The organism is Streptomyces sp. NPDC004134 (assembly GCF_042874195.1).
Lineage (GTDB): Bacteria > Actinomycetota > Actinomycetes > Streptomycetales > Streptomycetaceae > Streptomyces.
The window spans coordinates 340153-397625 of the sequence record NZ_JBIAMS010000002.1; the positions used below are offsets into that span (position 1 = coordinate 340153).

44 protein-coding genes and 1 pseudogene (2 of these 45 only partly in view) are annotated in these 57473 nt (G+C 73.3%); 24 read left to right on the forward strand and 21 right to left on the reverse strand.

Annotated features, from left to right (window positions below):
* A protein-coding gene (locus ACFYVJ_RS04715) for an ATP-binding cassette domain-containing protein (RefSeq protein WP_388886602.1) crosses the window boundary here: on the reverse strand, positions 1-707 show its 5' portion. 142 nt of this gene lie to the left of the window's left edge; 707 of the gene's 849 nt are visible here — the first part of the coding sequence; it begins with the start codon at positions 705-707; its stop codon lies beyond the left edge, outside the window.
* A gap of 137 nt (positions 708-844) precedes the next feature.
* On the opposite strand from ACFYVJ_RS04715, the gene ACFYVJ_RS04720 reads away from it, so the two are divergent.
* Positions 845-1657, forward strand: coding sequence for an SAM-dependent methyltransferase (locus ACFYVJ_RS04720; RefSeq protein ID WP_388886604.1), 813 nt, complete (start codon positions 845-847; stop codon positions 1655-1657).
* Positions 1654-2382 carry a haloacid dehalogenase type II gene (locus ACFYVJ_RS04725; protein ID WP_388886606.1) on the forward strand — a complete coding sequence of 243 codons (729 nt, stop codon included), beginning with the start codon at positions 1654-1656 and terminating at the stop codon, positions 2380-2382. The genes ACFYVJ_RS04720 and ACFYVJ_RS04725 overlap by 4 nt, the downstream gene beginning before the upstream one ends.
* Positions 2383-2419: 37 nt before the next feature.
* Here ACFYVJ_RS04725 and ACFYVJ_RS04730 read toward each other — a convergent pair whose 3' ends face one another.
* The 5 genes from ACFYVJ_RS04730 to ACFYVJ_RS04750 form a co-directional block, all read right to left on the reverse strand.
* Positions 2420-3121 carry an ABC transporter ATP-binding protein gene (locus ACFYVJ_RS04730; RefSeq protein WP_388886608.1) on the reverse strand — a complete coding sequence of 234 codons (702 nt, stop codon included), beginning with the start codon at positions 3119-3121 and terminating at the stop codon, positions 2420-2422.
* Positions 3111-4187, reverse strand: coding sequence for an ABC transporter ATP-binding protein (locus ACFYVJ_RS04735; RefSeq protein WP_388886811.1), 1077 nt, complete (start codon positions 4185-4187; stop codon positions 3111-3113). The genes ACFYVJ_RS04730 and ACFYVJ_RS04735 overlap by 11 nt, the downstream gene beginning before the upstream one ends.
* Before the next feature lie 65 nt (positions 4188-4252).
* Positions 4253-5161, reverse strand: coding sequence for an ABC transporter permease (locus ACFYVJ_RS04740; RefSeq protein WP_388886610.1), 909 nt, complete (start codon positions 5159-5161; stop codon positions 4253-4255).
* On the reverse strand, positions 5154-6119 hold the full coding sequence (locus tag ACFYVJ_RS04745) for an ABC transporter permease (protein ID WP_388886813.1): 966 nt from the start codon (positions 6117-6119) through the stop codon (positions 5154-5156). Before ACFYVJ_RS04745 ends, ACFYVJ_RS04740 begins: the two co-directional genes overlap by 8 nt.
* A gap of 20 nt (positions 6120-6139) precedes the next feature.
* Entirely contained in the window at positions 6140-7744 is a 1605-nt protein-coding gene (locus tag ACFYVJ_RS04750; protein ID WP_388886612.1) for an ABC transporter substrate-binding protein, read from the reverse strand.
* A 269-nt stretch (positions 7745-8013) separates the two neighbouring features.
* Here ACFYVJ_RS04750 and ACFYVJ_RS04755 point away from each other — a divergent pair, with 269 nt between their 5' ends.
* A complete protein-coding gene (locus tag ACFYVJ_RS04755) occupies positions 8014-9024 on the forward strand; it encodes an LCP family protein (protein WP_388886614.1) in 1011 nt (336 codons plus the stop codon).
* Between the two features lie 107 nt (positions 9025-9131).
* Here the strand turns inward: ACFYVJ_RS04755 and ACFYVJ_RS04760 are convergent, their stop codons facing one another.
* The 6 genes from ACFYVJ_RS04760 to ACFYVJ_RS04785 all read right to left on the reverse strand — a co-directional run bounded on the left by ACFYVJ_RS04760 (position 9132) and on the right by ACFYVJ_RS04785 (position 17755).
* Entirely contained in the window at positions 9132-11120 is a 1989-nt protein-coding gene (locus ACFYVJ_RS04760; RefSeq protein WP_388886615.1) for an N-acetylmuramoyl-L-alanine amidase, read from the reverse strand.
* Between the two features lie 438 nt (positions 11121-11558).
* Positions 11559-12578 carry an ABC transporter permease gene (locus ACFYVJ_RS04765; RefSeq protein WP_388886617.1) on the reverse strand — a complete coding sequence of 340 codons (1020 nt, stop codon included), beginning with the start codon at positions 12576-12578 and terminating at the stop codon, positions 11559-11561.
* 118 nt (positions 12579-12696) lie between these two features.
* The gene (locus tag ACFYVJ_RS04770) at positions 12697-13662 is read right to left on the reverse strand and encodes an ABC transporter permease (RefSeq protein WP_388886618.1); all 966 of its coding nucleotides are present in this window, start codon (positions 13660-13662) and stop codon (positions 12697-12699) included.
* The gene (locus ACFYVJ_RS04775; protein WP_388886620.1) at positions 13655-15385 is read right to left on the reverse strand and encodes a sugar ABC transporter ATP-binding protein; all 1731 of its coding nucleotides are present in this window, start codon (positions 15383-15385) and stop codon (positions 13655-13657) included. Before ACFYVJ_RS04775 ends, ACFYVJ_RS04770 begins: the two co-directional genes overlap by 8 nt.
* Before the next feature lie 5 nt (positions 15386-15390).
* Positions 15391-16482 carry an ABC transporter substrate-binding protein gene (locus tag ACFYVJ_RS04780; RefSeq protein ID WP_388886622.1) on the reverse strand — a complete coding sequence of 364 codons (1092 nt, stop codon included), beginning with the start codon at positions 16480-16482 and terminating at the stop codon, positions 15391-15393.
* A gap of 241 nt (positions 16483-16723) precedes the next feature.
* On the reverse strand, positions 16724-17755 hold the full coding sequence (locus tag ACFYVJ_RS04785; protein WP_388886624.1) for a LacI family DNA-binding transcriptional regulator: 1032 nt from the start codon (positions 17753-17755) through the stop codon (positions 16724-16726).
* 222 nt (positions 17756-17977) lie between these two features.
* On the opposite strand from ACFYVJ_RS04785, the gene ACFYVJ_RS04790 reads away from it, so the two are divergent.
* The 3 genes from ACFYVJ_RS04790 (at position 17978) to ACFYVJ_RS04800 (ending at position 24169) form a co-directional block, all read left to right on the forward strand.
* Positions 17978-20569, forward strand: a complete 2592-nt coding sequence (locus ACFYVJ_RS04790; protein WP_388886815.1) for a PA14 domain-containing protein — start codon at positions 17978-17980, stop codon at positions 20567-20569.
* A gap of 144 nt (positions 20570-20713) precedes the next feature.
* Positions 20714-23143 (forward strand): RICIN domain-containing protein, encoded by a 2430-nt coding sequence (locus ACFYVJ_RS04795; RefSeq protein ID WP_388886626.1) that lies wholly within the window; start codon positions 20714-20716, stop codon positions 23141-23143.
* Between the two features lie 72 nt (positions 23144-23215).
* Positions 23216-24169, forward strand: coding sequence for a pirin family protein (locus ACFYVJ_RS04800; RefSeq protein WP_388886628.1), 954 nt, complete (start codon positions 23216-23218; stop codon positions 24167-24169).
* A gap of 454 nt (positions 24170-24623) precedes the next feature.
* On the opposite strand, the gene ACFYVJ_RS04805 is transcribed toward ACFYVJ_RS04800, so the two are convergent.
* A complete protein-coding gene (locus ACFYVJ_RS04805) occupies positions 24624-28697 on the reverse strand; it encodes a discoidin domain-containing protein (protein WP_388886630.1) in 4074 nt (1357 codons plus the stop codon).
* A 392-nt stretch (positions 28698-29089) separates the two neighbouring features.
* The gene (locus tag ACFYVJ_RS04810; protein ID WP_388886632.1) at positions 29090-29860 is read right to left on the reverse strand and encodes a hypothetical protein; all 771 of its coding nucleotides are present in this window, start codon (positions 29858-29860) and stop codon (positions 29090-29092) included.
* 272 nt (positions 29861-30132) lie between these two features.
* Between ACFYVJ_RS04810 and ACFYVJ_RS04815 the strand changes: the two genes are divergently transcribed.
* A complete protein-coding gene (locus tag ACFYVJ_RS04815) occupies positions 30133-30837 on the forward strand; it encodes a helix-turn-helix domain-containing protein (RefSeq protein WP_388886634.1) in 705 nt (234 codons plus the stop codon).
* A 67-nt stretch (positions 30838-30904) separates the two neighbouring features.
* A complete protein-coding gene (locus ACFYVJ_RS04820; protein WP_388886636.1) occupies positions 30905-31468 on the forward strand; it encodes a dihydrofolate reductase family protein in 564 nt (187 codons plus the stop codon).
* 12 nt (positions 31469-31480) lie between these two features.
* Here the strand turns inward: ACFYVJ_RS04820 and ACFYVJ_RS04825 are convergent, their stop codons facing one another.
* On the reverse strand, positions 31481-33025 hold the full coding sequence (locus ACFYVJ_RS04825; RefSeq protein ID WP_388886638.1) for an MFS transporter: 1545 nt from the start codon (positions 33023-33025) through the stop codon (positions 31481-31483).
* A 215-nt stretch (positions 33026-33240) separates the two neighbouring features.
* On the opposite strand from ACFYVJ_RS04825, the gene ACFYVJ_RS04830 reads away from it, so the two are divergent.
* Both ACFYVJ_RS04830 and ACFYVJ_RS04835 read left to right on the forward strand, forming a co-directional pair.
* Positions 33241-33651 carry a universal stress protein gene (locus tag ACFYVJ_RS04830; RefSeq protein ID WP_388886817.1) on the forward strand — a complete coding sequence of 137 codons (411 nt, stop codon included), beginning with the start codon at positions 33241-33243 and terminating at the stop codon, positions 33649-33651.
* Between the two features lie 64 nt (positions 33652-33715).
* Positions 33716-33937 carry a dodecin gene (locus ACFYVJ_RS04835; protein WP_388886640.1) on the forward strand — a complete coding sequence of 74 codons (222 nt, stop codon included), beginning with the start codon at positions 33716-33718 and terminating at the stop codon, positions 33935-33937.
* An 11-nt stretch (positions 33938-33948) separates the two neighbouring features.
* On the opposite strand, the gene ACFYVJ_RS04840 is transcribed toward ACFYVJ_RS04835, so the two are convergent.
* Complete coding sequence (locus ACFYVJ_RS04840) at positions 33949-34818, reverse strand: Fpg/Nei family DNA glycosylase (RefSeq protein WP_388886641.1); 870 nt, start codon at positions 34816-34818, stop codon at positions 33949-33951.
* A gap of 28 nt (positions 34819-34846) precedes the next feature.
* Between ACFYVJ_RS04840 and ACFYVJ_RS04845 the strand changes: the two genes are divergently transcribed.
* Positions 34847-35527 (forward strand): helix-turn-helix domain-containing protein, encoded by a 681-nt coding sequence (locus tag ACFYVJ_RS04845; RefSeq protein ID WP_388886643.1) that lies wholly within the window; start codon positions 34847-34849, stop codon positions 35525-35527.
* Positions 35528-35563: 36 nt separating this feature from the next.
* Here ACFYVJ_RS04845 and ACFYVJ_RS04850 read toward each other — a convergent pair whose 3' ends face one another.
* A complete protein-coding gene (locus ACFYVJ_RS04850; protein WP_388886645.1) occupies positions 35564-35956 on the reverse strand; it encodes a VOC family protein in 393 nt (130 codons plus the stop codon).
* Between the two features lie 35 nt (positions 35957-35991).
* On the opposite strand from ACFYVJ_RS04850, the gene ACFYVJ_RS04855 reads away from it, so the two are divergent.
* The 4 genes from ACFYVJ_RS04855 (at position 35992) to ACFYVJ_RS04870 (ending at position 39642) form a co-directional block, all read left to right on the forward strand.
* Positions 35992-36612, forward strand: coding sequence for a MerR family transcriptional regulator (locus ACFYVJ_RS04855; protein ID WP_388886647.1), 621 nt, complete (start codon positions 35992-35994; stop codon positions 36610-36612).
* A 149-nt stretch (positions 36613-36761) separates the two neighbouring features.
* Complete coding sequence (locus tag ACFYVJ_RS04860; RefSeq protein WP_388886648.1) at positions 36762-37919, forward strand: NAD(P) transhydrogenase subunit alpha; 1158 nt, start codon at positions 36762-36764, stop codon at positions 37917-37919.
* The gene (locus tag ACFYVJ_RS04865; protein ID WP_388886650.1) at positions 37916-38233 is read left to right on the forward strand and encodes an NAD(P) transhydrogenase subunit alpha; all 318 of its coding nucleotides are present in this window, start codon (positions 37916-37918) and stop codon (positions 38231-38233) included. Before ACFYVJ_RS04860 ends, ACFYVJ_RS04865 begins: the two co-directional genes overlap by 4 nt.
* Positions 38230-39642 (forward strand): NAD(P)(+) transhydrogenase (Re/Si-specific) subunit beta, encoded by a 1413-nt coding sequence (locus ACFYVJ_RS04870; RefSeq protein WP_388886652.1) that lies wholly within the window; start codon positions 38230-38232, stop codon positions 39640-39642. The genes ACFYVJ_RS04865 and ACFYVJ_RS04870 overlap by 4 nt, the downstream gene beginning before the upstream one ends.
* A gap of 37 nt (positions 39643-39679) precedes the next feature.
* Here ACFYVJ_RS04870 and ACFYVJ_RS04875 read toward each other — a convergent pair whose 3' ends face one another.
* Positions 39680-39868: a hypothetical protein gene (locus ACFYVJ_RS04875; RefSeq protein ID WP_388886654.1), complete on the reverse strand. Its 189-nt coding sequence runs from the start codon at positions 39866-39868 to the stop codon at positions 39680-39682.
* Between the two features lie 288 nt (positions 39869-40156).
* Between ACFYVJ_RS04875 and ACFYVJ_RS04880 the strand changes: the two genes are divergently transcribed.
* From ACFYVJ_RS04880 to ACFYVJ_RS04905, 6 genes are all read left to right on the forward strand, one after another.
* A complete protein-coding gene (locus tag ACFYVJ_RS04880; protein WP_388886655.1) occupies positions 40157-41143 on the forward strand; it encodes a DUF3048 domain-containing protein in 987 nt (328 codons plus the stop codon).
* A gap of 98 nt (positions 41144-41241) precedes the next feature.
* A complete protein-coding gene (locus tag ACFYVJ_RS04885) occupies positions 41242-41841 on the forward strand; it encodes a TetR/AcrR family transcriptional regulator C-terminal ligand-binding domain-containing protein (RefSeq protein WP_388886656.1) in 600 nt (199 codons plus the stop codon).
* A gap of 108 nt (positions 41842-41949) precedes the next feature.
* The gene (locus ACFYVJ_RS04890; RefSeq protein ID WP_388886657.1) at positions 41950-44193 is read left to right on the forward strand and encodes an MMPL family transporter; all 2244 of its coding nucleotides are present in this window, start codon (positions 41950-41952) and stop codon (positions 44191-44193) included.
* 249 nt (positions 44194-44442) lie between these two features.
* On the forward strand, positions 44443-46815 hold the full coding sequence (locus ACFYVJ_RS04895; RefSeq protein ID WP_388886658.1) for an alpha-L-fucosidase: 2373 nt from the start codon (positions 44443-44445) through the stop codon (positions 46813-46815).
* A 63-nt stretch (positions 46816-46878) separates the two neighbouring features.
* Positions 46879-48342, forward strand: a complete 1464-nt coding sequence (locus tag ACFYVJ_RS04900) for an amino acid permease (RefSeq protein WP_388886660.1) — start codon at positions 46879-46881, stop codon at positions 48340-48342.
* A gap of 246 nt (positions 48343-48588) precedes the next feature.
* Positions 48589-48795 (forward strand): DUF5999 family protein, encoded by a 207-nt coding sequence (locus tag ACFYVJ_RS04905; protein ID WP_388886662.1) that lies wholly within the window; start codon positions 48589-48591, stop codon positions 48793-48795.
* Between the two features lie 48 nt (positions 48796-48843).
* Here the strand turns inward: ACFYVJ_RS04905 and ACFYVJ_RS04910 are convergent.
* Positions 48844-49478, reverse strand: a pseudogene (locus ACFYVJ_RS04910) (TetR/AcrR family transcriptional regulator).
* 132 nt (positions 49479-49610) lie between these two features.
* Here ACFYVJ_RS04910 and ACFYVJ_RS04915 point away from each other — a divergent pair.
* On the forward strand, positions 49611-50588 hold the full coding sequence (locus tag ACFYVJ_RS04915; RefSeq protein WP_388886664.1) for an NAD(P)-dependent alcohol dehydrogenase: 978 nt from the start codon (positions 49611-49613) through the stop codon (positions 50586-50588).
* 38 nt (positions 50589-50626) lie between these two features.
* On the opposite strand, the gene ACFYVJ_RS04920 is transcribed toward ACFYVJ_RS04915, so the two are convergent.
* Positions 50627-51394 (reverse strand): class I SAM-dependent methyltransferase, encoded by a 768-nt coding sequence (locus ACFYVJ_RS04920; RefSeq protein WP_388886665.1) that lies wholly within the window; start codon positions 51392-51394, stop codon positions 50627-50629.
* Positions 51395-51674: 280 nt separating this feature from the next.
* Here ACFYVJ_RS04920 and ACFYVJ_RS04925 point away from each other — a divergent pair, with 280 nt between their 5' ends.
* The gene (locus tag ACFYVJ_RS04925) at positions 51675-55130 is read left to right on the forward strand and encodes a ThuA domain-containing protein (RefSeq protein WP_388886667.1); all 3456 of its coding nucleotides are present in this window, start codon (positions 51675-51677) and stop codon (positions 55128-55130) included.
* Positions 55131-55581: 451 nt separating this feature from the next.
* Here the strand turns inward: ACFYVJ_RS04925 and ACFYVJ_RS04930 are convergent, their stop codons facing one another.
* Positions 55582-56832: an ROK family protein gene (locus ACFYVJ_RS04930; RefSeq protein WP_388886669.1), complete on the reverse strand. Its 1251-nt coding sequence runs from the start codon at positions 56830-56832 to the stop codon at positions 55582-55584.
* Positions 56833-56981: 149 nt separating this feature from the next.
* On the opposite strand from ACFYVJ_RS04930, the gene ACFYVJ_RS04935 reads away from it, so the two are divergent.
* Positions 56982-57473, forward strand: the start of a protein-coding gene (locus ACFYVJ_RS04935) for an ABC transporter substrate-binding protein (protein WP_388886670.1). Its footprint extends 825 nt past the window's final position; only the first 492 of its 1317 coding nucleotides appear in the window; its start codon is at positions 56982-56984; its stop codon lies off the right edge, out of view.

The following is a 57473-nucleotide window of genomic DNA, read 5'->3' on the forward strand; positions in this document are numbered from 1 at the left end:
AGTTCCTCGCACAGCGGCGCCCCCGGCAGGCCGCCGGGTAGGCGCGCGCCCGGCGGCCCGACCGCCTCGACCACCACCGCGGGGCCGCCCCCCGCCTGCCGGGCGACGGCCCGTCCGCCGCCGGCGCGGTACGCGGCGTACGGCACGTCCGCCAGCCGCCGCGGGTCGTGGTCGACGAACACCACCGCCCCGCCCGCCGCCAGCCGTTCGGCGACCGCCGCGTCCAGCTCCGCCCGCGCACCCGCGTCCAGACCGGTCCACGCCTCGTCGAGTACCAGCAGCTCCGGCTCCGCGAGCAGCGCCTGCGCCACCGCGACCTTCTGGCTGCCGCCCTTGGACAGTTCGTCCAGCGGCGTACGCGCCGACTCCCCCGCCCCGAACCGCTCCAGCCACTCCCCCGCCCGCCGCCGCGCCTCGGCCCCGCGCAGCCCCTGCACCCGGCCCAGGTGCGTGAGGTAGCCGAGCGCCGTCAGCGGCAGGGCGGCGGGGAAGCGCTCCGGCACGTACGCCGTGCGCGCGGGGCGGTCGGCGACGCGCCCGGCGCTGGGCAGGTCGATGCCGGCCAGCAGCCGCAGCAGCGTCGACTTGCCGCCGCCGTTGGCGCCTTCGACGCGTACGAGCGCACCCGCCGGCACCCGCAGGTCGACCCCGCGCAGCACCCAGGGGCCGCGTCTGCCGTAGCGCCGCCCGACACCGTCCAGCCTCATGGACCCGGATGATCCCACGGTGGCCGCACCCGCGGCGACCGCACTGACGTGCGCCCGGGTGGCCGGATCGCTTACGGTGCACGTGCCGTTGGACTACTTTGTGTGGCTTCAGCGCGACTGGTGGTGGGAGAGATCTGATGGGGGACGCAGATGGCGGCGGAAGAGCGCCGGTGATAGACACCACCGTGCCGCAGTCGGCGCGTATCTGGAACTTCTGGCTCGGCGGCAGCGACAACTACCGCGTCGACCGGCTCGCGGGTGAGGCGTACGTGCGGGCCTCGCCCGCCATCGTCGACGTCGCCCGCGCCTCCCGGGCCTTCCTCGCCCGCACCCTGCGCCATCTGGCGGTCGAGGCCGGGACCCGCCAGTTCCTCGACATCGGCACCGGGCTGCCGACGGCCCAGAACACGCACGAGGTGGCGCAGGCGGTGCACCCGTCGGCGCGGGTCGTCTACGTCGACAACGACCCGATGGTCCTCGCGCACGCGCGCGCCCTGCTGGTCTCCCGGCCGACCGGCGTCTGCGACTACGTGAACGCCGACGTGCACGACCCGGACGCGGTGCTGGCGGGCGCGGGGAAGACGCTGGACTTCGACGAGCCGGTGGGGCTGATCCTCAGCGGGATCCTGGGGCACGTAGCGGACTACGACGAGGCGCGCGACATCGTGGCGCGGCTGGTCGGCGCGCTGCCCGACGGCAGCCATCTGGTGCTCAGCGACGGGACGGGCGTGGTGCACCGGGAGGCCAGGCGGGCGCAGGACGCGTACAACAGGAGTGGCGCGGTGCCGTACGTGCTGCGCACGCCGGAGGAGATAGAAGGTTTCTTCACCGGCCTGGAGCTGGTGCCGCCGGGTGTCGTGTCGTGCCCGCTGTGGCGGCCGGAGGGCGGCGGGGAACCGGAGCCGGTGGACCAGTTCGGCGGTGTCGGGCGGAAGGCGGGAAGCGCGTGACGGAAGCGGAGTTCGATCCGGGGGCGGTACGGGCGGTCGCGTTCGACATCTTCGGCACCACCGTCGACTGGCGCACGGGCGTCGCGGAGCAGGTGACGCACCTGGCGCGGCGGCGCGGCGTGGAGCTGGACGGCGCCGGCTTCGCCGACGAGTGGCGGGAGATGTACCTGCCGTCGATGGGCCGCGTGAACGGCGGCGAGCGGGCGTGGGCGTATCTCGACGTGCTGCACCGCGAGTCGCTGGAAGAGCTGCTCGAACGCCACGGCGTCGGCGCCGCCTTCGACGATGCCGACCGCGCCGGGCTGGTGCGCGCCTGGCACCGGCTGCCGGCGTGGGACGACGCGGCCGCGGGCCTTGCGCGGCTGCGCGGCCGGTACGCGGTGGCGGCGCTGTCCAACGGCGGCTTCGCGCTGCTGACCCACCTGGTGAAGGCGGCGGGGCTGCCGTTCGACTGCATCCTCTCCGCCGAGCTGACGCAGCGCTACAAGCCGGATCCGGCGCCGTATCTGACGGCCGCGCGGCTGCTGGACGTGGCGCCGGGCGAGTTGCTGATGGTGGCGTGCCACGGCTGGGACCTGGCGGGCGCGCGCGGCGCGGGGCTCAGGACGGCGTTCGTCTCCCGCCCGCTGGAGAAGGGCCCGGGGGGCGGGGCGGACGCGGACGTGCCGGCCGATGTCGCGGCGCGGGACTTCACCGGTCTGGCCGACCGGCTGGGCTGTCCGTGACGGTGCGTTCACGCACCGTCCGTCCGTACGAAAGCAATCAGCCACTCGGCGCGGGCTTCGCCGCCGGGGCCAGTTCCTCCCAGGCGACCGTGCGGTCGCACCAGCGCTCCAGCAGCGTCCGGTCGTGCCCCACGGCCAGCAGCGCGGCGCCGGAGGTGCGGCGGTAGTCCTCGACCGCCGCGACCAGCGCCGCGGTGGTGGAGGCGTCGAGCATCGCCGTCATCTCGTCGCACACCAGGATCCGGGGGCCGAGCGCCAGCGCGCGGGCGAGGCAGGCGCGTTGGAGCTGGCCGTCGCTGACCTCGTGCGGCCGGCGGGCCAGCAGGTCGGGGGTGAGGCCGACGAGTGCGGCCAGTTCCTCCGTACGGGACGGGGCCTCCGCGCGGCGGCCGGTGGCGCGCAGCGGCTCGCCGATCAGGGCGGCCAGCGTCAGCCGCGGGTCGGCGGCCAGGCGGGGCTGCTGGAAGACGACACCGAAGGCGGTGCGCTGTGCGCGGGGCGCGCGATGGCGCCAGCCGCGTACGGGCACGCCGTCGAGCAGCACCTCGCCGGCGTCCGGGCGGTGCAGCAGCGCGGCCACGCGGGCGAGGGTCGACTTGCCGCAGCCGCTCGGGCCGAGGAGACCGGCGGCCTCGCCGGGGGCGAGGGTGAAGGAGACGTCGCGGACGACGGGGGCGCGGCGGTCGTATCCGGCGGTGACGGCGCGGAGTTGCAGCGGGGGCGGGGCTTCAGCGGGCATCGACGGCCTCCGGCTGCGGTGATCCCGGCTCGTCGGTCCGCGCCGCCGGCACCTGCTTCGCCCCGGCGCTCGCGGGCTTGCCCTGCTCCTCCGGCTTCTCCGGCTTCTCCGGCTTCTCCGGCTTCTCCGGCTTCTCCGGCTTCTCCGGCGGTACGGTCGCCGCGGGCAGCGGGTGGTGGCAGGCCACCCCCGCCGTCAGGGCCGGCACCGCCGCGCAGGCGGCCGTGGCGTACGCGCACCGCGGCGCGAACGCGCAGCCCGGCGGCAGCGCGCCCAGCTCCGGCGGCAGCCCGGGGATCGGTGTGAAGGCGCGCTCCGGGAGGGCGCCGAGGAGGCCGCGTGCGTACGGGTGCCGGGGCCCGGCGGTGCCGAAGAAGTCGGCGGCGCCGGCGAGTTCGACGATCCGGCCGGCGTACATCACCGCCACCCGGTCCGCGATCCGCTCCGCGGCGGCCAGGTCGTGGGTGATCATCAGCAGCCCGTGCCCGTCGTCGACCCGGCGGCGCAGCTCGTCGACGGTGCGCTCGACGAGATCGCGGTCGAGCCCGGTCGTCGGCTCGTCGGCGAGCAGCAGCGGCGGGCCGCCGACGAGGGCGAGGGCGGTGGCGGCGCGCTGGGCGAGGCCGCCGGACAGTTCGTGCGGGTAGCGGTCGAGGTGGTCGGCGGGGAACGCCGCGCGCTCCGCGGCCTCTTCCGCAGCCGCGCGCAGCCCCGCCTTGCGGGTGTCCGTCAGCTCCCGGACGACCTCCTGGAGCTGGGAGCGCACGGTCCTCACGGGCGTGAGGTGCGCGGCCGGGGACTGCGGGATCAGACCGACGCGGCGGCCCCGTACCCGGCGGGCCAGCTCCGCCTCCCCGGCGCCCAGCAGCTCCAGTTCGCCGAGGTGCGCGGTGCCCGCGGTCTCGGCGTTCTCGGGCAGCAGCCCGAGGAGTGCCGAGGCGAGCACGGACTTGCCGCAGCCGCTCTCGCCGACGAGCGCGACGCACTCGCCGGGGGCGAGGGCGAGGGAGACGTCGGTGACGGCCGCGACGTACCGGCCGCGGGGCATCCGGAAGCGGACCGACATCCGGTCGAGGGCCAGCAGCGGCGCGGCGGCGCGCTCCTTCTCGTCGTGCGGGTCCTTACGGTCCGTCACAGCGTCAGCTCCGATCGGCGGCGCGGGTTCAGCCGCTCCCGCCAGGCGCCGGCCAGGCCGGCGACGGCGAGGGTCGGGATGATGATGAACAGGCCGGGGAAGAGCGTGGGCCACCAGTCCCCCGCCAGCAGCGACCCGCGCGCGCCCTGGACCATCGCGCCCAGGCTCGCCTGGTGCGGCGGCAGCCCGAGGCCGAGGAACGACAGCGCCGACTCGTGCCAGATGGCGTGCGGCACCATCAGCACCGCCGCGAGCCCCGCCTGCGGCAGTACCCCGGGCACGAGGTGGCGGATCGCGACCCGGGTGCGCGACGCGCCGCCGGAGACGGCCGCGTCCACGAACGGCCGGCCGCGCAGCGACAGCACCTCGGCGCGCACGATGCGGCAGGTCGACACCCAGTGCGTCAGCCCCACGGAGGCGACGACCGGCCACACGCCGGGCTGGAAGAGGGCGACGATGAAGATGCCGAGCAGCAGGTGCGGTACGGAGGCGAAGACGTCCACGAGCCGCATCACGGCCCGGTCGACGTGCCCGCCGAGCGCGCCGGCCAGCGCCCCGACGGCGGTGCCGACGACGGTGGCGACGAGCGCGGCGACCACCCCGACGAGCAGCGAGACGCGCAGCCCGTAGACGCAGCGCAGCAGCACGTCGCGGCCGACGTCGTCGGTGCCGAAGAGGTGGGAGAGGGAGGGGGCGGCGAGCTTGTTGCCGATGTCGACGGCCTGCTGGTCGAGTTGGACCAGCGGCGGTACGGCGAGCACCGCGAGGACGGCGAGCGCGACGACCGCGGCGGAGGTCCGCACGCGCAGCGTGCGCACCGACCTGCGGCCGGTGCCGCGGGTGCGCCAGCGGGTCGCGTCCGGCGGCGCGGCAGGCGCGCCCGGCTTCCGCAGTGCCTCAGCCATCGAAGCCCACTCTCGGGTCGGCGAGCCCGTACAACAGGTCGGACAGCAGGTTGCCGAGGAGCACCGCCGCCGTCGCCAGCACGGTCAGCGCGGCGAGCAGCGGGAAGTCGACGGACGTGGCGGCCTCGACGGTGGCCGCGGCGATGCCGGGCCAACTGAAGACGGTCTCGATGAGCAGCGCGCCGGTGATCAGCTCCGGCACCCGGGTGCCGATCAGGGTGAGCACGGGCAGCAGCCCGGAGCGCAGCGCGTGCCCCAGCAGCACGGTGCGCTCGGCGAGGCCGCGGGAGCGGGCGCCGCGCACGGGGTCTTCGTCCAGGGCGTCGCCGACGCCCTGGCGGACGTAGAGCACGAACCACGGCATCTGCGAGACGGCGAGCACCGACGCGGGCAGCAGCACGTGCTCGGCGACCTGCCCGAAGGTGACGACGTCGGTGCCGGTGTCGGTGAGCCCGCCGGCCGGCAGCGCGTCGAGCTGGAGCGCGAAGAGCCAGACGGCGAGCAGCCCGAGCCAGAACGGCGGCGCCGCCTCCATGGCGTACGCGACGGAGGTGACGGCCCGGTCGAGCAGCCCGCCGCGGCGGCGCGCGGCGAGCACGCCGAGCAGCGTGCCGGCGACGATGGCGACGGCGAACGCGACCGCGCACAGCAGCACCGTCCAGCCGATGCGCTCGCCGATGACGTCGGCGACCGGCTGGCGCATGCTGGTCGACTGGCCGAGGTCGCCGGTGACGACGGCGCTCAGCCAGTCCCACCAGCGGGTGACGAACGGGTCGTCGGCGCCGAGGCTCTCACGGAGCTGGTCCAGCGCCTCCCCGGAGGCGCTGAACCCGGCCGTGCCCGCGTACGCCTTCACCGGGTCGAACGGCGAGGCGGCGGCGATGGCGAACACCCCGAAGGTGACGGCCAGCAGGACGGGGACGGCGTACAGCAGCCGCCGCCCGGCCATCCGCGCCATCGGGGCCAGCGGCAGCCCGGTCACGACGCGGGCTGCCAGCTCTCGACGTTCCACCAGGGACCGCTGCCGAAGCCGTGCTCGTGCGGCTCGACCTGGGTGGTCAGGCCGCGCCAGGTGTCGGCGATGACGTAGATGTGGTCGATGTGGGTGAGGAAGATGTAGCCCGGGTTCTCGGTGAGTTCCTGCTGCACCTTGTCGTACGCCCGCTTGCGCTCGGCCTTGTCGCCGCTCTCCCGGCCCTCGGCGAGGGCGGTGTCGACGTCCGGGTTCTCGTACGAGGCCATGTTGTTGAAGCCCTGGCCGGCCAGCTCGGAGTAGAGCATCGGGTAGAGGTCGAAGTCGGGGTCGGCGGGGCTGCCGCCGCCGGCGAGCACGGCGTCCTCGCCCATCCGCGGCTCGATGACCTCCCAGGTGCCGCTCTCCACCTTGGCCTCGATGCCGACCTTCTTGGCGTCGCCGGCGAAGGCGAGGGCGTGCTCCTGGCGGAGCTTGTCGCCGGAGGGGTAGTAGAGGGTGAACGAGGCGCGCTGCCCGTCCTTCTCGCGGATGCCGCCGTCCTCCGCGCGCCAGCCGGCGTCGTCGAGGAACTTCTCGGCCAGCCCGGTGTCGTACGGGCGCTCGGTGCCCTTGGCGAACCACTCGCTGTCGGTGGGCACCGGCCCGTACGCGGCCTTGCCCCGGCCCTCCAGCAGCTTGTCGACCATCGCGCCGCGGTCGACGGCCACGTCGAGCGCGCGGCGGATGGCGATGTCGCCGGTGACGGGGTTGTCCGTGGGCAGCGTGACGGCGCGGTGGTCGGCGGTGGTGGCGGCCACCGTCTGCTTGTCGTCGTCCCCGGCGAAGGTCTTGGCGAGGTTCGGCGGCAGGATGGCGCCGTCGAGGTCGCCGGAGCGCAGCCGGGTGGCGCGGATGTCGTCGTCGGCGATGATCGCCATGGTCAGCTTCTTCACCTTCGGCTTGCCGCCCCAGTAGCCGGGGTTGGCGGAGAAGGTGAGCTTCTCGCCCTTGCGCCAGTTGTCCAGCACGTACGGGCCGGTGCCGACGGGCTCGGTGTTGAACGCGCCGGTGTTGACGTCGCCCTTGCCGGCGACGTGCTCGGGCGCGATGGGCAGCACGGTGCGCTCGGCGAACGGGGCGTAGGGGTACTTCAGGGTGAAGACGACGGTGTCGTCCCCCTCGGCCTCGACGCTCTCGACGGCTTCCAGGTCGCCCTTGGAGGCGTTGTTGGTGCCGGGGTCGAGGATGGTCTCGTAGGTGAAGACGACGTCGTCGGCGGTGAAGGGCTCGCCGTCGCTGAACGTCACGTCGTCGCGCAGCTCGTACGTGTAGGTGGTGCCGCCGTCGGTGATCTCGGGCAGCGCGCGGGCGAGGGCGGGCTTCAGCTCCATGTCGCTGTCGCGGGCGAGGAGGCCGTCGAAGAGCTTGGAGTTGCCGTCCTTGCCGTAGCCGAGGAGCGGACTGAGGGTGTCGGGCTCGTTGGCGACGCCGATGACCGCGGTGGTGCCGTTCCCGCCGGAGCCGCCGGAGTCGTCGTCGGCGTCCGGGTTCGAGCAGGCGGCGGCTCCCGCGAGCACCGCCGCCACCGCCGTGACCGAGACCGCTGCGCGTATGCCGCGGACTGACATGCCCACTCCCCTGTTGAAGGCCGACTGTTATTGCGAACAGTTCGCAATTAGAACCCATGATCGGCGTACGGCGCAATGAGCAGTCCACTCCGCGGGCACCCGGCTTGCGCACGGTCCACCGAGGTCAGCGGCCGGGCGCCGGGCGGAGCGGCGCCCGCGCCTTGCGTCGACCGGGTGGCCCGGGGCGGGACACGACGGGTTTCACGGATATTGCGGGGCATTCCGCCCCGTAGCATCCGGTGTCCCGTATCCCACCGGGAAGGATCCCCATGGCGCTCCCCCCGCTGTCCCGCACCCTCGCCGGCGGTGCCTGCGTGGCCGTGCTCGCCGGCTCCGGCTACGGCTGGGCGCTCGCCGCCGGGCCCGCGAGGGCCGGCACGGGCACCAACGTCCTCGTCGTCGGCAGCGACTCGCGCGCCGGGCTGACCAAGGAGGAGATGAGCCGGTGGCACGCGGGCGGCGCGGCCTGCGGGTGCGCCGACGTCGTCATGGTCGTGCACCTGTCCGAGGACGGCCGGCGCGCGAGTGTCGTCAGCCTCCCCCGCGACTCCTACGTGCCGTTCGCGCCGCACGACGACGGCGCGGGACCCACGGCCCACTCCGGCAAGATCAACGCCGCCCTGCGGCACGGCGGCCCGGAACTGCTGACGCGCACCGTGGAGCGCGCCACCGGGCTGGACATCGACCACTATCTGCAGGCGCGCTTCAAGGGTTTCGTCCGGGCGGTCGACGCACTCGGCGGCGCGCCGGTGTGCACGAAGGAGCCGATGCGCGACGAGAACTCGGGCATCGACCTCGGGCCAGGAAAGCACCACCTCGACGGCGCCGGGTCGCTCCAGTACGTCCGCACCCGGCACCGCGGGCACGGCGACATCGACCGCGTACGCCGCCAGCAGCGGCTGGTCGCCGGCATCGCCGGGCGGCATCTGGCCGCGGGCACCCTGGCGGAACCGCCGCGGCTGGACGCGCTCGCCGGCGAGGTCGCCCGCGGGCTGCGCCCGGGCCCCCGCACCAGCGTGGCCGACATGCTGGCGCTCGGCTGGCGGGCGCGGCATCTGCGGCTGCGGAACGTGGAGTTCGCGACCGTACCGCTGGCGAGCATCAGCCACCCGGCGGGCGAGTGGGGCTCGGCGGTGAAGTGGAACGAGGCGCGGGCCCGCACCATGTTCCGGCGGCTGGCCGCGGACCGCGGGCTGGCGCCTGGCGACGAGCGCGGCCCGCGGGGCGGCTTCGACTGGACGGGCCGGGTCGCCCCCGGTGACCGCATGGACTGCGACTGACGCACGGGGCACGGGGCGCGGGGCGCGCGGGGCGCAGGGGATACGGGGGGGGACACGCGAGCGGCGCCGCCGGGCATGGGACCGGCGGCGCCGCGGTGCGCGACGGGTCAGAGGACCCGGCGCACGGTCACGTCATCGGCGTTGACGAAGCCGATGCGGTGCCCGATCTGGATGATGTGGTACTTCATCTTGCCGCGGACCACCGTGCGGTCCCCGGGGGCGGAGCCGTCGAAGGACACGGCGCGGTAGTACTCGCCGGGCACCGTGCCGCCGTAGGAGTACGCCTGGCCGGCCTTGAACTCGTACGGGTGCGCCGAGATCGGCTGGTACGGGATCTCCGGCGGGTACGCCGCCTGTTCCGGGTACGCCCGGCCGTAGACCGGCACCGACTCCTTGCCCGGCTTGGGCGTGACGATCTTCCCCGCGGTGTAGTCGGCGACCCGCGCCCCCGCCGGGTTGTGGAACCAGCCCTTCAGGCCGTGGTACCAGATCGCCACCCAGTCGCCTCTGCGCTCGGCCACCGCGTACGTCTGCCCGGCCGAGGCCCGGCTGCCGATGTCCGAGACGTGCATGTCGGACGCCCGGCCGTCGGGGTGCAGACCGACGTCCGCCAGCAGCGGGGAGTCCGCGTCCGGCTGCGAGTGCAGGATCACCGACGACGAGGGGGCGAGCGGGCACGGCTCCTTCGGGTCGGAGCCCGACTCGTAGCTGCAGCCGGTGAACTGCGGCTTGTTCGAGGCGAAGTCCGGCTTGATCATCACCATCGACTTCGAGAACCCGCCCGGGCTGCGCAGCGGTGCCTTCAGCAGCTCGAAGTACCGCTCCCAGTCCCAGTACGGGCCCGGGTCCCAGTGCATGCCGGGGATGTTCGGCGTGGTGGTGCCTGGCACGTTGTCGTGGCCGATGATGTGCGTGCGGTCCAGCGGGATGTCGTACTTGGCCGCCAGGTAGCGCACCAGCGTCGCCGAGCTGCGCATCATCGCCTCGGTGTACCAGGTGCCCTGGTCCTTGGCGAAGCCCTCGTGCTCCAGGCCGATGGACTTGGCGTTGATGTTCCAGTTGCCCGCCTGCCAGGCGACGTCCTTGTGCTTGATGTGCTGGGCGACGTGGCCGTCGGAGCTGCGCAGCGTGTACTGCCAGCTCGCCGCGCGGGTGGGGTCCTGGACCATGTTGATGACACCCGGGTAGCGGCCCTCGGTGTCGTGGATGACGATGTACTCGATCTTCTGGTCGCGCGGCCGGTCGGCCTTGTCGTGGTTGACGTACGCCTGGATGTTGTCCGGGTTGGTCTGGCGGTACGTCGCCGGGATCCACTCGCAGCCGAGCCGGTCCGGGCACTCCACTTCCTCGTTCTGCATCCGCGGCAGGCCGAGTTCGCCGAGCCACCGCTGCCGCGGCGCCACCGACGGGTCGCCCGCGAGCCGGACGGCGTGGCCGTCGTCGGTGGTGCGGGCGGCGCCGTCGCGGATGGTCGCGTACACCTCGTCGGCGAACGTCGCCGCGTCCTGCTCGTAGGCGGCGCCCGCGTACTTCGCGACCGCGCCGTACCAGTCGGCGGGGTCCGCCGAGGCCGGCGCGCCCAGGTCCTCCTGGTACGCGGCCAGCAGCGCGGCGCCGCCGGCGATGTTCTCGGCGGGCTTCGCGCGCAGCGTCGCCGCGTCGGTGCCGGTCAGCTCGGCGGCCGCGTACAGCGTGGTGAGCGCGGGGCCGAACGTCTCGTCGCCGACGGGCCGTTCGGTGTCGCCGCGGGGGTCCTCCGCGGTGCCGCCGTGGTGGTCCTCGGCGAGCACGGTGGGCGCGTCGGTCAGGTGCATCGGGCCGTAGCCGGCGTCGGTGCTCGGCTCGCCGGCGTGGGTGTCCCAGCGGGACTCCAGGTACGACACGCCGAGCAGCACGCTCTCCGGCACGCCGTACTCGTCGGCCGCCGCGGCGTACGCCGCCTGCCGGGTCGCGGGCGCCGCCGCGTCCTCGCCGCCGGCGGTGGCCGGGAGGGACGCCGAGGTCAGCGGCAGCAGCAGGCCGGCGGCGACGGCGGCCGTCGCCCAGGGTCGTCTTCGCAGGTTCACACGCAGGCGGGTGGCTGGGGTGGGAGGCAACGGGACTCCTCAGGGGGTTCGGGACGAGGACGTGCGCGTGCGGTGCGTATCAGGGGTACCGACTCGGTCACGTACCCGTCAATCCCTCCCAGGGGCACGAAAGTTGCACGTCAGCCCGGCTGCCGCCCAACTGCGCGGCGGCACTGGTCCAGACCGATGTCGACGGCCGGCCGCGGCGCGGGGCCGCGGCCGGCCCCCCAACCGCCCCCCGGCCCACCCCCCCCGGCGCCCAGCGGCCGGGCCGGGGGCCCCGCGGCGCCCGGCGCGCCACGTCTGCGCGCTGACGCCGCCCCCCACTCCCCCCCCCCCCCCCCGCCCCCCCCCCCCGGGGGCCGCCCCGCCGCCCCCGCCCCTCGCCCCGCGCGGCCGGCGGGGGCCCCCCCCCCCCCGCCCGCCCTACGGCCGCCGGGCCAACCCGCCCGGTCGCCCTGCGGCCGGTCAGGGGGCCCGGCGGCGCCGGGCGAGCCAGGTCTGCGCGATGACGACGACCACCAGGAAGCCGCCGCTGACGACCTGCTGGTAGGCGGAGTCGAGCGAGCCGATCTGGTTGATGACGTTCTGGATCACCTTCAGCAGCAGCACGCCGACGAGCGAGCCGCCGACGAAGCCCATGCCGCCGGAGAGCAGCGTGCCGCCGATGACGACCGCGGCGATCGCCTCCAGCTCCATGCCGTAGCCGAGGATGGTCACGCCGGAGTCGAGCCAGGCGGCGTTGAGCGCGCCGGCGAAGCCGGCGAGCAGTCCGTTGAGGGTGTAGACCAGCGTCTTGGTACGGGCCACGGGCGCGCCCATCAGCGCGGCGGCGTCCTCGTTGCCGCCGACGGCGTAGACGTGCTGGCCGAAGCGGGTGCGGCGGAGCAGGACGCCGCCGGCGACGAAGAGCGCGGCGGTGATCCACACCGGCACGCCGATGCCGAGCAGCTTGCCCTGGCCGAGGTCGGCGAAGAACGAGCCCTCGGCGACGAGGTAGGTGTCGGCGCCCTCGTCGGTGACCGACAGCATCACGCCGCGGGCGCCGAGCATGGCGGCGAGCGTGACGATGAAGGGCGCGAGCCTGAGCCGGGCGATGAGCAACCCGTTGACCAGGCCGATGAGTCCGCAGACGGCGAGCGGCAGCAGCAGCGCCACCAGGGTGCCGTGGCGTGAGCCCCAGGCGGCGAGCACGCCGCCGAGCACGAAGACCGAGCCGACGGACAGGTCGATGCCGCCGGTGATGATGACGAAGGTCATCCCGAGGGCGACGATGGCGAGGAAGGCGGAGGAGACCGCCATGTTCTGGATGTTGCCGGTGGTGGCGAAGGAGTCGAAGGACAGCGAGGCGACGGCGGCGATGGCGATGAGCGCGACCAGCGCGCCGTGCTGCTGCGCGAGGGCGCTCAGCCGCTCGCCGCGCCCGGAGCCCGCGGGCTCTTCCGGGCCGTACGCCACGGCGACGGGTTCGTCTTTCACGACGGTCACCGCTCTCCCCTCTCCCCGGCGGCGGACTGCTCGCCGCGGCGGCCTACCGCGGGCCGCCCGCCCCGTACGGCGAACGCACCCACCCGGCTGCGGGCCCGGGTCCCGCCCTGCACAGGCATCACCGCTTTCCCCTCTCCCTGGCGGCGTAGACGGCGAGGATGATCACCACGGCCTGGGCGATCTGCGTCCACGACGGCTCCAGGTCGTGCTTGATCAGGGTGGCCGTCAGCAACTGGATGAGCACCGCGCCGGCCACCGTGCCGCCGATGCGCACCCGGCCGCCGGTCAGCGGGGTGCCGCCGACGACGACGGCGGTGATGGCGGACAGCTCCATCAGGTTGCCGAGCGACGTGGGGTCGCTGGCGGAGAGGCGCGCGGTGGCCAGGAAGCCGGCGACGGCGGCGAGCACGCCGCAGACGACGTACACGACGATCAGCACCCGGCGCACCGGCAGCCCGGCGAGCTTGGCGGCGGGGCGGCTGTCGCCGATGGCGAGCAACTGGCGGCCGAAGGTGGTGCGGCGGACGACGAAGGCGACGACGAGCGCGAGTGCCACCGCGATCAGCACCACGTACGGCACGCCGGCGAACTCGCCGGAGCCGAGGGTGGCCATGCCCGGGTCGCGGATGTCCTCCAACTGCGGCAGCAGCACCAGCGCGAGGCCCCGGGCGCCGACCATCAGTGCGAGCGTGGCGACGATGGGCTGGACCCCGATGAACGCGATCAGCGAGCCGTTGGCCAGGCCGACCGCGGCGCCGCCGACGACGGCGACGATCAGCGCGATCCACGGCCCGTACCCCATGTAGAGCGCGACCAGCGAGGTGGACAGGGCCATGACGGAGCCGACGGACAGGTCGACGCCCTCGCTGCCGATGGCCAGCGCCATGCCGAGCGCGACGATGACGACGGGGGCGACCTGGACGGCCTGGGTGCGGAAGTTCTCGGCGGACAGGAAGTGGGGGGTGAAGGCGATGTTGACGAGCAGCAGGAGGGCGACGCCCGCGTAGACGCCGTACTCCTGGAGCCAGCGCAGCACCCGCTCGCGGTCGGCGGGCAGCGCGCGGCGCAGCGTGAGGTCAGCCATGGCCGGCCGCCTCCGCACCGGCCCCGCGGGGCGCCGGGTCCGGGTCTCCGCCCGGCTCGGCGGCGGCCGCGATGGCCTCCATGAGTCTGTCCTCGGTGACGTCGTCGCCGGTCAGCTCGCCGACGACGGCGCCGTCCCTGAGCACCACCACGCGGTCGGACCCCTCGATCAGCTCCTCCACGTCGGAGGAGATCAGCAGCACGCCGAGGCCGTCCTCGGCGAGTTCGTCGACGAGCTTCTGCACCTCGGCCTTGGCGCCGACGTCGATGCCGCGCGTCGGCTCGTCCAGCAGCAGCACCTTGGGCTGCATGGCGAGCCAGCGGGCCAGCAGCACCTTCTGCTGGTTGCCGCCGGACAGCTCGCCGACCTTCTGGTGCGGGCTCGCCGCCTTGATGCGCAGCCTGCTGACGAACGTCTCGACGACGGCGTCGATCCGGGCCTCGGAGACCAGCCCGTAGCGCGACATGCGCGGCAGCGCGGCCAGCGCGATGTTCTCGCGGACCGAGAGCCCCGGCACGATGCCCTCGGACTTGCGGTCCTCCGGCAGCAGGCTGATGCCGGCGCGGATCGCGGCGGGTGTGGAGCCGGTGCGCACGGGCGTGCCCGCGACGGTGACGCGGCCGGCGCCGAGCGGGAGGGCGCCGGCGATGGCCTTGGCGGTCTCGGTACGTCCCGAGCCCAGGAGGCCGCCGAGGCCGACGACCTCGCCGGGGCGGACGGTGAGCGAGACGTCGTGCAGCTCGTGCCGGCGGGTCAGGCCCTCGGCGCGCAGCACCGGCTCGGCAACTGCCCTGCCGTCGTCATGGCCGCCTGAGAACTTGGTCAGGCCCTCGGCGCGCACCTCGCCCATCTCCCGGCCGAGCATGAGGGAGACCAGCCGGAGCCGGTCGAGCCCGGCGAGCGGTCCGGTGTGCACGACGCGGCCGTCGCGGAGCACGGTGACGGCGTCGCAGACGGTGTACAGCTCGTCGAGGCGGTGGCTGACGTAGACGACGGCGACGCCGTCGGCGCGCAGCCGGCCGATGACGCCGAAGAGCGTCTCGACCTCGCGGGGTTCGAGGGAGGAGGTGGGCTCGTCCATGACGACGACGTCGGTGCGGCCGGCCGCGGAGACGGCGCGGGCGAGCGCGACCATCTGCTGGGCGCCGACGCCGAGTTCGGCCAGCGGGCGGCGGACGTCGACGCGGACGCCGTAGTCGAGGAGCATCCGCTCGGACTCGCGGTGCATGCGGCCGAAGTCGATGAGGCCGCCGCGGCGGCGCGGCTCGCGGCCGAGGAGGAGGTTGCGGGCCACGCTCATCAGCGGGATGAGGTTGACCTCTTGGTAGATGGTCGAGATGCCGGCCCGCTGGGCGGCGAGCGGGGTGGCGAAGGACGCCCGCTCGCCGCGGTAGGTCAGCTCGCCCTCGTCCGGCTGGTAGACGCCGGTGAGGACCTTGATGAGGGTGGACTTCCCGGCGCCGTTCTCGCCGACGAGGGCGTGCACCTCGCCGGCGCGGGCGGTGAAGTCGACGCCGTCGAGGGCGAGGACGCCGGGGAAGCGCTTGGTCAGGTCGCGTACGGCCAGGACGGCGGGGCGCTCCGCCGCGCCGTCCCGGGGGGCGCGGTCGCCCCCGGCGCCCGGGACCTCCCGGGCCTGCGCCGGAGACGGCCCGGCGGACCGGGCGGGCCCGGTGGGCCCGCCCGGCTCGTGCCGCTCGGGCGGCTCGTTCGCTGCGGCCATCGGCGTCAGAACGCCTTGCCGAGGTCGGCCTCGGCGTTGTCGGCGGTGTACTCGCTGTCCTCGATCACGATGTCCTGGCCGACCTCCTCGCCCTTGGTGAAGGCGTCGAGGGTGTCGAAGGCCAGCGGGCCGAAGCGCGGGTTGGACTCGATGACGGAGTCGATCCAGCCGTCGACGATGCCCTGGACGGCGTTGCGGGTGCCGTCGATGGTGACGATCTTGACCGCGCCGGGCTCCTTGCCCGCGCCCTTGAGCGCGTTGACGGCGCCGAGGCCCATCTCGTCGTTCTCGGCGTAGATCCCGGTGATCTCCGGGTTGGACTGGATGAGCTGCTCGGTGACCTGCTGGCCCTTCTCGCGGGCGAACTCGCCGGTCTGCTCGAAGACGACCTCGAGGTCCGGGGCCTTCTCGGCGATCCGGTCCTTGAAGCCCTTGGTGCGCTCGGTGGTGACGTTGTTGCCGGGGGTGCCGAGCAGGATGGCGATCTCGCCCTTGCCGCCGGTGGCCTCGATCATCTTGTCCGCGGCCCGCTTGCCCTGCTCGGTGAAGTCGGAGCCGATGAAGCTCACGTAGTCCTTGCAGGGCTCGGCGTTGATCTTCCGGTCGATGGTGACGATGGGGATCTTCTTGTCCGCCGCGGACTTCAGCACCGGGTCCCAGCCGTCGGAGTTCAGCGGGGCGATGACCAGCAGGTCGGCGCCCTTGGCGATGAGGTCCTGGACGTCGCTGATCTGCTTGGAGAACTGCGACTGGGCGTTGGCGGTGAGCAGTTCGATGCCGCGCTCGTCGGCTTCGGCCTTGATCGAGGCGGTCTCGGCGATGCGGAACGGGTTGGCTTCCTTCTCGGACTGCGAGAAACCGACGGTGGCGCCGGCCAGGTCGGTCTTCTCGGCGCCGTAGTCGCCGATCACACAGGTCGGGCCCGAGCCCCCGGAGACCTTCTGCTCGCTGCCCTTGGCCTCCTCGGAGCCGGCGGCGGCGCCGGTGCTCCCCTCGTCGTCGTCCTCGGACTTGGCGCAGCCGGCCGCGAGCGCGAGGCTCGCGCTGAGCGCGACGGCGAGGAGTGTTCTGGCGGCGGTACGGGCGTGCGGCTTCATGGTGATACCCCAATTCGGGCGGTGGAGTACGAGGGCCGGGCCGCTGCGCGGGACCGGAAGAATTCAGGGGATGTTTTACATCGTTGGAAGGACGCTGTAAACACCCCCCGCAACACGGATTTGTCCGGCGAAGATCGTCAAGCGCCGTGTCCCATAAGGGAGTTGACGAGCCGTCAGCACGAGGCGGCGCAGGCCGCGGCATCCGCCCGGGGGCCGGCCCGGGCGGGGTGCTCCGCGGGGGTCAGCCGCTCGCGCGGCCGCGCGTGCTCTCCCGCTCCACCAGCGAGAACGCGGGGTGCATCTCCTGCGACTCGGGCACGCTGCCGTCGCCGTGGGCGGCGTCGAGACGCTTCACGAGGGACTCCACCGCGAGCCTGGCGATGGCCCGCTTGTCGGGCGCGATGGTGGTCAGTGTGACGGCTCCGTAGCGGCTCTCGGTGATGTCGTCGAAGCCGACCACCGCCACGTCCTCCGGCACCCGCAGCCCGCGCTCGGACATCACCCGCATCGCGCCGATGGCGATCAGGTCGTTGTACGCGAAGACCGCGTCCGGCCGCTGCCCCGAGTCCAGCAGGCCCGCCATGGTGACCGCGCCGTCCGCCCGCTCCCAGCCCTCGGTGTACGCCACCAGCGCCTCGTCGACCGGTACGCCGCGGTCCGCCAGCTCCGCCCGCCAGCCGAGAAGTCGCAGGTGGGCGGGTTGGTGGGCGCGATCCTCGCGGGCGCCGAGGAACGCGATGCGGCGCCGGCCGAGGTCCAGCAGATGGCCGACCGCCTGCCGGGCCGCGGCGATGTTGTCGATCGCGATGTGGTCGTACGGCAGGTCGTAGCGCCGCTCGCCGAGGAGCACCAGCGGGCTCTCCTCGGCCCGGCCGCGCAGATCCTCGGTGTCCAGCTCCAGCGGGCTGAGGATCAGCCCGTCCATCACCCGGGCGCGGAAGCCCTGGGTGACGAGCAGCTCCAGCTCGCGCCGGCCCTGGGTGTGGTCGAGCAGGACGGTGAAGTCGTGCCGGGCGGCCTCGTCGATGACGTGTCCTGCCAGCTCGGCGAAGTAGGGGTTGCCCAGCTCGGGAACGGCGAGCGCGATGATGCCCGTACGGCCTTTGCGCAGGTGGCGGGCGGTGAGGTTGGGGCGGTATCCCAGCTCGTCGATCGCCTGCTGCACCCGCGCCCGCATCGCCGGCGTGACGTGCGGATAGTTGTTGACCACGTTCGAGACGGTCTTCACCGACACGCCCGCCCGCTCGGCCACATCCTTCAGGCTGACTCTCAACGCGTTCCTCCTACGCCGTTTGGTCATGCACTGGACACAACGCAGGAGGCGTGCTGTCATGCCAACTGCCCTTGTTTCCAACGTTATACAAGACGCCCGGGGGCAAAGGGCAGCCCTGGCACCCGCATTCTCCGACTTCCGGAGGTACCCGTGCACCCCTCCCTCAGACGCGTACGGCGGCGACTGCTCCGCTGGCCGACGCCCATCCTCGCGGCTCTCGCCCTGACCCTGGTCCCCGCAGGTCCGGGCTTCTCGGCCACGAGCGCCGACCGCCCGGCCGCCGCCGAGGCCGCCGACTCCCGCGCAGCCGCGGAGGTCCACGGCCTCAAGGGCGAGTACTACACCCACAGCGCCCCCGGCACGTTCGACTTCGACCAGTTGAAGGCCACCGCCTTCGACCCGTCGCTCGACTTCGACAACCTGGAGCCGCGCCTCGCGGCCCGCGCCGGCCAGGCCGACAACGTCAGCGTCCGCTGGACCGGCGGGATCACCCCCGAGGTCTCCGGCGCGCACACCTTCCACGTCAGCGCGGACAACGGCTTCCGGCTGTGGGTGGACGGCGAGGTCGTCATCGACCACTGGATCGACGACTGGGACAAGGAACAGACCTCGCAGCCCGTGACCCTGGAGGCCGGCCGTACGTACGACATCAAGGTGGAGTACTTCGAGCACCACGGCGGCTCGAACTTCCACCTGCGCTGGACCAAGCCCGGCGCCCAGAAGGAGGCCGTGCCGCAGTCCGCGTTCTCGCTCCCCGGGGACTTCGACTACACCGGTCCCACCGATGTCGCCGTGCAGCCCGACGGCCGCACGCTGACCATGGACTTCGCCCAGCCGCTCGCCGCTCCCCCGGCGACGTTCGACGAGCATCTGGAGACGGTCATCGGCGGCGCCGACTGGCCGCGGGCCGCGGCCGAGCTGGACCCCGACGACCCCTCGCGGCTGATCGTCCCGCTCGACGAGCCGGTCGTCGGCCAGGGCGGCTCCGCCGACGTGCGCTACGACGGCGAGGGCGGTCTGACCGGCGCGGACGGCTCCGACATCGGCGAGTTCTGGACCTCGGGGGCGAACGACTCCGAGTACCAGTTGCGGACGGAGTGGGCCGACGACGTCGACGAGGATGCCCCGCTGCCGGAGTACCCGCGCCCGCAGCTCACCCGCGAGGACTGGCAGAGCCTCAACGGCACCTGGCAGTTCGCCGGCGCCACGGAGGGCGAGAGCCCGCCGTTCGGCCGCACCCTGGACGAGAAGATCGTCGTGCCCTACCCGGTCGAGTCCGAGCTGTCCGGCGTCCAGCGGCACGAGGAGCGCATGTGGTACAAGCGCACCTTCACCGTGCCGCGTGACTGGCGCGTCGGCCAGCGCGGCGAGCGGCTCCAGCTCAACTTCGACGCGGTCGACTGGAAGGCCGACGTCTGGCTCAACGGCAAGCAGGTCGCGTCCCACAAGGGCGGCTACGACCGGTTCAGCGCCGACGTCACCCAGGCGCTGCGTGGCGGCGGCAAGCAGGAGCTGATCGTCGGGGTCTACGACCCGACCGACTCCGCCGACGGCGAGAACCCGCCGATGGGCAAGCAGCGGCTGTCGCCCAGCGGCATCTGGTACACCTCCTCCTCCGGCATCTGGCAGTCCGTGTGGATGGAGCCGGTGCCCACCGACCGCGCCGAGGACCTGAAGATCACCCCCGACGTGGCCGGCGAGCAGGCCGCCGTCCAGGTGCGCGGCGTCCGCGACGGGGTGCCGGTCACCGCCACCGCGTACGACGGGCGCCGCGAGGTCGGCACCGCCACCGGGAAGACCGGCGAGCCGCTGGCCGTGCCCGTGCCCGACCCGAAGCTGTGGTCCCCCGAAGAACCGCACCTGTACGACCTGAAGGTGACGGTCGGCCGCGGTGCCGCCGCCGACCAGGTGCGCGGCTACTTCGGCATGCGCACCGTGGGCGTCGAGACGATCGACGGGCAGCGGCGGATGACGCTCAACGGCGAGCCGGTGTTCGCCATGGCCACCCTCGACCAGGGCTTCTGGCCCGAGGGCATCCACACCGCACCCACCGACAAGGCGCTGAAGTACGACCTCGAGATGCACAAGGAGATGGGCTTCAACTCCGTGCGCAAGCACATCAAGGTCGAGCCCGACCGGTGGTTCTACCACGCAGACAAGCTGGGCCTGCTGGTGTGGCAGGACATGCCGTCGATGAACACCAAGACGCCCTCGCAGAGCTCCCGCACCCAGTTCGAGCACGAGCTGAAGGAGATGATCGAGCAGCACGACAGCCACCCCTCGGTGGTCATGTGGGTGACGTTCAACGAGGGCTGGGGCCAGTACGACCAGGCCCGTATCGCCGACTACGCCAAGGAGCTCGACCCGACCCGGCTGGTCAACAACATGAGCGGCCACAACTGCTGCGGCGCGGTCGACGGCGGCAACGGCGACATCTCCGACGCACACGGCTATCCGAGCGCCCAACTGCCCAAGCCCGACGGCACCCGCGCGCTGGTCAGCGGCGAGTACGGCGGCCTCGGGCTGGCCATCCCGGGCCACGCCTGGCCGGTGCGGCACACCTACGTGGGCGTGGACCGCGAGGCGTACACCGAGGAGTACCTGATCAAGCTGGCCGAAGTCGAGCGGTTCGCCGCGTGCAACGGCAGCAGCGGCGCCGTCTACACCCAGATCACGGATGTGGAGGGAGAGCTGAACGGACTGCTCACCTACGACCGCAAGGTCCTCAAGCCCGATGTGGAACGCATCAGGGCCGCCCATGAGGCGCTGATCGAGGGGGCCGCCGACGGCACCCTCACCTGCGACGCCTCCTGACGCACCCCCCGTTCCCCGCACCCCGGCCGCGGCGCCCGCCGCGGCCGGGGCCGGGAGCGGGCCCCCGCGCCCGGCCGTACCGCCGGACGCCCCCGAGCACCAGGCACCAGGCACCCTCACCTTCCAGGCACCCAGGGACCCGACATGCCTCCTCCGCTGAACCGCCGCCACTTCCTGCACGCCTCCGCCGCCGGGGCCGGCGCGCTCGCCCTCGGCGCCGCCGCCCTCCCGGCCCACGCCTACGGGCCCGCCGCCGGCCGTCCCGCGCGCACCCCGTACGCGGCCGCCGCCTTCGGCAAGCTGCCGCTCGGCAGCGTCACCGCGCGCGGCTGGCTCGCCGGGCAGCTCGGCACCCTCCTCGGCGGGCTCTTCGGCCGCTACGACCGGATCTCCCACTTCCTCGCCTTCGACGGCTCCGGCTGGGTGCACCCCGACCGCGCCGGCTGGGAGGAGGTCACGTACTGGCTGCGCGGGTACGTCTCGCTCGCCGCGCTCACCGGCGACGCCGCCGCGCAGGCGACCGCCCGCCGCTGGATCGACGCCATCCTCGCCACCGGGCAGCCCGACGGCTTCTTCGGCCCCGCCCGGCTGCGCACGGCGCTCAACGGCGGCCCCGACTTCTGGCCGTACCTGCCGCTGCTCCAGGCGCTGCGCAGCCACGAAGAGTTCACCGGCGACGAGCGGATCGTGCCGTTCGTGCTGCCGTTCCTCCGGTACATGAACGCGCAGGGCAAGGGCGCGTTCGACTCCAGTTGGGTCTCCAAGCGGTGGGGCGACGGGATCGACATCGCGTACTGGCTGCACGCCCGCACCGGCGAGGACTTCCTGCTGGAGCTGACGGACAAGATGCACCGGTGGGGCGGGAACTGGGTGGACAACTTCCCGGACCTGCACAACGTCAACGTCGCGCAGGGCTTCCGGGAGCCCGCGCAGTACGCGCTGCGCGCCGGCGACGCCGGTCTCACCCGGGCCACGTACCGCGGCTACGAGCGGATCCTCGCGGAGTACGGGCAGTTCCCCGGCGGCGGCTTCGCCGGCGACGAGAACGCCAGGCCCGGCTTCGGCGACCCCCGGCAGGCGTTCGAGACCTGCGGCATCGTCGAGTTCATGGCCAGCCACGAGCTGCTCACCCGGATCACCGGCGACGCGCTGTGGGCCGACCGCTGCGAGGAGCTGGCGTTCAACCTGCTGCCCGCCGCCACCGACCCGGCGGGCCGCGGCGTGCACTACGCGACGAGCGCCAACTCGATCGACCTGGACGACGTGCGCAAGAACGACGGCCAGTTCCAGAACGGCTTCGCGATGCAGTCGTTCCAGCCGGGCGTCGACCAGTACCGCTGCTGCCCGCACAACTACGGCATGGGCTGGCCGTACTTCACCGAGGAGCTGTGGCTCAGCACGCCGGACGGCGGGCTCGCGGCGGCGATGTACGCGCCGTGCGAGGTGCGCACCCGGGTGCACGGCACCGAGGTGACGATCACCGAGGAGACGGACTACCCGTTCACCGAGACGGTCACGCTGCGGGTCGGCGCCGCCCGCAAGGTGCCCTTCACGCTGCGGCTGCGCGTGCCCGGCTGGTGCGACGCGCCGGAGGTGACGGTCAACGGGCGGCCGGTGGCGGCGGCTGCCGGACCCGGCTTCGTGCCGGTGAAGCGGACCTGGTCGGGCGGCGACACCGTCGTGCTGCGGCTGCCGCAGCGCACGTCGGTGCGGGTGTGGGACGCCAACGGCGGCGCGGTGAGCGTCGACCGGGGGCCGCTGACGTACTCGCTGCGCATCGGCGAGTCGTACGAGCGCACCGGCGGCAGCGACGACTTCCCGCACTTCGCCGTGCACGCCACCACCCCGTGGAACTACGCCCTGGCCCCGGACGCCCCGGCGGGCCTCGCGTTCCACCGCGACGACGGGCCGCTGACCGGCGACCCGTTCACCCACGAGCACACCCCGGTGCGCATCACCGCGCCCGCGCGCCGGCTGCCGGAGTGGGTCGCCGACCGGCAGCACGTCGTGGCGCCGTTGCAGCAGAGTCCGGCCCGTAGTACGGAGGCGCCGGAGACGGTGACGCTGATCCCGATGGGTGCGGCCCGGCTGCGGATCACGGCGTTCCCGACGGCGGACCCGGACGGCACGCCGTGGACACCGGAGCCCCCGTACCACCGGGTCCAGAACAAGCACAGCGGCAAGGTGCTGGCCGTCGACCGGATGTCGCTGTCGGACGGCGGGCGGGTCCACCAGTTCGACAACTCGGGCACGTCCGACCACTCCTGGCAGTTGCTGGAGCGCGGCGACGGGCTGCTGGTGATCCGCAACGGGCACAGCGGCAAGGTGCTCGCCGTCGACGGCGGCTCGACGGCGAACAGCGCGCCCGTCGTGCAGTACGAGGACGACGGCGCGCCGGACCACCTGTGGCGGATCGTGCCCGACGCGGACGGCTGGTTCCGCATCCGCAACGAGCACAGCGGCAAGGTGCTCGGCGTGGACGGCATGTCGACGGCGAACAGCGCGCAGGTGGTGCAGTACGACGACAACGGCACCGCCGACCACCTGTGGCGGCTGGTCGCGGCGCCCGGCTGACGCGCGCCGGGTGACGCGCGGGCGGCCGGTCCTGCACCGGACTCCGGCCGCCCGCGCGCGTAGCGTGGGCGCATGAGCAATCTCGACATGAAGCCCCCGGTCGCCGCCTGCGGCGGCCGGGCGGACGTGACGGCGGAGCCGGTGCGCGAGGTGCTGGAGGCGCGCCACATGCCGCTGGGCGAGAGCACGGTGGTGCGGCGGCTGCTGCCGAACCTCGGCCGGCGGATGGTCGGCGCCTGGTGCTTCGTCGACCACTACGGCCCCGACGACATCGCGGGCGAGCCGGGGATGCAGGTGCCGCCGCACCCGCACACCGGGCTGCAGACCGTGAGCTGGCTGCACGAAGGCGAGGTCCTGCACCGCGACAGCCTCGGCAGCCTGCAGACGGTGCGGCCGCGGGAGCTGGGGCTGATGACGGCGGGGCGGGCCATCGCCCACTCGGAGGAGTCGCCGCGCGACCACTCGCGGCTGCTGCACGGGGCGCAACTGTGGGTCGCGCTGCCCGACGCCCACCGCGCCACCGCGCCCGCCTTCGAGCACCACGCGGAGCTGCCGCACGTGGCCGGCGGCGGCCTGTCGGCGACGGTGATCCTCGGCGAGCTGGCCGGCGCGGCGTCTCCGGGGACGACGTACACGCCGATCGTCGGCGCCGACGTCACCCTGGCGGCGGGCACGGAGGCGCGGCTGCCGGTGGAGCCCGACTACGAGTACGCGGCGCTGGCGATGTCCGGCGAGGCGGAGGTCGACGGGCTGCGGCTGGCGCCGGAGTCCATGGTCTACCTGGGCTGCGGCCGTACGGAGCTGCCGCTGCGCGCCGACGTGGACAGCTCGCTGATGCTGCTGGGCGGCGAGCCGTTCGCGGAGCGGATCGTGATGTGGTGGAACTTCGTGGGCCGCCACCACGACGAGATCGACCGGGCCCGTACGGAGTGGATGAGCGGCACCGGCTTCGGCGAGGTCCACGGCTACGAAGGCCCCCGGCTGGAGGCGCCGCCGCTGCCGCCGACCCCGCTCAAGCCGCGCTGAGCGGCCGGCCGTTCACCCGCCGCCGTGCCCGTACGGGCACGGCGGCAGGGCACGTCATGGGCCCCGCTGCCGGGGGAACAACGGGGCCCGAACAGAAGACTACGCGTCAGTAGCGGAGTTGCGAAGCGGTCCGCCCGCGCCGGGGCACAATCCGGCCACCTGCGTCGATGAAGGTTCAGGCATCCGTGACCCGCCGCGCGCCGCGACACGGGCACCGGGTCACGTGGCGAACCGGGATCAAGGGGCCCTTTGCCGGGCAGCCGGTGGCAGGACCTTCCGGGTGGGACGGCCCCGCTCGCGAGGACCGGGGGCGGCGCCCGGAACCCGGAGCGTACGGCCCGGGCACCGGCCACCGGTCCCGGTCGGCCGGAACGACGCGATCGGGACGCCCGGCGGCGCCCCGGCCGGGCGTGTCGGACTCCGGCCGGGGCGCCTGCCCGCGAGGGGTCGCGGATCAGGGCTGGATGTCGATGGTGAAGGTGGACGTGGTGTTCTTGACGTCCTGCGCGTTGTTCCTCAGGGTGAGGCCGCGGAACGTGACCTGGCCGACGGCCGGGCCCTGGCCCGCCTCGGGCATCTCGTTCGCCCACAGGCCGAAGCCGGACTTGGCGTCGAAGGCGTCACCGCTCTTGCGGGCGCCGGAGATGGTGATGTCGCTGAGGATGGTGTCCTTGATCGGGAACTGCGGCTGGCCTCCCACGTAGTTGGTCTGGAACATGATCCCGGAGTACGTCGGGTCGACGATGTCGACGTTGTTGATCCTGATGCCCTGGAAGACCTTCGAGGCGGAGAAGAGCCAGATGCCCGGGAAGGTCTGCGCGCCCCAGAAGTGCCCGCCGCAGCGTTCGATGGTGATGTTCTCCAGGGTCGTCGGCTGGGTGCCGAAGCCGTTCATCGGATAGCCGAAGTCCAGCGAGCTGACCGTGACTCCGGAGTAGACGAGGGTGTCGGCGATGCGGATGTTGCGGAAGGTGTTGTTGTAGCCGCCGTAGACGGCGATGCCCGCGGCCCGCCAGGTGAGCAGCGAGGTGAGGTTCTCGTAGACGTTGCTGTGCATGTCGGAGCCGCCCGCGTCGATCGCGGAGAAGAGCGCGAAGCTGTCGTCGCCGGTGGCGCGGGACTCGTTGTTGACGACGTGGGCGCCGGTGCTCCCGTTGGTCATGTTGACGGCGTCCGCGAACGAGTTGCGGATGCGGGAGTTCCCGATGGTGATGTCGTCGGTGTTGGCGCCCCAGTAGAGGCACACCATGTGCTCGTTCCAGATGTCGTCGATCGTGATGTCCGAGACGTTCTGGAAGTCGAAGACCTTGCCGGGGCCGTCGATGCGGCTGGTGTAGTTGCCGAAGTAGGCGAAGCCCCGGAAGGAGGAGCCCGCCGCCGCCTGCTCGGCGCGGAAGCCGACGTCGGTGTTCTGCTGGCCGGCGGGCGCGTGGAAGCGGGTGTACCAGGGTCCTGCGCCGACGACCTGCACCGGCTTGCCGTACACCTGGAACTTGCTCGACGTCTGGTACGCGCCGGGCGGGAGGTAGACGCCCTTGAGCTGTCCCGTGGTGTCCATGCGCACGCGGTCCAGGGCGTTCTGCACGTCCTGGTGGGTGACCCCGGCGGGCACGGTGTACGCGGCCGGGTCCGGGTTGGCCTTCGGCGCGACCTGCTCCAGGCTGACGAAGTCGATCGCGTAGCTGGTGGTGTTGGCCGCGTCCTTCTGGAGCCGGATCTTGCTGCCGGCGGGCACGGTCCTGTCCAGCATCAGGTTCGCCTCGTCGTAGATGTGCCGCGCGGGCCCCGCGCCGGGGCTGTTGCCGGGACTGGCCTCCGCCCCGTACAGCCAGGCGTACTTCGAGGTGAGGCTGACGGCCTTGTGGAAGGTGCCGTCGACGTAGACGTTCAGGGTGGCGTCGATGCCGCCGCCGCCCGGGGCGTCGGGGATGGAGAACCGGGTGACCAGGGTGTTCGTGCTCGCCCTGGTGGTGAACTCGACGGACTCGCCGGTCTGGTCGAGGGTCACCGCGCGCCGCCCGGACGCCTCGCCCGCGACGTCGCCGATGGTGCGGTTCGGGCCGACGACCTGCGCGCCGCCGGCGACGGTGCCGTCCTCTGCCTCGTACGTGTCGTACGGCATGTCGGCGCCGCGGCCGACGAACAGCGACTGGGTGCTGGTGTTGTTCTCGCGCTTGACCGGCACCTCGTTGGCGTCGGCGGCGACCGTCACCTCGACGGTGTACGAGCCGTTGGCCGCCGTCCAGCCGCCCAGGCCGACCGGGGCGGTGGTGGCGCCGGCGGCGATGGTGCCGTTGTGCGCGCCGTTCAGCGTGGTGACCGTACCGCCGGCGGCATTGCGCAGCGTCAGGGTGATCGGGTGGCTGCCGCTCGCCGACGCCCGGGTGCCCTGGTTCTTCAGCGACACGGAGAAGTCGACCCGCTCCCCGGCGGTCGCGGAACTGGGCGTCCAGTCCACCGAGGCGGCGACGAGGTCGCTGCTCTGCACGGGCGAGACGCGGAGCGGGGTGGGAGCGGTGTACTCGTTGTTTCCCTCGTCCTGTTCGACGACGGTGTCGTCGGGGTCGACGACGGCGCCGACGGCGTACTCGCCGGCGTCGTGCGCGCCGGTGTTCGCGGTCACGGTCCGCGTGGCGCCGGGGGCCAGCGTGCCGACGTCGGCGGTGCCGGCCGGCTCGCCGCCGAGCAGGAAGTCGACGCCGGTGGCCGCCGCGGGCTCCTCGCCGGCGTTGTGCACCGTCGCGGCGAGGGTGACGGACTGGGTCTCGTCGGGGCTTGCGGGGGTGTGGGTGAGGCCGGTGACCTCCAGGTCGGGGTTGGGCGCGGCGGTGCCGAGGACCTGGAGTTCGCCCACCTGGCCCGCCGGGGCGCCGGTGTTGGCGGTGAACGACAGCCGCAGGTCGGCGACGCGGCCGGTCACGGGGACGGTGACGGTGTTGCCGGTGGCGGGGTCGAAGGCGTACTGGGCGCCGGCCTTGAGGGTGGTGAAGGAGGTGGCGTCCTGCTCCCGGCCGAGGACCGAGAAGGTCTGGGTGCGCGGACCCCAGATGGGGTCGGGGTTGAGCTGGACCACGACGGCGCTGACGTCGGCGTTGGCGCCGAGCGCGACGGTGAGGGTGCCGGGGTAGGCGCCGCCGGCGCCCTCCCAGTAGGTGCCGCGGTTGCCGTCGTTGGCGTTGGTGGCGACGAAGTTGTGGACGTGGGAGGAGGCGGTGATCGGCTTGCCCCCGGCCAGGTCGGGGTCGGCGGCGGCCGCGGTCGCGGCGGCGGTGCCGGGGTCGGGTGCGGCGGGCTCCGCGGCGGCGGTGGCGGCGTCCGCCGGGCGGGCCTTGGCGGTCACCTTGGCGCTGTCGGGCGACTGGTTGCCGGCGCCGTCCCGGGCACGGACGCGGTACGTGACCGACTCGCCGGGCGCCGGGGTGTCGACGTACGTCGTCACGCCGGCGGCGACGCCGGTGCGCAGCCGCCCGTCGGCATAGACGTCGTAGCCGGCGATGCCGTCCGCGCCGGCGGCCGGCGGCCGCCAGTCGAGCTGGACGCGGCCGTCCGGCAGCGCGGTGCGGGTGAGGTCGCGGGGGGTGCCGGGCGGCCGGGTGTCGCCGCCGGCCGGGCCGTAGACCTCCAGCTCGGCCAGGCGCGCGCTGCCGGTGCCGGCCGTGAAGACGACGCGTACGTGGCGGGTGACGGCGGTGTCGAAGGAGAGGGTCGCGCTGTGGCCGCCGGCGGCGCCGAAGGCGATGTCGCGGGCGGCGGTCAGGTCGGTGAACTCCCGGCCGTCCGTGCTGCCCTGGAGCTTGAGGTTCTGTACGCGCGCGGCGCCGCCCCCGGGGAGCTTGAGCACGGCGCGGTCGATGCCGACGGTGGCGCCGAGGTCGGTCCGCAGCCACTGCTCGCGCTTGCTCTTCGCGCTCTGCCAGAAGCTGTCGCGGTCGCCGTCGCCCGCCCGGTCGGCGGTCCGGTCGCCGGTGTGGCTGCTGGCCTTGAGGGGGCGGCCCGCGGCGAGGTCGGCGGCTTTGTCCGCGGCGGTGTGCACGGCGAGTTCGGCGAGGCGGGCGGGGCGTTCGGCGGTGGTGCCGGCGAACTGCACGCGCACGTAGCGGGTCAGGGACGCGGGGAACCGTACGGTCACGGTGTTGTCCGCGGCGGGGCGGAAGGAGCGGGTGTCCTCGGCGGACAGGGTGTGGAAGGTGGTGCCGTCGGCGCTGCCCTGCACGGCGAGCGTCTGCTTGCGTGCGGCGGCGTCCGCGGGCAGCCGGAGCACGACCTCGTCGACGCGCGCCTGCCGGCCGAGGTCTGTCTGCACCCACTGCGGGCCCGTGCCCCGGCTCTGCCAGTACGTGTCCTGGTCGCCGTCCGTGACCTCCGCCGCGGCGTGCCGCGGGGCGGCGCTGCTGGCCGCGGCGGGGCGGCCGGCGGCGGCGTCGGAGCCGGCCGCGGCGACGGCGGGGAGGACGGGCAGGCCGAACAGGAGCAGTCCGGTGGCGAGGGCGGCGATGGTGGGCCGATGTCTCGAGCGGTGCTTTCTCATGGGGGTCGTCCAACCTGTGAGTTAGCTAATTGCGCTGAGATATCGCAGAATTGCAGAACGATCATGGTAAGTCTACGGTCGCGACACCGACCCCGATCCCGCACACGGCCACGCCGAACCGACTTGCGTGCACATGACAGCAGCACAACAAGGACGATTCACGCACGAGTTGGCAGCGTGCGGAGCTGGGGACATCCGCCCCACACCCACAGACCCGCGCGCCGCCCATCTACGGAACGCAACTCGCTTACATTTCTTGGCTGTTTCTTGCGTTGCGGCGGCTTCGCCGTGGGCGTGCGGTGGCGGGGCGGCCGGGGCGGTGACGCTGCGGGAGTTCTGACGGCACCGCCCCGGCCGGGCCCGTACGGGATGCGGAACCGTACGGGAAGGGGTCAGGGCCGCAGTCGCGCGGTCGCCGTGGGCAGCACGACCTGGCCGGTGACGAACTCGCTCCACAGCCCGAACCCCAGCGTGTCGCCGGGCCGCGCCGTCGTCTCGACGAAGCCGACGGTGCGGCCGCGGTCCTCGCGGGTCGCGCCGAACGACAGCCGGAAGCGCGTGGTGCCCGCGCGCTCCCCCGGCGGCACCGGGCTGGGCGGCACGATCTCGTCGGCCGCCCACCGGTAGTCGCCGCGGTACGGATCCCGTACGCGCTCGAAGGTCTGCTCCAGGATCGCGCCGGTGCCGGGGATGACCACGAGCACCCCGGGCGTGCCGTCGACGCGCGTGTTGACGACGGCCACGCCGTGCTCCGAGCCGTCCGGCCAGTTGCCGAGGCCCTCGCCGACGAGGGAGCCGGGCGGGCAGGCGGCCACGCCGCCGGCCTCGACCACGGCGCGGGCGCAGGTCGGGAAGGACTCCGGGCGGAAGCTGACGGAGCGGTCGAAGAGGAAGACGAAGCGGCGGGCTCCGGCGGGCGTCGTCCCCTCGGCGGCGCGGCTGCGCCGGTCGAAGGCGACGGTCACGCTCCGCCCGGGGCCGCGGGTGGCGGTGACGTCCAGGGTGTCGATGTTGTCGGTGCCCGCCACATCCGGTTCGTACGGGCGCTGCGGCCCGCCGGGCGCGGGGTCGGGCGCGGCCGCGGGCGCGGCGGCCTCGGCGAGCGGCGCCAGCGCGGCGGCGCCGGCGAGGACGGCGGCCAGGGCCGTGGCGAGACGTCTCAAGGGGTCCCCCTCAGGGAGCTCGGTGGGTCGTTCGCGGCCTGCATCGAAGCACCGGGCCGCGAAAGCGGGTGTAAAACCCCTGCTCCGCCGTGAGGGGCGCCGGGCCGCGGGCAACGCCCGTACGCCGTACGGAGCTTGGCGGCGGCGGCCGCCGTCCGGGACCACCGCCGCGCGCCCGTCCCGCCGGCCGCCGCCCGGCCGTTGTCAGTGGCGCGTGCCAGACTGCACGGCGGGAGGCGCCCGTGCGGCGCCGGTTGTCGCGAGGGGGTGCGATGGGACTGGAGATCGAGGGGCGGGCGTCGGACTCGCCGTACGTGTCGTACGTCTGGCGCAGCCGCAGCGAGGGCATCGACCGGATGACGGCGGTCGCCTCGGCCTGCTGGGACCTGGTGTTCTGGGAGTCGCCCGCCGGGTTCCAGGCCGCGGTGGCCGGGCCCGAGTCGCGGACGAGCACGGCGCCGGTGCCCGAGGAGGCGGCGTTCTTCGGCATCACCTTCGCGCTGGGCACCTCGCTGACGCATCTGCCGGCGCACCTGCTGGTCGACGACGGGGTGGACATACCGGACGTGACGCGCAGGTCGTTCTGGCTGAAGGGCTCCCATTGGCCGGTGCCGGGACCCGACGACGCCGAGGCGTTCGCGGACCGGCTGGTGCGCGCCGGCGTGCTCGTCCGCGATCCGCTCGTGGGCGACCTGATGCGCGGCGGCACGCCGGACGTCTCCGCGCGCACCGCGCAGCGGCGCTTCCGGGCCGCGACCGGGTTCACCCACGGCGCCGCCCGGCAGATAGAGCGGGCCCGGCACGCCGCGGTGCTGCTCCGCGAGGGCGCGGCGGCCCAGGACGTCGTGCACCGCCTCGGCTACTACGACGAGCCCCATCTGGCCCACGCGCTCAGCCGGTTCATCGGCCGGACCGCGGGCCAGTTGCGGGACGACCCGCGGCCCGCGCAGCCGCTGTCGCTTCTCTACAAGACCTGACGCCCGGCGGCCGCTAACGTCACGACGGATTGCACGTCCGCCGACCCCCCGCCCTCTGGAGCCTGTCGTGAGAAAGATCGTCGCCAGCCTGTTCATCTCCCTCGACGGCGTCGTGGAGGCGCCCGACCAGTGGCACATGTCCTACTTCGACGACGAGATGGGCGAGGCGGTCGGCGGGCTGATGTCCGACACCATGCTCTACGGCCGCAAGACCTACGACGGCTTCGCGGAGGCGTGGCCGCAGCGGGAGGACACCGACGACGAGGACGCCGGCTTCGCGAAGATCCTCGGCGACGCCCGCAAGATCGTCGTCAGCCGCGGCGAGGTCGACCTGACCTGGCGCAACTCCGAGAAGCTCCAGGGCGACCTGATCACCGGCGTGACCGCGCTCAAGCAGGAGTCCGGCGGGAACGTCTCCATCGGCGGCTCGGTCTCCGTGATCCGCGAACTGCTCGCGCACGGCCTGCTGGACGAGTTGCACCTGCTGGTCCACCCGGTCGCGGTGCGCCAGGGCGAGCGGCTCTTCGACGAGGGCGACACCAGGATCCCGCTGAAGCTGCTCGACTCGAAGGCGTTCGGCTCCGGCGTGCTGCACCTGGTCTACGGCCCGGCGGACGGCCCGGCGGCCTAGGGGACCAGGGGCCTAGGGGCGTTGCGGCTCCTCGGGGTCGTCGGCGGCCGGGTCCTCGACCAGCGACTGCAGCGGCGGGCCCGCCATCGTGCAGTGCACCTGGCACGGCGGTTCCGGCGCCCCCGCCGGCTCCTTCGGCGAGCGGATCGTCAGCCAGGACAGCACGGCCCCGCCCGCGAGCAGCGCGGCGCAGACGAACAGGGCGACGCGGAAGCCGTCGCCGAACGCCCCGGGGTTGCGGTAGTCGTTGCCGGAGAGCCCGGCGGCCAGCGGCAGCGCGGCGACGGCGAGCAGGCCCGCGGCGCGGGCCACCGCGTTGTTGACGCCGGAGGCGATGCCGGAGTGCCGGTCCTCCACGGCGCCCAGGACGGTGGCGGTGAGCGGGGCGACCGTCGTCGCCAGGCCGAAGCCGAAGAGCACCACCCCGGGCAGCACGTCCTGTACGTAGGACACGTTGCCGCCGGGGCCGCCGATGCGCAGCATCAGCAGCAGCCCGCCGGCGCAGATCGCCGGGCCGACCGTCATCGGGATGCGCGGCCCGATGCGCTCCGACAGCTTTCCCGACCGCTCCGAGAGCGCCAGCATGATGAGCGTCACCGGCAGCAGCGCGGAGCCCGCGGCGATCGGCGAGTAGCCGGCGGCGATCTGCAGGTCCAGCACGAGGAAGAAGGTCACCCCGCCGAGGGCGGCGTAGACGACGAACGTGACCACGTTCGCCGCGGTGAACTGGCGGGAGCCGAAGATCCCGGTGGGCAGCATCGGGTGGCTGCTGCGCCGCTGGACGAACACGAACGCCGCCAGGCTCGCCACCCCCACGCCGCTGCTCGCGGCCAGCAGCAGCGCCGAGACGCCCTTCTCGGGCGCGGCGATCAGGGCGTACGTCACACCCGCCAGGCCGAGCGCGCCGAGCGCGGCGCCGGTCCAGTCGAAGCGTCCCGTGGCCGTCTCGTCGCGGCTCTCGGGTACGTGCCGGGCGGCGACGGCCACGACGACGACGGCCAGCGGCACGTTGATGGCGAAGACCCACCGCCAGCTCGCCGCCTCCACCAGCCAGCCGCCGAGCAGCGGGCCGAGGGCGCTCGCGATGCCGGCGAGGCCCGACCAGACGCCGATCGCGCGGGCCCGGTCCTCGGGGGCGAAGGACGCCTGGATGAGGGCGAGGGACCCGGGGGTCAGCAGCGCGCCGCCGATGCCCTGAAGCGTGCGGGCGCCGATGAGGATGCCGACGTTCGGCGCCAGCGCGCACAGCAGTGAGGACACCGCGAACCACACCGTGCCGAAGATGAAGATCCGGCGGCGGCCGTAGCGGTCGCCGAGGGCGCCGCCGAGGAGGATGAGCGCGGCGAGGGTGAGGGTGTAGCCGGTGACGGTCCACTGCAGCCCGCCGAGGGAGGCGCCGAGTTCGTCGCCGATGGTGGGCAGCGCGACGTTGACGACGGTGGCGTCGAGGAACGTGATGCCCGAGCCGATCACCACCGCGGTCAGCAGCCAGCGCCCGGCCGGCTGGGCGAGCCGTAGATCCGCGGGAGCGCCTGCGGCTGGGCGGGATTGCGTCATGCCCGCAGTCAACCGCACCGCCCGGCCGCGCGCACCGTACCGGACCGTGCCCGCCCCGCGGCGCGTCGGGTACCGTCCGGGTTGTGAGCGATGCCGGCACCGAGGGCAACCTCGAAGACAGGTCAGAGAACAGGTCAGGGGACGGGACCGGGGAGCGCCCGGCACACCGCCCCGGGAGCACGTCCGGTTTCGAGCGCGGCACCGACGGCCCCAAGGTGATCCTCGTCGGCGTCGACGGCTCCGACACCTCCTGGCGCGCCGCCGCCTACGCCGCGGGCCTGGCCCGGCGGCAGGGCTCGCTGCTCGCGGTGGTGTACGTGCAGCCGACGCTGGCCGCCGCGGCCGCGCTCGGCGCGCCGGTGGCGGACACGACGGCGGAGGTGGCCGAGGAACTGGTGGCGGAGATCCGGCGGGCGGTGGCGCAGTTGCGCGGCCTGTTCGACGTGCGCTGGGAGTTCCACACCCTGCACGGCGACGCGTACACCGGGCTGGTGCAGGCGGCGCAGGACCTCAAGGCGGACGCGGTGATCGTCGGCGCCTCGGAGCAGGCGGGGCACCGGCTCGTCGGCTCGGTGGCGGTACGCCTGGTCAAGGCGGGCCGCTGGCCGGTCACCGTGGTGCCGTAGCCCCCGGGTTCGGCCGGGTGCCGCCCGTGTCGCGAGCCCGGCGGGTCTGCGGCACGGTGGGTTCATGAGCGATCACACGTACCGCGTCACCGAGATCGTCGGCTCCTCCCCCGCCGGCGTCGACGACGCCGTCCGCAACGGCGTCGCGCGCGCCTCGCAGACGTTGCGCCACCTCGACTGGTTCGAGGTCACCCAGGTGCGCGGGCAACTGGAGAACGGCGTCGTGGCGCACTGGCAGGTGTGCCTGAAGGTGGGCTTCCGGCTGGAGGACGCCGGCGGCTCCTGAGCCCGGCCGCGTCACTTCAGCAGCCGGGACATCCTCCGGTCGGCCAGCGGCTTGCCGCCGGTCTGGCAGGTGGGGCAGTACTGCAGCGCCGAGTCGGCGAACGACACCTCGCGGATCGTGTCGCCGCAGACCGGGCACTTCTCCCCGGCCCGCCCGTGCACCCGCAGCCCGCTCTTCTTCTCCGCCTTCAGCCGCCCCGCGGCCACCCCGCGGGAGCGCTCGACGGCGCCGCGCAGGGTGTCGCCGATCGCCGCGTAGAGCACGGCGGTCTCCTCGTCGGTGAGGTTCGCGGCGAGCTTGTACGGGGAGAGCTTCGCGACGTGCAGGATCTCGTCGGAGTACGCGTTGCCGATGCCGGCGATCGTCGACTGGTCGCGCAGCACGCCCTTGATCTGCCGCCGCTCACCCGCCAGCAGCCCGGCGAACGCCTCCGCCGTGAACGCCGCGGCCAGCGGGTCGGGCCCCAGCCGGGCGACGCCGGGCACGTCCTGCGGCTCCCGTACGCAGTAGACCGCCAGGCGCTTCTGCGTGCCCGCCTCGGTCAGGTCGAAGCCCGCGCCCTCCGGCTCGGCCAGCCGCACCCGCAGCGCCAGCGGGCCCTTGCCGGGACGCGGCGGCGCGGCCGGCAGCTTGTCCTTCCACTGCAGCCAGCCGGCCCGGGCCAGATGGATCACCAGGTGCAGTTCGTCGGCGACCGTGAGGTCCAGGAACTTGCCGTGCCGCCCGACGGCCGTGACCTCGGCGCCCTCCAGCGCGGTGAGCGGCGGGTCGTACGTCTTGAGCACGCTGATCGCGACCGGCTGCACCCGGGCGACGTACCGCCCCACCAGGTGCTCGGTCAGGAATCCGCTGAGCGCTTCGACTTCGGGAAGCTCGGGCATGCCTCCCAGTCTGCGGCATCCTGGAGTGATGTACGAGGAGAGTCCCGCGCTGCTCGGCGGCGCGGTCGTCTGGCGCCGCCGGGACGTCCGCCCGGGACCGTACCGGGTGCTCCCGGACGGCGGCACCGACCTGATCCTCACGCCTCGCGGGCTGCTCGTCGCGGGCCCCGACACCCGGGCGCACGTCGGCACGGGGGCCGCGGGCGACACGTACACCGGGCTGCGCTTCGCCCCGGGGCAGGGCCCGGCGGTGCTGGGCGCGCCCGCGCACGAACTGCGGAACCTGCGGGTGCCGCTGGCGGATCTGTGGGGCGAGCGGCGGGCCCGGATCGCGGCGGAGCGGGTCGCCGGGGCGGCGGACCCGGGCGCGGCGCTGGAGGCGCTGGCGCGGGCGCGCCTGGCGGACGCGGAGCCGCCGGAGCCGTACGTGCCGGCGGTCGTCGCGGCGCTGGCGGCGGGCCGGCCGGTGGCCGAGGTCGCGGGGGCGGTGGGGCTCGGCGAGCGGCAGTTGCACCGGCGCAGCCTGGCGGCGTTCGGGTACGGGCCGAAGACGCTGGCCCGGGTGCTGCGGATGAACCGCGCGCTGGCGCTGGCCAGGGCGGGCACGCCGCCGGCCGGGGCGGCGGCGCTGGCGGGGTACGCGGACCAGGCGCACCTGGCGCGCGAGATGCGGGCGCTGGCCGGGGTGCCGCTGACGGCGCTGCTCTGAGCGGCAGCCCGGCCCCGCTCGCCGCGGGCCCGGCGGTCAGCCGAGCGGGGCGAAGAGGTCGACGCTGTTGCCGTCCGGGTCGTGCACCTGCGCGTAGCGCTGGCCCCACTCGGCGTCCCAGGGCGCCATGGCGCCCTTGTACCCCGCCTCGGTGAGCATCGCGTACGTCGCGTCCACGTCGGCGGGTCCGTCGCAGCGGAAGGCGAGGCCGATGCGCCCCTCCCCGGTCGGCGGCTCGAAGTCGGGCGCGAAGGACTTGATCGCCTCCTCCCCGTCCCACATCAGGCGCAGCCCGCCGGGCAGCGCCGCCTCGACGTGCGGCTGCCCGTCGGCGTCGGCGGGGATGTCCAGGCCGAGCAGGCGGTAGAAGGCGAGGGTGGCGGCCATGTCGGCGGTCACCATTCCGATGGCGTCGAATCGTGCGGTCATGACCCCGACCCTAGGAACGGGCCGGCGGGCGCGTCTTGAACGAATCGGACGTCCTCACCCGCGCGGCGCAGTCCGGCCGGCGGGCGCTGCCCGCGACGATCACGCCGTATCCGGTCTCCTCCCTTGACTCCGGGCCCACTCTGCAAGTTAATGTCAACATGAAGTCGGGCGAGTCCATGACCATCGGCGAGCTGGCCGGGCGCTTCGGCCTCGCCGCCCACGTGCTGCGGCACTGGGAGGCCATGGGCCTGCTCACCCCGGCGGAGCGCGTGAACGGCCGCCGGCGCTACACCTCCGACCACGTCTCCCGGGTCGCCATGATCATCGGCGGCAAGCGCGGGGGGCTCAGCCTGGAGCAACTGCGCGAGCTGTTCGCCGCGCAGGGCCCCGCCGACCGGCACGCGCTGCTGGCACGGCACCGGGAGGAGCTCCAGGAGCGGATGCGGGAGATCGAGCGGTCGAAGGCGATGATCGACCACGCGCTGGAGTGCGAGGCGCACGACTTCACCCGCTGCCCCACTTTCCAGGCCCTCGTGCGCCGGCTCGCGGCCGGCGAGAGCCTGGCTCACCTCCCGGTCGGCACCGGCCCGTCCGCCGGTCGCGATCCGCAGGAACCGCACGTCCGGGGCGGTCCGAACGGAACGGTTATCCGATAGCGTGCCCGTCCCGGCACCACCACCGCACACCGCGCCACCACCGCACCACCAACGCACACCCGCATCACCGCTGCCCGAGGTGTCCCCACCGCGCACCGGGGGCAGCACCCTGAGGTCGCCCGCAATTCGCCCAAGAGGGAGCGAGAAGCATGGGAGCCCAAGCCGTCACCGCGGGGGTCCTGAGGGAGCGCGCGCCGGACGAGCGCCGCGTCGCCCTCACCCCCGAAGTCGTCACCCGTGTGCGCCGGTCGGGTGTCGACGTCCTCGTCGAGACCGGCGCGGGCACGAGCGCCTGGTTCACCGACGCCGACTACACGGCCGCGGAGGCCGAGGTCGTCGGCGCGGACGAGCTGATCCGCCGGGCTGACGTCGTGCTCTGCGTCGGACCCCCCGACCGCGAGACCGCCGCCGCCCTGCGCTCCGGGCAGACGCTCATCGGGATGCTCGACCCGCTCCGCCAGGCCACCCTGATCGGCGAGCTGGCCGCCCGGGGGGTGACCGTCGTCAGCCTCGACCTGCTGCCCCGTACGCTCAGCCGGGCCCAGACGATGGACGCGCTGACCTCCCAGGCCAATGTCGCGGGATACAAGGCGGTGCTGCTCGCCGCCGACAGCTACGACCGGTACTTTCCGATGCTGACCACGGCGGCGGGCACCTCGAAGCCCGCCGCCGTTCTCGTGCTCGGCGCGGGCGTCGCCGGGCTGCAGGCCATCGCCACCGCCCGCCGGCTCGGCTCGATCGTCACCGCGTACGACGTCCGGCCCGCGGCACAGGGCGAGATCGAGTCGCTGGGCGCGAAGTTCCTGGAGCTGGAGGGCGTGGCCTCGGCGGCGGGCGAGGGCGGCTACGCGCGCGTGCTCACCGACGAGGAGCAGCGGGCGCAGCTCGCCGCGCTGACGGCGGCGGTGCCCCGCTTCGACGTGGTGATCACCACCGCCCGGGTGCCGGGCCGCAAGCCGCCGCTGATGGTCACGGCCGAGGCGCTGGAGCAGATGCGCCCGGGGTCGGTGGTGGTGGACATGGCCGCCAGCGAACTCGGCGGCAACGTGGAGCTGTCCGAGCCGGACAAGACCGCGGTCCTCGCCGGCGGCGTGACGCTGATCGGCGCGGGCAACCTGCCCTCGGTGATGGCGACCGCCGCCTCCACCGCGTACGCCCGCAACATCAGCGCGCTGCTGGCGCACCTGGTGGCCGACGAGGCGGTGCGCATCGACCTCGACGACGACATCCAGGCCGGCGTGGTCGTCGCACACGGCGGCGAGGTCGTCAGCGACGCGGTCGCCCCGCGGAACGGAGGGAACCGGTGAACCTCGATCTGCTCACCGCAGTCACGATCTTCGTGCTCAGCGTGCTGGTCGGCTTCGAAGTGATCAGCAAGGTGCCGGCGACGCTGCACACGCCGCTGATGTCCGGCGCCAACTCGATCCACGGAATCGTGCTGATCGGCGCGATGCTGGTGACGTCCCTGGCCCACGAGCCGCTGGAGTACGCGCTGGCGTTCGTGGCCGTCGCGTTCGGCGCGATGAACGTCGTCGGCGGGTACGTCGTCACGGACCGGATGCTCCACATGTTCCGCGCCCGGCCGACGGCCGGCGGCGCCAAGGGAGGTGCGGCGAAATGAGCGATCTGGAGACCGCCGTACGGTACGTGCTGCTGGCCGCCGCCGCGTGCTTCGTGCTCGGCCTGCGGCTGATGAACTCCCCCGCCACCGCCCGCCGCGGCAACACCCTCTCGGCCGGTGCCATGGCCGTGGCGATCGTGGCGACCGCGGTGCTGCTGGCGGAGCGCGGCGACATCACCGCGACCGGCTGGCTGGTACTGCTCTCCGCGACCATCGTCGGCTCCGGCGCCGGGCTGTATCTGGCCCGTACCGTCGAGATGACCGCGATGCCGCAGTTGGTGAGCCTGTTCAACGCGGTCGGCGGCGGCGCCGCCGCGCTGCTGGCCATCGTCGAGGTGCTCCAGCACGCGCACCCGGAGGACCTCGGCGCGCGCACCACCGTGCCGGGCGGCATCGACATCCTCATCGGCGCCATCACCTTCTCCGGCTCGCTGATCGCCGCCGGGAAGCTGCAGGGCGTGATCCCGGGCAAGCCGATCGTCCTGCCGGGCAGCCAGGCGCTGAACGCCGGGCTCGCCCTGGTCTTCGCCGGGGCCGGCGTCTGGCTGGTGGTGGACCCGGGCAGCGTCGCGGCGCTGACGCTGCTGACGCTCGCCGGGCTGGCGTTCGGCGTCACGATGGTGCTGCCGATCGGCGGCGCGGACATGCCCGTGGTGATCTCGCTGCTCAACGCCTTCACCGGCACGGCGGTCGGCATGGCCGGTTTCGTGCTCAACGAGCCGGCGCTGATCATCGCCGGCGCGCTCGTCGGCGCCTCGGGCACGATCCTCACCAAGCTGATGGCGGATGCCATGAACCGTTCGATTCCGGCCATCATCGTCGGCGGCTTCGGCACCGGCGACGAGGCGGCGGCCGTGGGCACGGACGGGGACGTGCAGGTGCGCCCGGTCTCGGTCGACGACGTGGCGATCCAGCTCGCGTACGCCGGCAAGGTCGTCATCGTGCCGGGGTACGGGCTGGCGGCCGCGCAGGCGCAGCACGAGCTGGGCGACCTGGCGGACCTGCTGGAGGAGCACGGCGTGGAGGTCACGTACGCGATCCACCCGGTGGCCGGCCGGATGCCGGGGCACATGAACGTGCTGCTGGCCGAAGCCAACGTGCCGTATCCGCAGCTCAAGGAGATGGAGGAGGCGAACCCGGAGTTCCCGCAGGCGGACGTGGCGCTGGTGATCGGCGCCAACGACGTCACCAACCCGGCCGCGCGGCGGCCGGGCAACGCGATCTCCGGCATGCCGATCCTGGATGTGGACCGGGCCAAGAGCGTGGTGGTGATCAAGCGGTCGATGGGCCACGGGTACGCGGGCATCGACAACGAGCTGTACACCGCGGAGAACACCGGGATGTTCTTCACCGACGCCAAGAAGGGGCTCGCCGATCTGAAGGCGGCGGTCCGCACGTTCGTCGGCTAGCGCACGCGGGAGTACGGGCGCGGAGGGCCCGGGCGGATCAGTCGATGCCGCGCAGGATGTGCAGCTCGGCGGTGTCGGCCGGGTCGTCCTCGTATCCGGCGAGCCGGATGGGGGCCGAGCGCGCCCACACGTCCAGGCTGCTCAGGGACTCCTCGGCCACCCGCGGACGCGGGTGCGGCCGGGGGGCGGGCTGGGGATGCCGTTCCGGTGCGGCTTCGGTGGTCAACGTGCACTCCTCCGGGTCATGTGAACTGGTCAGCCCGCCCTGGCCGGGCGGCGGGTGTCGGCGGCGGACACCCCGGGCTGTTCGGGTGGGCAGTTCGGACGCGGTGGCGCCGGCTGGGCTCGCGGACCGGTCCGAGGTGTCGGGCCCTTCCCCGTGGGCGGGGCTGTCCGTTCCCCCAGGGTAACGACTCGGGGCCGGGGACGCCCGGCGTTATCCGGTCCGGCGGATCGATTCTAGAATCAGGCCACAGTCATACATAAGGGTTGTGTCACCCCGGGAAGGGACGCCATGGGCACCAGCCGCATAGCCCGCCTTCTGCCTACGCCCGCGGCCCTGCCGGCCCTGCTCCTGGTGCTCCCGCTGCTGCTCGCGGGCGGGTGCACCAAGGAGGAGACGCAGAAGCCCGGAAAGCCCCGGAAGGAGCGGCACAGCGGCTCGCCGTTCACCGGACTGGCGGGAGGCGGCGGACCCGTACTGGGCGTGAAGGTCGACAACGCCGCGCCCGCGCGCCCGCAGACGGGCCTGGAGCGCGCGGACATCGTCTACGTCGAACGGGTGGAGGCCGGCCTCAGCCGGCTGCTCGCCGTCTACGCCTCGCATCCGCCGGAGCGGGTCGGCCCGGTGCGCAGCGCCCGCGAGTCCGACCTCGCACTCCTGGAGCAGTTCGGCAGGCCCGCGCTCGCCTTCTCCGGGGCGCAGTCCAAGCTGCTCCCGCTGATCGACGAGGCGCCCCTGTTCCCTGTGCCCACGGGCACCGCGGGCGACGCGTACCTGCGCGACCCCGCGAAGCCCGTACCGCACAACCTCTTCGTCCGGCCGGAGCGGGCGCTGGCCGCGGCGCCCGAGGCGGACCGGGCACGGGACATCGGCTTCCGCTTCGGCCCGGCACCGAAGGGCGGCGAGGCCACCGCCGAGCGCACCGTGCGCTACCCCGCCGCGAGCTTCGGCTTCACCTGGGACGGGGCCGGGAAGCGCTGGCTGATCTCCTTCGACGGCACCCCGGCCGCCACCGCGGCGGGCGGGCGGCTGTCGGCGGCGACGGTCGTCGTCCAGCATGTGAAGATCCGCGACTCGGATTTCGGCGACCGTTCGGGCAACGTCTCCCCCTTCACCGAGACCGTCGGCACCGGCAAGGCGGAGGTGCTGCGCGGCGGCAGGTCGTACGAGGCGCGGTGGGAGCGCGGATCGGCGGGCGGCGGCACGGAGTTCACCGGCGCGGACGGCGAGCGGCTGCGCTTCGCGCGGGGTCCGGTCTGGGTCGTCTTCACAGAGTGACGCAAACCACACCCTTATTGGCGCGAACCGGTTCTGACAGCCGCTACCATTTTTTGGGTACGAAACCGTTTCGTTCCGCTGACTGGGGAGGGGGCCCGATGGTCGTGCAGGACACCAGCGCCACCGGGCGCCGGAGCCGGCTGAGCGCCGAGCGCGAGCAGGAGCTCTTCGAGGCCGTGCTCGACCATCTGCGCGAAGTCGGCTACGAGGCCCTCACCATGGACGCGGTCGCGGCTCGTACGCGGTCCAGCAAGGCCACCCTCTACCGCCAGTGGCACTCCAAGCCGCACCTGGTCGCCACGGCGCTCCGGCACGGCAAGCCGGTGAGGTCGGCCGGGATCGACACCGGCACGCTGCGCGGAGACCTCGTGCAGTTCGCCGACGGTGTGTGCCAGAGCGCGGAGAAGGACTCGGCCCTCCTGCGCGCGGTCGCCTTCGCTCAGCAGTCCAACGAGGAACTGCAGCAGGCCATGCGGCAGCTCTTGATCGAACCGGAGCTGGCCGCCTTCCAGGAGCTGATCGATCGCGCCGTCGCGCGCGGCGAGCTGACCGCGGACATCCCCGCCGCGAAGTTCGTCCCGCACATGATGCTGGGGGCCATGCTGGCCCGCCCCCTCATCGAGAACGCGCCGGTCTCCAGCGACTATCTTGTCCGTTATGTCGACGCAGTGATTCTCCCCGCCCTGCATATGAACTGACCTGTCGTTCGCCAACCACAACAGAACACGGCTCCACCTGGCGTACGCCGCTCTCGTCGTCGGGCTGGTTCAACACAACCCACCGTCGAGATCAGGAGAAACCTGCTCGTGGCCACCTACCTATACAAACTCGGCCGGCTAGCCTTCCGGCGGCGCGGTATCACGGCGCTGATATGGCTGCTGCTCTTCGTCCTCGCCGGGTTCGGGGCGTCGTCGGCGGGCACCCCGCCCGAGGACGAATTCGCGCTGCCCGGCACCGAGGCACAGCAGGCGTTCGACCTTCTTGAGGAGCGCTTCCCCGGGCAGTCCGCCGACGGCGCGACAGCCCGTATCGTCTTCGAGGCACCCGACGGCCAGAAGATCACCGCCACCGACAACCGCGAGGCTGTCGACAGCGTGCTCGACGGCATCGCCGGCGACCAGGTGGAGTCCGTCGGCGACCCCTTCGCGGACAACGCGGGCGTCAGCAAGGACGGCTCCACGGCGTACGCGGTCGTCGACTACAAGGTCACGTCCATGGAGATCGAGGACGAGACCCGCGAAGCCCTCACCGACCTGGGGGAGAAGGAGCGCGACGACGGGCTGACCATCGAGGCCGGCGGTGACGCGGTGATGGCCGAGCCCGACATGGGCCACGGTGAGATCATCGGTGTCGGCATCGCGCTGGTCGTGCTCGTGATCACCTTCGGCTCGCTGGTCGCGGCGGGGCTGCCGATCATCACCGCGCTCATCGGCGTCGGCATCGGCATCTCGTCGATCACGGCACTGGCGACCGTGCTCGACCTCTCCGCCACGACCTCCACGCTGGCGATGATGATCGGCCTCGCGGTCGGCATCGACTACGCCCTGTTCATCGCCTCCCGCTACCGGGCGGAGCTGACAGACGGCCATTCCCGCGAGGAGGCGGCGGGCCGCGCCGTGGGCACGGCCGGTTCCGCGGTGGTCTTTGCCGGCCTCACCGTGATCATCGCGCTGGCCGGCCTGGCGGTCGTCAACATCCCGATCCTGACGAAGATGGGCCTGGCCGCGGCCGGCACGGTCGCGCTCGCGGTGCTCATCGCGCTCACGCTGGTCCCGGCCGCGCTCGGCATCGTAGGCAAGCGGATCTACGGCAAGAAGGTGCGCAAGGCCAACCCGGAGACCGGCGCCCCGAAGGCGTCCGACCACGACGCCAAGCCGAACATGGGCACCCGCTGGGCCCGCGGGGTGCTCAAGCGCCCGGTCCTGGTGCTGGTCACCGCCATCATCGGGCTCGGCGCGCTGGCCGCGCCGGTGGCGAGCATGGAGCTGGGCCTGCCCGACGAGGGCAGCCAGCCGACGGACACGACGCAGCGCAAGGCGTACGACATGCTGTCCGAGGCGTTCGGCCCGGGCTTCAACGGCCCGGTCACCGGCGTCATCGACGCCACCGAGGCGGAGAACCCGCAGGCCGCGGCCGACGAGGTCGTCGCGCGGATCTCCGACGTGGACGGCGTCGTCTCCGTCACCCCCGCGGCGTTCAACGAGGCCGGGGACACCGCGACCGTCATGGTTACCCCGTCCACCGGCCCGAGCGACACCGACACCAAGGACCTGGTCCACGAGATCCGCGACCTGACGTCGGGGCTCCAGGACGACACCGGTGCCGAGCTGTACCTCACCGGCAACACGGCCGTGATCATCGACTTCTCGCAGGTGCTCGACGACGCGCTGGTGCCGTATCTGGCACTGGTCGTCGGCCTGGCCTTCGTCCTGCTGATGCTGGTGTTCCGCTCGGTGCTGGTGCCGCTGAAGGCCGCGCTCGGCTTCCTGTTCTCCGTGCTGGCCGCGCTCGGCGCCGTCGTCGCGGTCTTCCAGTGGGGCTGGCTGGCCGGGCTGCTGGGGGTCGAGGAGACCGGTCCGATCATGTCGATGATGCCGATCTTCCTGATCGGCGTGGTCTTCGGCCTGGCCATGGACTACGAGGTCTTCCTCGTCAGCCGGATGCGCGAGGCGTACGTCCACGGGGAGTCGGCCGGCGACGCCGTGGTCACCGGCTTCCGCTACGGCGCCCGGGTGGTCACCGCTGCCGCCGTGATCATGATCAGCGTCTTCGCCGGCTTCATCGGCGCGGGCGACTCCATGATCAAGATGATGGGCTTCGGCTTGTCGGTGGCGGTCCTCTTCGACGCCTTCCTGGTCCGCATGACCATCGTCCCCGCGGTGCTCGCGCTGCTCGGCAAGTCCGCCTGGTGGCTGCCGAAGTGGCTGGACCGGATCCTGCCGAACGTCGACGTGGAGGGCGAGAAGCTGTACCGGCAGCTCGCCGCGGACGCCGTGCCGCCGCCGACGGCCGGCGAGGAGCGGGAGCCCGAGCCCACCGGCGTGCGCTGAGGCACGACCCGCGGTGCCCCCGGGCACCGCGGGACCGCACCGACCCGACCGGGGCCCGGTGGCGTTCGCGCCACCGGGCCCCGGTGCGTTGCCGCTCGGTGTCGCTGGACGCCGCCGCCCGTTGTCGCCCGTTGCGTCGAACCTTGACGTTCATCCGATGAATCTCTACGTTCCCTCCCCAGCAACCGCTTGAATCTGACACAACTCCCATAGACATCGGATGGATCAAGGTTCTTGAGGGAGAACGGGATGAACGGGTTTGCACGACGGCACGTGCTGGCGATCGGCGCGGGAACCGCGGCGGGCTCCGCGCTGGGCCTCGCACCCACCGCCGCGGGGGCCGCACCACAGGGCCCGGCCGGGGCCGCGGACGAGAGCGCGACCGCCGACGACTGGGGCCGGGTCCCCGACCCCGTACCGGTGCCGCTGACCGCCCACTTCGACAACGACGGCGTCGACACCGCCGACGCCCGCGGCGGCAACTTCGACGGCAGCGGCTACACCTATCCGGGCGAGGAGCTGCCCGCGGGGCCGGTCGAAGTCGACGGCTTCCCCTTCGACTTCCCCGGCGCGGGCGCCGGCGCCCCCAACAACATCGTCGCCATGGGCCAGCGCGTCGAACTGCCCCCGGGCCACTACCTGAGCGTGCTGTTCCTCGCCTCCTCCTCGTACGGCACCGCCTCCGGCGAGGCCACCGTGCACTACGCCGACGGCAGCACCGCCACCGCGGGGCTGTCCGCCCCCGACTGGTACTCCGGCGGCGGCTCGCTCCGGGCCCCGTACCGCTACACCCCCAGCGGCACCAAGGACCCGCACCAGGTGTCCATCGCCGTCGTCGAACTCGGCCTGGACCCGGTGCGCGAGGCGGTCGCGCTCACCCTGCCGGTCATCAACCGGGCCGAGCCCGACAAGCCGGCGCTGCACATCTTCGCGCTCTCCCTGCAGCCCGTCGCCGAGGGGCGCGCCGTCGCGCTGCGCAACGTCCGCTCCACCACCACCTCGCTGGAGCGCTCGGGCGCGCAGTCCGTCGAGGCGACGCTGATCAACGCCGGTGCGGTGTGGATCGCCGCCCGCGACGGCCTGTCGGTCACCGTCGACACCGAGGGCGCCCGCACCGTCGCGCCGGTCTCGGTACCGCGGCTCGGCCCGGGCGAGCAGGCGCGGGTCACGGTCGGCATCCGCAACCGCGCGGGCGTGGCGCCGGGCACCGTGCAGGAGGGCCGCGTCGTCGCCACCGGACGGGGCGGCACGGCCGCGGAGGTCAAGCGCCGGCTGACGCTCGGGGTGCCCGACTTCGAGCCGACCGACGCGTCGCTGAGCAGCCATCAGGCGCCGTACTGGTTCAACGACGCCAAGTTCGGCATCTTCATCCACTGGGGCGTGTACTCGGTGCCCGCCTGGGCGCCGGTCGGCAAGCAGTACGCGGAGTGGTACTGGCAGCAGATGAACCAGCCGGACAACCCGACGCACGCGCACCACCGGGAGGTGTACGGCGAGGACTTCGCGTACGACGACTTCATCCCGATGTTCCGCGCCGAGCGCTTCAACCCGCGCTCCTGGGTCGAGCTGTTCCGCGACGCGGGCGCGCAGTACCACGTGCTCACCTCCAAGCACCACGAGGGCTTCGCGCTCTGGGACACCAAGCTCTCCACCCGCAACTCGGTCGCGATGGGCCCGCGCCGCGACCTGATCAAGGAGCTGTTCGACGCGTCCCGCAGGTACACCCCCGAACTGCACCGCGGGCTGTACTTCTCGATGCCGGAGTGGTTCAACCCGGACAACCCCTGGTACGGCCACGCCCCGCGCAATCCGTACACGCTGGAGCCCGTGCCCTACACCGGCTACACCTCGGGCCAGGACTACACCCGCGGCTACCAGGCCGGGCAGATGCTGGAGCTGATCCGCGAGTACGACACCGAGATCATGTGGTGCGACATCGGCGGCGCCAACGACAGCCACCGGGTGCTCGCCGAGTACTTCAACCACGCCAGGAACCGCCCGCGGCCGATCGAGGTGACGGTCAACAACCGTTCCGGCATCGGCCCGCACGACTTCACCACGCCCGAGTACGAGGTGTACGAGAACACCGTCGTCGCCAAGTGGGAGGCCAGCCGCGGGCTCGACCCGCGGTCCTACGGCTACAACGCCGAGACGCCCGACGATGCGTACATGACGACCGAGGAGGTCGTGCACAGCCTCGTCGACATCGTCAGCAAGAACGGCAACTTCCTCCTCGACATCGGCCCGCGCGCCGACGGCACCATCCCCGAGATCATGGAGCGGCGGCTGCGCGAGACCGGGGAGTGGCTGCGCGTCAACGGCGAGGCGATCTACGGCACCACCTACTGGTCGCGCATGGCGCAGTTGGGCGAGGACCTGCGGTTCACCATGAAGCGCGACGCCTTCTACATTCACTCGCTCGCCGCACCCTCGTCCCGGCTCGTCGTCGAGGCCCCGGTGCCCGTCAGGGCCGGCGACGAGATCACCATGCTCGGCTACGGCGGCCGCCCGCTGAACTGGGACGTCGACGGCGGCGCGCTGGTCGTCGAGGTCCCGGCGGCGGCCCGCAGGGCGGGGAAGCACGCCTGGGTTTTCAAGGTGAGCACCCGCCCCTCTTCCTGAAAGGCACCTCATCCGTCATCGTGCTGCACTGTCATCGAACGGCCTCGACGGAGAGGACGCACCATGGCAGGGCTCTGGAGCACGGACGGCGTACTGCGCCGCAAGCCCATCGAGCACATCGAGACCGCCGAGGGTGAGAGCGGCGAACAGCTCACCCGGGTCCTCGGGCTGTGGCAGCTCACGGCGATCGGCGTCGGCGGCATCATCGGCGCGGGCATCTTCGCGCTCGCCGGCGCGGTCGCCAACGGCACGGCGGGTCCCGCCGTGCTCGTCTCCTTCCTGATCGCGGGGGTGGCGAGCGCGGCGGCGGCCCTGTCGTACGCGGAGTTCGCGGGCCTGATCCCCAAGGCGGGCTCGGCGTACACGTACGGCTACGCGGTCCTCGGCGAACTCGCCGGGTGGTTCATCGGCTGGGATCTGCTGCTGGAGTACACCGCGATCGTCGCGGTGGTGGCCATCGGCATCTCCGGCTACTTCTCCTTCCTCATGGAGAACATGGGCGCCGACCTGCCGGCGTGGATGCTCGGCGCCCCCGGCACCGGCGAGGGGCACAAGGTCGACCTGTTCGCGGTCGTACTGTGCCTGCTGGTCGCGTACCTGCTGACCCTCGGGATCAAGAACGCGGCGCGCTTCGAGACCGTCGTGGTGGTGCTGAAGGTCGTCGTCGTGCTCGTCGTCATCCTGGTGGGCGTCTTCCACATCGACACCGCCAACTACAACCCCTTCTTCCCGTACGGCGTCGGCGGCGCGTTCACCGGCGCGGCGACCGTGTTCTTCGCGGTCTTCGGCTACGACGCGATGTCGACGGCGGCCGAGGAGTCGAAGGAGTCGCAGCGGCACATGCCGAAGGCGATCCTCTACTCGCTGGCGATCTCGATGCTGCTGTACGTGGCCGCGACGCTGGTGCTGACGGGGATGCAGAACTACAAGGGCATCGACCCGGAGAGCGGCTTCTCCACGGCGTTCGAGTCGGTGGGTCTCGGCTGGCTCGCGAACCTGATCGCGGTGGGGGCCATCATCGGCATCCTCACGGTGATGTTCACCTTCATGCTGGGCGTCACGCGCGTGTGGTTCTCGATGAGCCGCGACGGGCTGCTGCCCAAGTGGTTCGCCAAGACGCACCGGACGCGGCACGTGCCGACGCGGGTGACGTGGATCGTGGGCGTCGGCTCTGCGCTGATCGCGGGCTTCCTGAAGATCGGGGAGGCCGCGGAGCTGACGAACATCGGGATCCTGCTGGCGTTCGTCGTGGTGTGCGTCGCGGTGATCGTGCTGCGCTACCGGCAGCCGGAGCTGCCGCGCACGTTCCGCTGCCCGGGGATGCCGGTGGTGCCGCTGATAGGGGTCGGCTTCTCGATCTGGCTGGTGACGTTCCTGAAGTGGGAGACGTGGCTGCGGTTCGGCGTGTGGTTCGCGGTCGGGATGGTCGTGTACTTCGCCTACTCGTACCGCCGCAGCGAGCTGGCCCGCGCCGAGCAGGCGGCGGAAGGACCCGACCTGCACAAGCGCGACGAGCCGCGCGGCTGACGCCGGGCGGGCCCCGTACCGGGCGCGGACGCCGTGCCGGTACGGGGCCGGGCCGGAGCCGGGGCCGGGCGCCCCCGGGCGCTGAGACGGGACTGTGACCGCGTACGGACCGGGGCTCAACCCTGCGGTGGTTTCCTGAGGATGGGCGATGAGTTTCCGGCGTCCGCCGGGTCTCACCTTCCAGACGGAACCACACCGCCACCGGCGGCCCGGCAGGGCCGCCGCCTCCCGACCGAGAGGTGCCCGATGTGCTCCCACCGGCCCGAATGCCCCGCCGCCGACCGCACTGACCGCGACGCCGCGCAGACCGTGGCCTTCCACCCCGAGCAGGGCTGGAGCCTGCTGTGCAACGGCACGATCGTCTTCGACGACACGGGTGAACTGCTGCCGACCGGCGCCGTCGTCGCGCCGCGCCGCGAGGTGCGCCCCGGGCTGCTGACGACCGCGGCCTGAGGCCCGCCGGCGTGCGACCCTCTTGATTCTTCCGCCGGGCCCGGCCCTTCAGGACCGCCCGCCCGGCGAGCCGCCGGCCGCGGTCGGCAGGCTGCTCAGCGACACCGCGCCCGGCGGAGGCAGCGGCTGCCCCGCCGCCTCCGCGCGGAACGACTGGAGCAGGTAGGCCACCAGCCGCCGCGACGCCGCCCGGTCGCCCGGCAGCGCGCCGACCAGACCGCAGTGCGCCAGCAGGGCCACGGCGAGGTCGGAGGGGTGGAGTCGGCCCGCAGCGCGCCCGCCGCCTGCGCCCGGCGGACCAGCACCGCGAAGTCACGCTCCGCCCGTTCCCGTGCGGCCGCCTCCGCGCGGGTGCCGTCCGGGAAGGCCGCGAGGAACGCGGCCGGGAAACCCCGCTCCTCCCGCTGCAGTTCGCAGACCGTCTCGACCAGCCGCCGGAAGCCCCGCCACGGATCGGGGTCGGCCAGCGCGTCGGTGAGCGCCTGGCCGCAGGTGGCCATCTGCTCCGCGTACGCGGCCCGCACCAGCGCGTCCCGGGCCGGGAACCGCCGGTAGAGCGTGGCCACCCCGACCCCCGCGCGCCGGGCCACGGCCGCCATGGGGGCGTCGATGCCCTGCTCGGCGAAGACCGCGCGGGCGGCGGCCAGGATGCGCTGCCGGTTGCGCCGGGCGTCGGCGCGCAGCCCCTCCTGGCCCGCGATCCGAGAGGATTCCGCCGCCAATGTCTCTCACCTCCGGCTCAAGTGGACGATCTCGTCCACTTGCCAGCCTACGCTCGGCCCCGGATCCCCGGTTCGCCGCGAAGGTGAGGAACGATGGCAGAGCACACGATGAGAGCCGTACTGTTCGACCGCTTCGGCGGACCCGAGGTGCTGTACGTGGGCCGCGTGCCGCGCCCGGAGCCGGGCCCGGGCGAGGTTCTCGTGCGGGTGCGCGCGTTCAGCGTGAACGGCGGTGACCTGGCGGTACGAGCCGGCCGCGCCCGCGCCCTCAGCGGGCGGAGGTTCCCGCAGCGCGTGGGGCAGGACTTCAGCGGCGAGGTCGCCGCGCTCGGCGCCGGCGCCGCCGGGTTCGCGGTGGGCGACCGGGTGTGGGGCTTCGTGGGCCGCACGGCCAGGGCGCGCAGCGCCGCCGAGTACGTGGCGGTACGGGCCGGGCGCCTCGGCCGGGCGCCGGACGGTCCCGCCGCACCGGACCTGGTGGCCGCCGCCGCGCTGGCGGTGACGGGCACCACCGCGGTCACCGCGCTGCGCGACAAGGCGGCGCTGCGCCCCGGCGAGCGGCTGCTGGTCCGGGGCGCGGCCGGCGGCGTCGGCAGCGCCGCCGTCCAGCTCGGCCGGGCGTACGGCGCCGACGTCACGGCCCTGGCCCGGGCCGCCAACCTGGACTTCGTCCGTACGCTCGGCGCCCACCACGCCCTGGACCACCGGCGGACGTCACCCGCCGGGCTGGGCCGGTTCGACGTCGTCCTCGACACGGCGGGCACCGATCTGCGGACGTTCCGGCGGCTGCTGAAGCCGGGCGGCCGGATGGTCGGCATCGCCCTGGACCCGGCGCGGCCGGTCGCCTCGCTGGGCGCCATCGCGGCCGGCGCGGTCCACGGCCGCGCGCGGGTGCGCTTCTTCAGCGGCAACCCCACGGCCGCGCACTTCGACGACCTCGCCCGCACGGTCGCGGAGGGGCACCTGGTGCCCGCGGTGGACACGGTCTTCCCGCTGGCCGAGACGGCGGCGGCACACCGGGCGCTGGAGGCGGGCGGGGTACGGGGCAAGTACGTCGTCCGGATCGACTGAGCGCGGCGGGTACGCGCGGCAGGTGACGGGCGCCGGGCCTACTCGCCGCGGACGGCGACCAGCACGCACCTGTCGCCGCACTGCCAGACCGTGCCGACCGCAGCGAAGCCGGCCTTCTGCAGCAGGTCCACGTGGCGCGCCAGGCTCAGCCCGTTGTCCCCCGCGGGGGCCGCGCCGCGGCGGCGCCGCTCGGCGAAGAGCCGGGTCAGCTCCGGCGCCTCGGCCGCCGCGTCCCACCACGACGACCACTCCTCGCCGCCCGGCATCCGCCGCCGCTCGGCCAGCCGGCTGCCGACCTCCCCCGCCAGTTCGGCGACGGTCGCGTCCTCCTGGGGCAGCCGGCCCGCGTTGACGAGCAGCCCGCCGGGGCGGAGCAGGGTGTGCAGCCTGCCGTAGACCTCCAGGAGCACGCGCTCGGGAAGGCGGTGCAGCATGGTCGCGGAGACGGCGGCGTCCAGGGGGCGGTCGAGCTCCAGCTCGTCCTGCCAGCCGATGCCGCCGACGACCGTGTCGACGAAGCGGACCCGCGTGCCGTGCATCCGGCGGCCGAGGCCGAGGAGCACGGGGTCGGCGTCGGCGGCGACGACGTCGAGCGCGGGCATCCGGCGCTTGAGCCGGGCGGCCAGCGAGCCCGTACCGCAGCCGAGGTCGAGGACGGCGGGGCGGTCGTGGCCCCCGGTGACCAGCTCCACCAGGTCACCGACGACGGTGAAGCGCTCCTCGCGGCCCGCCTCACGCTGCTCCCGCTGCAGTTCCCAGCGCACCGCCCAGCCCTTGGCCGCCGCCGCGCTCAGGTCCTCGCCCATTCCGTGAGGATACCCGGCTACGAGATCTTGAACTCGCGGCGACGCCGCGGGCGGGGTGGTGCACCAGGCACGAAGGGACCTCGTGGGCAGCGCTGCCGTGGGGTTTCCCGCCCTGCCCGTACGCCCCGGAAGGCCGCCGACTTCCGGTCCGCGCACGACCGTTGACCACGTGTGGGTAAGGGCCTACTTTGACAGAGCACCGTCAGTAAGCGCTTTCTACGCCACCACGAAACGGGCCCGCCCTCCGACGCGCCCGGGTTCCGGCACGACTGGGAGCACTATGAGACGCCTGGCAAGACCACCCCTGTCACCCATCGCCGTCCTGGCCGCGCTGCTGGCGCTGCTCCTGGGCACGGCCTCGGCGACGGCCGCCCCGCAGGACGAGGAGGCCGACTTCCGGGTCCTGGTCTTCTCCAAGGTCACGAACTTCTACCACGACTCCATCCCGGCGGGCATCGAGGCCGTCGAGAAGCTCGGCGACGAGTACGGGTTCGAGGTCGACTCGACCGACGACGCAGCCGCGTTCACCGAGGAGAACCTCGCGAACTACGAGGCGGTCGTCTTCAACAACACCAACTCCACGCCGGAGAGCGGCGACCTGCTCGACGCGGACCAGCGGGCCGCGCTGCAGTCGTACATCCAGGCGGGCGGCGGCTGGCTCGGCCTGCACGCCGCCTCGGCCAGCGAGCGCGACTGGGACTGGTACGAGGGCCTGGTCGGCGCGATCTTCGACAAGCACCCCGTGCCGCAGACCGGCCGGATCAAGGTGCTGGACGGCACCCACCCCTCCACCAAGGGCCTGCCGCAGCTCTGGGAGCGCCACGAGGAGTGGTACAACTGGCGCGCCAACCCGACCGGCAAGGTGCACACCCTCGCGCAGATCAAGGTGCGCGACGGCATCACCGGGCTGGACGAAGGCGTCGACCACGCGTTCTCGTGGTGCCAGAAGTACGACGGCGGCCGGTCGTGGTTCACCGCCGGCGGCCACGACGCGTCGTCCTTCGACGAGCCGCTGTTCCTCAAGCACCTGCTCGGCGGCATCCGGTGGGCGGCGGGTGACGCGCCCGGCGACTGCTCGGCCACCCAGACCGGCAACTTCCAGCGCACCCCGCTGGTCACCGACGACCTCGCCGACCCGTTCGAGCTGGCCGTCGCCCCCGACCGGCGGGTGTTCTACGCCCAGCGCACCGGTGAGCTGAAGGTCGTCGACCAGGAGACGCTGAACGTCACCACCGCCCTGGACTTCGACTACACCCCCGAGATGACCAGCCAGTCCGACGGCCTCCTCGGGCTCACCCTGGATCCGGACTTCGCACGCAACAACTGGCTCTATCTCCTGCACTCCGACAAGGAGAAGAACCTCATCAACCTGTCCCGCTTCACCATGAAGGGGAACACCGCGGACCCGGCGTCGCAGAAGGTGCTGCTGACGGTACCGACATGGCGCGGCGAGGGCCGGGCCAACGTGCACATGGCCGGCTCGCTGACGTTCGACACCAAGGGCAACCTGTACGTCGCCACCGGCGACAACACCGACCCGTTCGAGTCCAGCGGCTTCGCGCCGATCGACGAGCGCGAGGGCCGGCGCGCCTGGGACGCCCAGGGCACCGCGGGCAACACCAACGACCTGCGCGGCAAGGTGCTGCGCGTGAAGCCCACGAACGGCGGCAGCTACACCATCCCGAAGGGCAACCTCTTCAAGCAGGGCGAGTCGAAGACCCGTCCCGAGATCTACGCGATGGGCCTCCGCAACCCGTTCCGCATCACCACCGACCCGATCTCCGGCGCCCTGCTGGTCGCGGACTACGGTCCGGACGCGCGCAGCGCCGACCCGAACCGCGGTCCCGAGGGGACGGTGGAGTACAACCGGCTCACCAAGGCGAGCAACCAGGGCTGGCCGTACTGCATCGGCAACAACACGCCGTTCAACGACTACGACTTCGCGGCCGGCAAGGCCGGGGAGAAGTTCGACTGCTCGGCGCCCGTGAACGACTCGCCGAACAACACCGGCAAGACGAACCTGCCCCCCGCGCAGCCCGCCACGGTCTGGTACGCGTACTCGGCCTCCCAGGAGTTCCCCGAGCTGGGCACCGGCGGCGGCGGCCCGATGAGCGGCCCCGTCTACGACTACGACCCGGGGAACGACAGCCCGTACAAGTTCCCCGAGTACTTCGAGGGGAAGTGGATCACCTACGAGCTGACCCGCAAGTGGTTCAAGACCTTCTCGTTCCAGGAGAAGGACCAGCAGTTCGAGGACCCGAGGTTCGCGCCCGCCAAGAAGGGCGACCTGCAGTCGATCAACGGGATCTTCGGCGACATGAGCTGGGTGCAGCCCTTCGAGGCGGACTTCGGCCCCGACGGCTCGCTGTACGTCATCGACTTCGGCGAGGGCAGCGGCACCGGCCGCGGCGGCAGCAACGAGAACGCGGGCATCTACCGCATCGACTACGTGGCCGAGGGCCGGCCGCCGGTGGCGAAGCTGTCGGCGTCGGCGGACTCCGGGCCCGCGCCGCTGACGGTGGAGTTCTCCTCCGAGGGCTCGCACTCGCCGGGCGACGACCCGATCACGTACGCCTGGGACTTCGACGGGGACGGCACGACCGACTCCACGGACCCCAACCCGACGCACACCTACACCGAGAAGGGCCGGTTCAACGCCCGGCTGACGGTGGAGGGGCCGCCGGAGCGTACGGCGATGGCGGTGCACGAGGTCACCGTCGGCAACACCCGTCCCGAGGTGAAGGTCACGGTGCCGAGCAACGGCACCGCGTTCGACTTCGGCGACACGGTTCCGTACAAGGTGGAGGTCAGCGACGCGGAGGACGGTGACATCGACTGCTCGCGCGTGGTGGTGCAGACCCAGCTCGGGCACGACGACCACCTGCACCCGCTGGACAACCTGACCGGCTGCGAGGGCGAGTTCAAGACCGACCCGGGCGACAGCCACGGGCCCGGGCAGAACCTCTACTACGGCATCAGCGCGCAGTACGAGGACGACGGCGCCGAGGGCGTGCCCAGCCTGGTCGGCTCCGACTCGCTGAGCCTGCGGCAGAAGTTCCGCGAGGCCGAGCACCACAACGGCACCGGCGGGGCGAACGGCGGCGTCGAGACGCTGGCCCGGGAGGACTCCTCCGGCGGCAAGCGGCTCGGCGAGGTCGAGCACGGCGACTGGATCGTGCTGGACCCGGGGACACCGAGCGGGATCGACTCGGTGACGGTCGGTGCCTCCTCGGGCGGACTCGGCGGCGACGTCGAGTTCCGCGCGAACGCGCCGGACGGCGAACTGCTGGGCAAGGCGACGATCCCGAACACCGGGGACTTCGCGAAGGTGGTCTCGCCCACGGTGCCGCTGACCGACCCGGGCGGGGTGGAGAAGGTCTACGTGGTCTTCACCAACCCGGCGTGGACGCCGTCGAGCCCCGACCTGCTGGCGCTGGACTGGCTGCACTTCAACGGCCGCGGCGCGGAGAAGGAGTCGGCGGCGAAGGTGACGGTCACGGCCTCGCCGGAGAGCGCGACGGCGCCGGCGGAGTTCTCCTTCGAGGGCGCGGTGACGCTGCCGGAGGGGCGTACGGCCAAGTCGTACCACTGGACCTTCGGTGACAACGCGACGGGCGACGGCGCGGCGGCGGCGACGCACACGTACACCAGGAAGGGGACGTACACCGCCCACCTGACGGTCACGGACGACACCGGTGACCTGACGACGGGTGCGGTGCAGGTGACGGTGAACTGACCGCCGTCCCACGCGGATAGCGCACCGCGCGGCGGCCGACCGGGGATGCCCCGGTCGGCCGCCGTTCGCGTACCGCGGTTCGCCTGCCGCGGTTCGCCTGCCGCGGGCGCTGCGGGAGGGGCGGGGCGGCGGGTGAGGGTGAGCCGGGACGCGGAGTCCGCCGCCCGCTTCGCGGCGGCCCGGTGCCGGCGCCGCTCATGCGGCGTCCGGCACCGGCACCTTGCGTCGGCACGCGGCGTCCGCCACCCGCCACCCGGCACGCGGCACGGGGCACGCGGCACGCGGCCGCCGGTACCCCGCGCGGCGTCCGGCACCCGGCAGCTTGCTTCCGGCACCCGGCCGCCGGTGCACCGCGCGGCGTCCGGTTCCCGGACCCGTGGCGCACCGCACCCGGTCCCCCGACCCGCGGGGCGTCGGTCCCGCCGGCGGAGTCCGCCCCGCCTCCGGCGGGTCAGCTTGCCGGAGTGCGCGCGGGATCGCGCTCGCGCGTGCCGCCCGCGTCCAGGAAGTGACTCAGCGGGAGCGTCGCGGCGCCCACGGTGACGGCGTCGGTGCCGAGTTCGCCCATCTCGATCGCCGCGCGCGCCGCCGGGTAGCGGAGCGCGTACATGGCCGTGGCCCCGCGTACGGCCGGCAGCAGCCGGGGGCCCGCGAGCAGCCCGGCCCAGCCGGACAGCACGATGCGCTCCGGGTTGAAGAGGTTGACGAGGTCCGCGATGCCCGCGCCGAGGTACTCGGCGGTCTCGTCGAGGACCGCGCGGGCCGCCGGGTCGTCCGCGGCGATCAGCTCCGCGAGCGCCGACTCCTCGTCCGTGGCGACGGGTTCGCCGCCCGCCTCCCGCCAGCGCCGCAGCATCCCCTCCGCGCCGACGTACGCCTCCAGGCAGCCGCGGGCGCCGCACCGGCAGCGCCGTCCGCGTATCCGCATGGTGGTGTGCCCCCACTCCCCCGCGCCGCTGGACGAGCCGCCGTAGGCGGTGCCGTCGGTGACGACGCAAGCGCCGACGCCGGAGCCGATGAGCGCGATGACGGCGTTGCGTGCGCCGCGGCCCGCGCCGAACCACATCTCGGCCTGGCCCAGCGTCTTGGCACCGTTGGCCACGGTGTACGGCACGTCCGCCAGGCCGGGCGCGCCGGTCGCGGCGGTGCGCAGCATCGCCTCCAGGGGTACGGCGTCCCAGCCGATGGTCTGCGCGTACACCACCGCACCGCCGCGGGCCGGTTCGCGGTCGACGATGCCGGGGACGCCGAGACCGACGCCGAGCAGGTCCCCGGCGGCGACGCCCGCGTCGGCGAGCACGGCGGCCAGTCCCCCGGCGATGTGCGCGACGACCCGCCCGGCGTCCCGGCCGCCGTCGGCCAGCGGGCGCTCGGCGCGGGCCAGTTCGGTACGGGCGAGGTCGAACAGCTCCACCCGCACCCGGGTCTCGCCGACATCGACGCCGGCGATGTGCCCGCAGCGCGGCGCCACCCGCAGCAGGGTGCGGGGCCGGCCGCCGTCGGAGTCGACCGCGCCCGCCTCCTCCAGCACCCCCTCCGCGATCAGCTCCGCGGCGACGTTGCTGATCGACCCGGAGCTGAGCCCGGTGACCGGGCCCAACTCCTGGCGGCTCAGCGGCCCTTCGAAGTACAGGTGGCGCAGTACCGCGGAGCGGTTGCTACGGCGCAGGTCGCGCACGGTACGGCCGTTGTTTCTCGCCATGTGGCTCCTTCCCGGAGGAAAGATACGTGCCGGGAAACGCGTGTGAGAAGGGTTGACGAGGACTTCTTTCACTACTTAACTCACGCCCTGAATTAAGCGCGGGCCGCGTTCACAGCCTTAAGTCATGTGCCCGGAGAGGGGCCCCACCCATGCGCAGAATCCGCCTGGCGGCGACCGCCGCACTCGCCACCGCCCTCAGCGTGACCGCCGCCGCCTGCGGCGGCGGCAGCTCGACGGGTTCGGAGGGCAGCAACGACAAGCCCGACGAGCTGACGTACTGGGCGAGCAACCAGGGCACCAGCCTGGAGCACGACAAGGAGGTGCTGACCCCGGAGATCGAGAAGTTCGAGAAGAAGACGGGCATCGACGTCAAGCTCGAAGTCATCCCCTGGGACAGCCTGCTGGACCGGATCCTCGCGGCCACCTCCTCCGGGCAGGGCCCCGACGTGCTCAACATAGGCAACACCTGGTCCGCCTCGCTGCAGGCGAGCGACGGGCTGCTGGCGTGGGACGACAAGACTTTGGACCGGATCGGCGGCAAGGACCGGTTCGTCCCCTCGGCGCTGGCCGCCGCGGGTGCCGAGGGCCGGGACCCGGCGGCGGTGCCGCTGTACTCCCTCTCGTACGCGCTCTACTACAAC

What these genes read in the sequence shown, in the direction of transcription:
- ACFYVJ_RS04720 (WP_388886604.1), top strand. Translation starts at nt 845, where the DNA reads ATGGGGGACGCAGATGGCGGCGGAAGAGCGCCGGTGATAGACACCACC.
- ACFYVJ_RS04730 (WP_388886608.1), bottom strand. Translation starts at nt 3,121, where the DNA reads ATGCCCGCTGAAGCCCCGCCCCCGCTGCAACTCCGCGCCGTCACCGCC.
- ACFYVJ_RS04735 (WP_388886811.1), bottom strand. Translation starts at nt 4,187, where the DNA reads ATGTCGGTCCGCTTCCGGATGCCCCGCGGCCGGTACGTCGCGGCCGTC.
- ACFYVJ_RS04740 (WP_388886610.1), bottom strand. Translation starts at nt 5,161, where the DNA reads ATGGCTGAGGCACTGCGGAAGCCGGGCGCGCCTGCCGCGCCGCCGGAC.
- ACFYVJ_RS04745 (WP_388886813.1), bottom strand. Translation starts at nt 6,119, where the DNA reads ATGGCGCGGATGGCCGGGCGGCGGCTGCTGTACGCCGTCCCCGTCCTG.
- ACFYVJ_RS04750 (WP_388886612.1), bottom strand. Translation starts at nt 7,744, where the DNA reads ATGTCAGTCCGCGGCATACGCGCAGCGGTCTCGGTCACGGCGGTGGCG.
- ACFYVJ_RS04755 (WP_388886614.1), top strand. Translation starts at nt 8,014, where the DNA reads ATGGCGCTCCCCCCGCTGTCCCGCACCCTCGCCGGCGGTGCCTGCGTG.
- ACFYVJ_RS04770 (WP_388886618.1), bottom strand. Translation starts at nt 13,662, where the DNA reads ATGGCTGACCTCACGCTGCGCCGCGCGCTGCCCGCCGACCGCGAGCGG.
- ACFYVJ_RS04775 (WP_388886620.1), bottom strand. Translation starts at nt 15,385, where the DNA reads ATGGCCGCAGCGAACGAGCCGCCCGAGCGGCACGAGCCGGGCGGGCCC.
- ACFYVJ_RS04780 (WP_388886622.1), bottom strand. Translation starts at nt 16,482, where the DNA reads ATGAAGCCGCACGCCCGTACCGCCGCCAGAACACTCCTCGCCGTCGCG.
- ACFYVJ_RS04795 (WP_388886626.1), top strand. Translation starts at nt 20,714, where the DNA reads ATGCCTCCTCCGCTGAACCGCCGCCACTTCCTGCACGCCTCCGCCGCC.
- ACFYVJ_RS04800 (WP_388886628.1), top strand. Translation starts at nt 23,216, where the DNA reads ATGAGCAATCTCGACATGAAGCCCCCGGTCGCCGCCTGCGGCGGCCGG.
- ACFYVJ_RS04805 (WP_388886630.1), bottom strand. Translation starts at nt 28,697, where the DNA reads ATGAGAAAGCACCGCTCGAGACATCGGCCCACCATCGCCGCCCTCGCC.
- ACFYVJ_RS04815 (WP_388886634.1), top strand. Translation starts at nt 30,133, where the DNA reads ATGGGACTGGAGATCGAGGGGCGGGCGTCGGACTCGCCGTACGTGTCG.
- ACFYVJ_RS04825 (WP_388886638.1), bottom strand. Translation starts at nt 33,025, where the DNA reads ATGACGCAATCCCGCCCAGCCGCAGGCGCTCCCGCGGATCTACGGCTC.
- ACFYVJ_RS04835 (WP_388886640.1), top strand. Translation starts at nt 33,716, where the DNA reads ATGAGCGATCACACGTACCGCGTCACCGAGATCGTCGGCTCCTCCCCC.
- ACFYVJ_RS04840 (WP_388886641.1), bottom strand. Translation starts at nt 34,818, where the DNA reads ATGCCCGAGCTTCCCGAAGTCGAAGCGCTCAGCGGATTCCTGACCGAG.
- ACFYVJ_RS04845 (WP_388886643.1), top strand. Translation starts at nt 34,847, where the DNA reads ATGTACGAGGAGAGTCCCGCGCTGCTCGGCGGCGCGGTCGTCTGGCGC.
- ACFYVJ_RS04850 (WP_388886645.1), bottom strand. Translation starts at nt 35,956, where the DNA reads ATGACCGCACGATTCGACGCCATCGGAATGGTGACCGCCGACATGGCC.
- ACFYVJ_RS04860 (WP_388886648.1), top strand. Translation starts at nt 36,762, where the DNA reads ATGGGAGCCCAAGCCGTCACCGCGGGGGTCCTGAGGGAGCGCGCGCCG.
- ACFYVJ_RS04870 (WP_388886652.1), top strand. Translation starts at nt 38,230, where the DNA reads ATGAGCGATCTGGAGACCGCCGTACGGTACGTGCTGCTGGCCGCCGCC.
- ACFYVJ_RS04880 (WP_388886655.1), top strand. Translation starts at nt 40,157, where the DNA reads ATGGGCACCAGCCGCATAGCCCGCCTTCTGCCTACGCCCGCGGCCCTG.
- ACFYVJ_RS04885 (WP_388886656.1), top strand. Translation starts at nt 41,242, where the DNA reads ATGGTCGTGCAGGACACCAGCGCCACCGGGCGCCGGAGCCGGCTGAGC.
- ACFYVJ_RS04895 (WP_388886658.1), top strand. Translation starts at nt 44,443, where the DNA reads ATGAACGGGTTTGCACGACGGCACGTGCTGGCGATCGGCGCGGGAACC.
- ACFYVJ_RS04900 (WP_388886660.1), top strand. Translation starts at nt 46,879, where the DNA reads ATGGCAGGGCTCTGGAGCACGGACGGCGTACTGCGCCGCAAGCCCATC.
- ACFYVJ_RS04905 (WP_388886662.1), top strand. Translation starts at nt 48,589, where the DNA reads ATGTGCTCCCACCGGCCCGAATGCCCCGCCGCCGACCGCACTGACCGC.
- ACFYVJ_RS04915 (WP_388886664.1), top strand. Translation starts at nt 49,611, where the DNA reads ATGGCAGAGCACACGATGAGAGCCGTACTGTTCGACCGCTTCGGCGGA.
- ACFYVJ_RS04920 (WP_388886665.1), bottom strand. Translation starts at nt 51,394, where the DNA reads ATGGGCGAGGACCTGAGCGCGGCGGCGGCCAAGGGCTGGGCGGTGCGC.
- ACFYVJ_RS04925 (WP_388886667.1), top strand. Translation starts at nt 51,675, where the DNA reads ATGAGACGCCTGGCAAGACCACCCCTGTCACCCATCGCCGTCCTGGCC.
- ACFYVJ_RS04930 (WP_388886669.1), bottom strand. Translation starts at nt 56,832, where the DNA reads ATGGCGAGAAACAACGGCCGTACCGTGCGCGACCTGCGCCGTAGCAAC.